General features: G+C 64.3%; 45 protein-coding genes and 6 pseudogenes. 35 read left to right on the top strand and 16 right to left on the bottom strand.

Features of this window, described 5'->3' with window-relative positions:
* From ACYCUK_RS10190 to ACYCUK_RS10145, 10 genes and pseudogenes are all read left to right on the top strand, one after another.
* A pseudogene (locus tag ACYCUK_RS10190) lies at positions 1-434 on the top strand (P-type conjugative transfer protein TrbL); the annotation flags it as partial.
* Between the two features lie 12 nt (positions 435-446).
* Positions 447-1,154, top strand: coding sequence for a conjugal transfer protein TrbF (gene trbF, locus ACYCUK_RS10185; protein ID WP_461594655.1), 708 nt, complete (start codon positions 447-449; stop codon positions 1,152-1,154).
* On the top strand, positions 1,151-2,155 hold the full coding sequence (gene trbG, locus ACYCUK_RS10180) for a P-type conjugative transfer protein TrbG (RefSeq protein ID WP_461594654.1): 1,005 nt from the start codon (positions 1,151-1,153) through the stop codon (positions 2,153-2,155). Before trbF ends, trbG begins: the two co-directional genes overlap by 4 nt.
* Positions 2,142-3,437, top strand: coding sequence for a TraB/TrbI/VirB10 family type IV secretion system protein (locus tag ACYCUK_RS10175; protein ID WP_461594653.1), 1,296 nt, complete (start codon positions 2,142-2,144; stop codon positions 3,435-3,437). Before trbG ends, ACYCUK_RS10175 begins: the two co-directional genes overlap by 14 nt.
* Positions 3,434-3,700, top strand: a complete 267-nt coding sequence (locus tag ACYCUK_RS10170) for a DUF2274 domain-containing protein (RefSeq protein WP_461594652.1) — start codon at positions 3,434-3,436, stop codon at positions 3,698-3,700. The genes ACYCUK_RS10175 and ACYCUK_RS10170 overlap by 4 nt, the downstream gene beginning before the upstream one ends.
* Before the next feature lie 19 nt (positions 3,701-3,719).
* Positions 3,720-3,944 (top strand): annotated as a pseudogene (locus ACYCUK_RS10165) (integrase core domain-containing protein); the annotation flags it as partial.
* Between the two features lie 177 nt (positions 3,945-4,121).
* Complete coding sequence (locus ACYCUK_RS10160; RefSeq protein ID WP_461594651.1) at positions 4,122-5,357, top strand: DUF2130 domain-containing protein; 1,236 nt, start codon at positions 4,122-4,124, stop codon at positions 5,355-5,357.
* 94 nt (positions 5,358-5,451) lie between these two features.
* Positions 5,452-6,702: an SIR2 family protein gene (locus ACYCUK_RS10155; protein WP_461594650.1), complete on the top strand. Its 1,251-nt coding sequence runs from the start codon at positions 5,452-5,454 to the stop codon at positions 6,700-6,702.
* The gene (locus ACYCUK_RS10150; RefSeq protein ID WP_461594649.1) at positions 6,653-8,590 is read left to right on the top strand and encodes an ATP-binding protein; all 1,938 of its coding nucleotides are present in this window, start codon (positions 6,653-6,655) and stop codon (positions 8,588-8,590) included. The genes ACYCUK_RS10155 and ACYCUK_RS10150 overlap by 50 nt, the downstream gene beginning before the upstream one ends.
* A 23-nt stretch (positions 8,591-8,613) precedes the next feature.
* The gene (locus ACYCUK_RS10145; RefSeq protein ID WP_461594648.1) at positions 8,614-8,823 is read left to right on the top strand and encodes a KTSC domain-containing protein; all 210 of its coding nucleotides are present in this window, start codon (positions 8,614-8,616) and stop codon (positions 8,821-8,823) included.
* A 23-nt stretch (positions 8,824-8,846) separates the two neighbouring features.
* On the opposite strand, the gene ACYCUK_RS10140 is transcribed toward ACYCUK_RS10145, so the two are convergent.
* The gene (locus ACYCUK_RS10140) at positions 8,847-9,836 is read right to left on the bottom strand and encodes a hypothetical protein (RefSeq protein ID WP_461594658.1); all 990 of its coding nucleotides are present in this window, start codon (positions 9,834-9,836) and stop codon (positions 8,847-8,849) included.
* On the opposite strand from ACYCUK_RS10140, the pseudogene ACYCUK_RS10135 reads away from it, so the two are divergent.
* Positions 9,784-10,760: pseudogene (locus tag ACYCUK_RS10135) on the top strand (IS1595 family transposase). The gene ACYCUK_RS10140 and the pseudogene ACYCUK_RS10135 overlap by 53 nt on opposite strands.
* Positions 10,761-10,769: 9 nt before the next feature.
* On the opposite strand, the gene ACYCUK_RS10130 reads toward ACYCUK_RS10135, so the two are convergent.
* The 5 genes from ACYCUK_RS10130 to ACYCUK_RS10110 form a co-directional block, all read right to left on the bottom strand.
* On the bottom strand, positions 10,770-11,078 hold the full coding sequence (locus ACYCUK_RS10130) for a hypothetical protein (protein WP_461594647.1): 309 nt from the start codon (positions 11,076-11,078) through the stop codon (positions 10,770-10,772).
* 125 nt (positions 11,079-11,203) lie between these two features.
* Complete coding sequence (locus tag ACYCUK_RS10125) at positions 11,204-12,118, bottom strand: nucleotidyl transferase AbiEii/AbiGii toxin family protein (protein WP_461594646.1); 915 nt, start codon at positions 12,116-12,118, stop codon at positions 11,204-11,206.
* On the bottom strand, positions 12,115-12,852 hold the full coding sequence (locus ACYCUK_RS10120) for a type IV toxin-antitoxin system AbiEi family antitoxin domain-containing protein (protein ID WP_461594645.1): 738 nt from the start codon (positions 12,850-12,852) through the stop codon (positions 12,115-12,117). The genes ACYCUK_RS10125 and ACYCUK_RS10120 overlap by 4 nt, the downstream gene beginning before the upstream one ends.
* A gap of 141 nt (positions 12,853-12,993) precedes the next feature.
* The gene (locus ACYCUK_RS10115) at positions 12,994-14,022 is read right to left on the bottom strand and encodes a nucleotidyl transferase AbiEii/AbiGii toxin family protein (RefSeq protein WP_461594644.1); all 1,029 of its coding nucleotides are present in this window, start codon (positions 14,020-14,022) and stop codon (positions 12,994-12,996) included.
* The gene (locus tag ACYCUK_RS10110) at positions 14,015-14,611 is read right to left on the bottom strand and encodes a DUF6088 family protein (protein ID WP_461594643.1); all 597 of its coding nucleotides are present in this window, start codon (positions 14,609-14,611) and stop codon (positions 14,015-14,017) included. The genes ACYCUK_RS10115 and ACYCUK_RS10110 overlap by 8 nt, the downstream gene beginning before the upstream one ends.
* A gap of 289 nt (positions 14,612-14,900) precedes the next feature.
* Here ACYCUK_RS10110 and ACYCUK_RS10105 point away from each other — a divergent pair.
* The 3 genes and pseudogenes from ACYCUK_RS10105 to ACYCUK_RS10095 form a co-directional block, all read left to right on the top strand.
* Positions 14,901-15,670: pseudogene (locus ACYCUK_RS10105) on the top strand (site-specific integrase); the annotation flags it as partial.
* Positions 15,671-15,811: a hypothetical protein gene (locus tag ACYCUK_RS10100; RefSeq protein WP_461594657.1), complete on the top strand. Its 141-nt coding sequence runs from the start codon at positions 15,671-15,673 to the stop codon at positions 15,809-15,811.
* On the top strand, positions 15,808-16,923 hold the full coding sequence (locus tag ACYCUK_RS10095; RefSeq protein ID WP_461594642.1) for an IS91 family transposase: 1,116 nt from the start codon (positions 15,808-15,810) through the stop codon (positions 16,921-16,923). The genes ACYCUK_RS10100 and ACYCUK_RS10095 overlap by 4 nt, the downstream gene beginning before the upstream one ends.
* A 284-nt stretch (positions 16,924-17,207) precedes the next feature.
* Here the strand turns inward: ACYCUK_RS10095 and ACYCUK_RS10090 are convergent, their stop codons facing one another.
* Positions 17,208-17,882, bottom strand: a complete 675-nt coding sequence (locus tag ACYCUK_RS10090; RefSeq protein WP_461594641.1) for a M23 family metallopeptidase — start codon at positions 17,880-17,882, stop codon at positions 17,208-17,210.
* 86 nt (positions 17,883-17,968) lie between these two features.
* The gene (locus ACYCUK_RS10085; RefSeq protein WP_461594640.1) at positions 17,969-18,337 is read right to left on the bottom strand and encodes an alpha/beta fold hydrolase; all 369 of its coding nucleotides are present in this window, start codon (positions 18,335-18,337) and stop codon (positions 17,969-17,971) included.
* A gap of 177 nt (positions 18,338-18,514) precedes the next feature.
* Between ACYCUK_RS10085 and ACYCUK_RS10080 the strand changes: the two genes are divergently transcribed.
* The 3 genes from ACYCUK_RS10080 (at position 18,515) to ACYCUK_RS10070 (ending at position 20,545) form a co-directional block, all read left to right on the top strand.
* Positions 18,515-18,826, top strand: a complete 312-nt coding sequence (locus ACYCUK_RS10080; RefSeq protein WP_461594639.1) for a hypothetical protein — start codon at positions 18,515-18,517, stop codon at positions 18,824-18,826.
* Between the two features lie 10 nt (positions 18,827-18,836).
* Complete coding sequence (gene tadA / locus ACYCUK_RS10075) at positions 18,837-19,478, top strand: tRNA adenosine(34) deaminase TadA (RefSeq protein ID WP_461594638.1); 642 nt, start codon at positions 18,837-18,839, stop codon at positions 19,476-19,478.
* Positions 19,479-19,597: 119 nt separating this feature from the next.
* Positions 19,598-20,545, top strand: coding sequence for an LD-carboxypeptidase (locus ACYCUK_RS10070; RefSeq protein WP_461594637.1), 948 nt, complete (start codon positions 19,598-19,600; stop codon positions 20,543-20,545).
* A gap of 32 nt (positions 20,546-20,577) precedes the next feature.
* Here ACYCUK_RS10070 and ACYCUK_RS10065 read toward each other — a convergent pair.
* The 5 genes and pseudogenes from ACYCUK_RS10065 to ACYCUK_RS10045 all read right to left on the bottom strand — a co-directional run.
* Positions 20,578-21,484, bottom strand: a pseudogene (locus ACYCUK_RS10065) (NADPH:quinone oxidoreductase family protein); the annotation flags it as partial.
* On the bottom strand, positions 21,481-22,365 hold the full coding sequence (locus ACYCUK_RS10060; protein WP_461594636.1) for an SDR family NAD(P)-dependent oxidoreductase: 885 nt from the start codon (positions 22,363-22,365) through the stop codon (positions 21,481-21,483). The pseudogene ACYCUK_RS10065 and the gene ACYCUK_RS10060, both read right to left, overlap by 4 nt.
* A 38-nt stretch (positions 22,366-22,403) precedes the next feature.
* The gene (locus tag ACYCUK_RS10055) at positions 22,404-23,522 is read right to left on the bottom strand and encodes a zinc-binding dehydrogenase (RefSeq protein WP_461594635.1); all 1,119 of its coding nucleotides are present in this window, start codon (positions 23,520-23,522) and stop codon (positions 22,404-22,406) included.
* Positions 23,523-23,541: 19 nt separating this feature from the next.
* On the bottom strand, positions 23,542-24,666 hold the full coding sequence (locus tag ACYCUK_RS10050; protein WP_461594634.1) for an acyl-CoA dehydrogenase family protein: 1,125 nt from the start codon (positions 24,664-24,666) through the stop codon (positions 23,542-23,544).
* A 10-nt stretch (positions 24,667-24,676) separates the two neighbouring features.
* Positions 24,677-25,855, bottom strand: coding sequence for an acyl-CoA dehydrogenase family protein (locus tag ACYCUK_RS10045; RefSeq protein ID WP_461594633.1), 1,179 nt, complete (start codon positions 25,853-25,855; stop codon positions 24,677-24,679).
* A gap of 216 nt (positions 25,856-26,071) precedes the next feature.
* Here ACYCUK_RS10045 and ACYCUK_RS10040 point away from each other — a divergent pair, with 216 nt between their 5' ends.
* Entirely contained in the window at positions 26,072-26,863 is a 792-nt protein-coding gene (locus tag ACYCUK_RS10040) for an IclR family transcriptional regulator (RefSeq protein WP_461594656.1), read from the top strand.
* On the opposite strand, the gene ACYCUK_RS10035 is transcribed toward ACYCUK_RS10040, so the two are convergent.
* Positions 26,853-27,230 carry an alpha/beta fold hydrolase gene (locus tag ACYCUK_RS10035; protein WP_461594632.1) on the bottom strand — a complete coding sequence of 126 codons (378 nt, stop codon included), beginning with the start codon at positions 27,228-27,230 and terminating at the stop codon, positions 26,853-26,855. The two genes, ACYCUK_RS10040 and ACYCUK_RS10035, sit on opposite strands and share 11 nt — an antisense overlap.
* Positions 27,231-27,243: 13 nt before the next feature.
* Positions 27,244-27,972 carry a 2-phosphosulfolactate phosphatase gene (locus tag ACYCUK_RS10030; protein WP_461594631.1) on the bottom strand — a complete coding sequence of 243 codons (729 nt, stop codon included), beginning with the start codon at positions 27,970-27,972 and terminating at the stop codon, positions 27,244-27,246.
* A gap of 147 nt (positions 27,973-28,119) precedes the next feature.
* Here ACYCUK_RS10030 and ACYCUK_RS10025 point away from each other — a divergent pair, with 147 nt between their 5' ends.
* From ACYCUK_RS10025 to ACYCUK_RS09960, 14 genes and pseudogenes are all read left to right on the top strand, one after another.
* Positions 28,120-30,213 (top strand): 3-hydroxyacyl-CoA dehydrogenase NAD-binding domain-containing protein, encoded by a 2,094-nt coding sequence (locus ACYCUK_RS10025; protein WP_461594630.1) that lies wholly within the window; start codon positions 28,120-28,122, stop codon positions 30,211-30,213.
* 126 nt (positions 30,214-30,339) lie between these two features.
* Positions 30,340-31,521 carry an acetyl-CoA C-acyltransferase gene (locus ACYCUK_RS10020; RefSeq protein WP_461594629.1) on the top strand — a complete coding sequence of 394 codons (1,182 nt, stop codon included), beginning with the start codon at positions 30,340-30,342 and terminating at the stop codon, positions 31,519-31,521.
* A 27-nt stretch (positions 31,522-31,548) separates the two neighbouring features.
* Positions 31,549-32,589: pseudogene (locus ACYCUK_RS10015) on the top strand (acyl-CoA dehydrogenase family protein); the annotation flags it as partial.
* Positions 32,590-32,888: 299 nt separating this feature from the next.
* Positions 32,889-33,890 (top strand): NADP-dependent oxidoreductase, encoded by a 1,002-nt coding sequence (locus ACYCUK_RS10010; RefSeq protein ID WP_461594628.1) that lies wholly within the window; start codon positions 32,889-32,891, stop codon positions 33,888-33,890.
* A 14-nt stretch (positions 33,891-33,904) separates the two neighbouring features.
* On the top strand, positions 33,905-34,963 hold the full coding sequence (locus ACYCUK_RS10005; protein ID WP_461594627.1) for a phosphotransferase: 1,059 nt from the start codon (positions 33,905-33,907) through the stop codon (positions 34,961-34,963).
* A gap of 51 nt (positions 34,964-35,014) precedes the next feature.
* Positions 35,015-36,241, top strand: coding sequence for an acyl-CoA dehydrogenase family protein (locus ACYCUK_RS10000; RefSeq protein WP_461594626.1), 1,227 nt, complete (start codon positions 35,015-35,017; stop codon positions 36,239-36,241).
* Positions 36,242-36,302: 61 nt separating this feature from the next.
* Entirely contained in the window at positions 36,303-36,974 is a 672-nt protein-coding gene (locus tag ACYCUK_RS09995; protein ID WP_461594625.1) for an AMP-binding protein, read from the top strand.
* A gap of 847 nt (positions 36,975-37,821) precedes the next feature.
* Entirely contained in the window at positions 37,822-38,685 is an 864-nt protein-coding gene (locus ACYCUK_RS09990; protein ID WP_461594624.1) for a branched-chain amino acid ABC transporter permease, read from the top strand.
* A gap of 1 nt (position 38,686) precedes the next feature.
* Positions 38,687-39,721: a branched-chain amino acid ABC transporter permease gene (locus tag ACYCUK_RS09985; RefSeq protein WP_461594623.1), complete on the top strand. Its 1,035-nt coding sequence runs from the start codon at positions 38,687-38,689 to the stop codon at positions 39,719-39,721.
* On the top strand, positions 39,714-40,478 hold the full coding sequence (locus tag ACYCUK_RS09980) for an ABC transporter ATP-binding protein (RefSeq protein WP_461594622.1): 765 nt from the start codon (positions 39,714-39,716) through the stop codon (positions 40,476-40,478). The genes ACYCUK_RS09985 and ACYCUK_RS09980 overlap by 8 nt, the downstream gene beginning before the upstream one ends.
* Positions 40,465-41,172, top strand: a complete 708-nt coding sequence (locus ACYCUK_RS09975) for an ABC transporter ATP-binding protein (RefSeq protein WP_461594621.1) — start codon at positions 40,465-40,467, stop codon at positions 41,170-41,172. The genes ACYCUK_RS09980 and ACYCUK_RS09975 overlap by 14 nt, the downstream gene beginning before the upstream one ends.
* A 54-nt stretch (positions 41,173-41,226) precedes the next feature.
* Positions 41,227-42,396, top strand: a complete 1,170-nt coding sequence (locus tag ACYCUK_RS09970) for an ABC transporter substrate-binding protein (protein ID WP_461594620.1) — start codon at positions 41,227-41,229, stop codon at positions 42,394-42,396.
* Positions 42,397-42,509: 113 nt separating this feature from the next.
* On the top strand, positions 42,510-43,292 hold the full coding sequence (locus ACYCUK_RS09965; protein ID WP_461594619.1) for a crotonase/enoyl-CoA hydratase family protein: 783 nt from the start codon (positions 42,510-42,512) through the stop codon (positions 43,290-43,292).
* 40 nt (positions 43,293-43,332) lie between these two features.
* On the top strand, positions 43,333-44,892 hold the full coding sequence (locus ACYCUK_RS09960; RefSeq protein WP_461594618.1) for a class I adenylate-forming enzyme family protein: 1,560 nt from the start codon (positions 43,333-43,335) through the stop codon (positions 44,890-44,892).
* 4 nt (positions 44,893-44,896) lie between these two features.
* Here ACYCUK_RS09960 and ACYCUK_RS09955 read toward each other — a convergent pair whose 3' ends face one another.
* Complete coding sequence (locus ACYCUK_RS09955; RefSeq protein ID WP_461594617.1) at positions 44,897-45,673, bottom strand: DeoR/GlpR family DNA-binding transcription regulator; 777 nt, start codon at positions 45,671-45,673, stop codon at positions 44,897-44,899.
* Positions 45,674-45,862: 189 nt separating this feature from the next.
* Here ACYCUK_RS09955 and glpD point away from each other — a divergent pair, with 189 nt between their 5' ends.
* The 3 genes from glpD to ACYCUK_RS09940 form a co-directional block, all read left to right on the top strand.
* The gene (glpD, locus tag ACYCUK_RS09950; protein ID WP_461594616.1) at positions 45,863-47,488 is read left to right on the top strand and encodes a glycerol-3-phosphate dehydrogenase; all 1,626 of its coding nucleotides are present in this window, start codon (positions 45,863-45,865) and stop codon (positions 47,486-47,488) included.
* Entirely contained in the window at positions 47,479-48,543 is a 1,065-nt protein-coding gene (locus tag ACYCUK_RS09945) for an ABC transporter ATP-binding protein (RefSeq protein ID WP_461594615.1), read from the top strand. Before glpD ends, ACYCUK_RS09945 begins: the two co-directional genes overlap by 10 nt.
* A gap of 1 nt (position 48,544) precedes the next feature.
* Positions 48,545-49,138, top strand: a 594-nt coding sequence (locus ACYCUK_RS09940) for an ATP-binding cassette domain-containing protein (protein WP_461594614.1), incomplete at its 3' end; no start/stop codon positions are given.

Below are 49,138 nucleotides of genomic sequence, written 5' to 3'. Positions count from 1 at the left end.
CCGGCACGGCACGTTCGGCCAGCAGCATCGCGCACGGTGCCACCTCGGCGTATCGCGCTGGTGCGGCCGCCTCCGGTGCCGGCGGCGTGCGGTCGGTCGGGGCCGGTGTCGCCAACGTCGCGCGCCGTGGCGTGCAGGCCGCGGGTCAACGTGTGGCCGCTGGCGCTCGCGCGGTCAAGGATCGTACGGCCTCGGCGGTCGGTGCCGCGCCCACGGCGACCACAGCGACCACAGGCCGTGGCGGGGCAGAGGCCCCATCACCCCCATCCGGCGCGTCATCCGACGCCTCCGTGCAAGCGCCCGACTGGGCGCAACGCCTGCAGCGCAGGCAGCGCCTCGCCCAGGGTGCCTCGACCGCCGCCCACGTGCTGCGCTCGGCCGATTACGGCGGGGGCGGCGCCGGTCCCAGCCTGCGCGATTCCTCCAACGAGTAAGGGAGACGAGCGATGCGCTTCAAACGACCCTGGGTGCGCTACAGCGACACGCCGCCGCCCGCCACCCCATACCAAGCCGCCGCGCAGGTGTGGGACGAGCGCCTGGGCAGCGCGCGCGTGCAGGCCGGGAACTGGCGGCTGATGGCGTTCGGATGCCTGCTGCTGGCCGTCTTGATGGCGGCGGGCCTGGTATGGCGAGCCGGGCAATCCCTGGTCACGCCCTATGTGGTGGAGGTCGATCACCTCGGCCAGGTGCGTGCCGTCGGTGCAGCGGCCACGCCGTACAAGCCGAGCGATGCGCAGATCGCCTACCACCTGGCGCGCTTCATCACCGACGTGCGCTCGCTGTCGATCGATCCGGTCGTGGTGCGGCAGAACTGGCTCGAAGCCTATGGCTACACCACCGACCGGGGCGCCGCGACCCTGAACGACGATGCGCGTGCCCACGATCCGTTCGCCCACGTCGGCCAGGATTCCGTGTCGGTCGAGGTGACCAGCGTCGTGCGCGTGAGCGCCGCCTCGTTCCAGGTGCGCTGGATCGAACACCACTACGCGAACGGCACGCCCACCGGCACCGAGCACTGGACGGCGGTGCTTTCGCTCGTCGTGCAGCCGCCGCACACCGCCGCGCAACTGCGCCGCAACCCGCTGGGCATCTACATCAACGGCCTGTCCTGGAGCCGGGACTTCGACGCCTCCGAAGGAGCGAAGACACCATGAAGCCATCCATCCCATTCCTCGCGCTGCTGTCGCTGGCGGCGCTCGCCGGCTGCGCCACGTCCGGCAAACCGCCACCGGCCATCTCGCTGGATCAACCGGTCGAGGCGGAACCGCTGCCGGCGCTGCCCGAACCGGTCGAGGTGGTCGTGGTCCCGAAGCCCCTGCCGCTGCCCGGCCAGTTGAAGCCGCTGCCCGATGCGTCCGATACGAAACCGGCGCCGAAGCCGGCCAGCGTGCGGACGCGGGTCGAGCAGGCCAACGCCGAGGCACGCATGGCGCCGACGCGCGAAGGCTACGTCAATGCGATCCAGGTCTGGCCGTATTCGGACGGGGCCTTATACGAGGTCTATACCCGTCCGGGACGCGTGACAGTAATCGCGCTGCAGCAAGGGGAGCAACTGGTGACGGTCGCCGCCGGCGACACGGTGCGCTGGATCGTCGGCGATACCACGAGCGGCAGCGGCGCGGACCGCCGCGTCAACGTGATGGTGAAGCCCACGCGGGTGGGCCTGAAGACCAACCTCGTCGTCACCACCAACCGCCGCACCTATCTGCTCGAACTCACGTCCACCGACAAGACCTGGATGGCGTCGGTGTCGTGGGATTACCCAAGGGACCAGTTGCTGGCGCTGCAGGCCCAGGCGCAGGCGGCCGACGCGGCGGCGCCGGTCGCCACCGGCCTGGCGCTGGACACGCTGCGGTTCCGCTATGCGATCACCGGCGACCATCCGCCGTGGCAGCCGGTGCGGGCGTTCGATGACGGCAGGCACGTCTACATCCAGTTCCCGGCGGGCATCGCGCAAGGCGAATTGCCGCCGCTCTTCGTGGTCGGGCCGAACGGCCAAGGCGAGCTGGTGAACTACCGCTTCCATGCGCCCTACGACATCGTCGACCGGTTGTTCGGGGCGGCCGAGCTGCGGCTGGGCGGCAAGAAGGCGGCGGTGGTGCGCATCGAGCGCACCGATGGCGTTGCGGCAGGAGCCGGTCATGGGCGCGACTGAGCGCGAACCCCTGGCGGCGCCCAAGGTCGATCCCGACAGCGTGGCATTGCGTGCGTCGCCGCGTCCCGTGATGCGCTTGAACCGCCGCACGCTGGCGATGACGGCGGGTGTGCTGGCACTCGCCATTGCCGGCGCGTCGATGTGGGCGCTGCAGTCGCAGACCCGCCGGCATGGCGCCGACCAGCGCGAGCTGTACAACGTCGATCGCGTGGCCAAGACCGACGATCTGGACCGGCTGCCGGCCGATTACGCGAAGCTCGTGCCCAAGCCGACGCCTGCAGCCGCACCGGCGGCCAGCGTGCCGGCACTGGGACCGCCGATGCCGGGCGACTGGGGCGCGGCCGGGCGCCATGCGGCATCCGATCCCGGCCCATCCACGGGGACGATCGATCGTCAGCGCGATGCCGACGCCGCAGCGCGGTCGTCGGTGTTCTTCCGTACCGGCAGGGACGGCGCATTCGGCGACACCACGACGGGCACGGTCGCCCAGGCATCGCCGCCGCCGGCCGTGCAAGACGCTCGGGCAGGCCCGTTCGATCCGGCGGGTGCCGAGCCGTCGTCGACGGCGGCGTCGCCCAACGATCCGACCGCGATCCAGAATCGCCAGGACCAGAAGGAAGCCTTCCTCGCGAAGGCGGGCGATACCGCCACACGCAACCGTGGCGGCCTGCGGGCGCCGGCGTCGCCCTACATGGTGATGGCCGGCACCATCATCCCGGCGGCGCTGGTGACCGGCATCAATTCCGATCTGCCGGGTCAGGTGATCGCCGAGGTCACGCAGCCGGTCTACGACACGGCGACCGGCCGGTATCTGCTGATCCCGCAGGGCTCGCGCCTGATCGGGCGCTACGACAGCCAGGTGGCGTTCGGGCAGCGCCGCGTGCTGCTGGTCTGGACGCGGCTGATCCTGCCGGACACGTCCTCGATCGCGCTCGACAAGCTGCCCGGCATCGATCCGGCCGGCTATGCCGGATTGGACGATGGCGTTGACTGGCACTGGAGCCGCATCCTGGCCGGCGCCGCGCTGTCCACGCTGCTGGGCGTCAGCTCGGAACTGGCCGTCTCGAACCAGGGCGGCGCCAACGGCAACGTCGTGATCGCCCTGCGCGACAGCGCGCAGAACACAACCAACCAGGTCGGGCAGGAAATCACGCGGCGCAACCTGAGCATCCAGCCGACGCTGACCGTTCGGCCGGGTTTTGCGATGGAGGTCATGGTGAACAAGGATCTGGTGCTGCGGCCGTACCGGCCGCTGTTCTTCCAGCGAGGAACATCACCGTGAGCGCGTCTGCCCACAAGCTGCGGCTCGGGCCGCTGCCCAGGACCGAGAGCGTGAAGCTCACCTTCGCCTGCACCGCGGCGCTCAAGGCTGAGCTGGAGCGCTACGCGGCGATGCACGCGCAGGCCTATGGCGAAGCGGTCGACGCCGTCGCGCTGATCCCGCACATGCTGGAGGCGTTCATGGCGCGGGATCGGGGATTTAGGCGGAGGCAGGGCGGCGATAGATCGCTTCGCGAGGCCCCTGAGAATGCAGTTCCAAAGTGAACAAGGTGCCACCCAGTGGCTGCGCCGGATCGAGCCGGGCAAGCCCAACCAGAACGCCTACATCGAATCGTTCAACGGCCGACTGCGCGGCGAGTGCCTGAACGAACACTGATTTACCAGTCTGGCCCACGCCCGTGCCGTCATCGAGGCGTGGCGGAGGAAATACACCGAGGAGCGATCGACGAGAAGTCTCGGCGGGCTGACGCCCGCCACCCAAGCGGCTACGATGACACCCGGACTCTAAAGCCAACCGCTACTCAAGGCTGGGGGCGTTGACGTCAAGCCAACTCTCCGTCGTCAAAAGTGAGGCGCACTTCCAAGAGCAGGGCTCGGATATCGAGAGCCCAAGCGGCGTTTGCAGGGGAAGATACCAATGACAGACCCAACAATCATTTGCCCGAATTGCAAGACGGAAATTCGGTTGACTGAATCGCTCGCGGCTCCGCTGATTGCCGCGACGCGTCAACAGTACGAGCAGCAACTTCTGCAAAAGGATGAAGAGGTTTCCAAACGCGAACAGAGCATTCGCGAGAAGGAAAAACAGATCGCAGAGGCAAAGCGCACTCTTGACGATCAGGTCGCCGATCAAGTTGCGGCGCAGTTGAAGACTGAACGCGCACGCGTCATGACCGAAGAAGCCAAAAAGGCGAAGCTCGCCAGCGCGGCAGAGCTTGACGCTAAGGCGCGTGAGCTGGTGGAACTGCAGGAGGTACTGAAGGCGCGTGACGAAAAATTGGCCGAAGCGCAGAAGGCGCAGGCCGATCTGATCAAAAAGCAGCGGGAGCTGGACGATGCCAAGCGCGAGTTGGAACTCACGGTCGAAAAGCGGGTACAGGACGGCCTAAGTGAAGTTCGCGCCGCGGCGAAGCGCGAAGCCGAAGATGGTTTGAAGCTCAATGTGATGGAGAAAGACCAGACCATCGCGTCGATGCAGCAGAAGATCGAAGAGCTCAAGCAGAAGGCCGAGCAGGGTTCCCAGCAGTTGCAAGGCGAAGTGCAGGAGATGGATCTTGAAAATCTGCTGCGCGTGAAGTTTCCATTGGACTCCATCGAGCCCGTCGCGAAAGGCGAGTTTGGCGGCGATGTACTGCAGAGGGTGATCAGCCAGACTGGCCAGCAAAGCGGGGCCATCCTCTGGGAGTCGAAGCGCACCAAAAACTGGAGCGACGGCTGGCTGACCAAGCTGCGTGATGATCAACGAACCGCCAAGGCTGAAATATCGATTCTCGTGAGCCAGGTTCTTCCGAAGGGCGTCGAAACCTTTGACGTGATTGATGGTGTCTGGGTGACCAGTCCACGGGCGGCGCTGGCAGTGGCCACCGTAATGCGCCATTCGCTGCTGCAGGTGAGTATGGCCCGGCAGGTCAGCGAAGGACAGCAGACCAAGACAGAGATGGTGTACCAATACCTGACCGGCCCACGGTTTCGGCATCGCGTGGAAGCGATCGTGGAGGCCTTCTCGTCCATGAAGGAAGACTTGGACAAGGAACGCAAAGTCATCATGAAGCAATGGGCCAAACGCGACGAGCAAATCGAGCGTGTCATGGGCGCCACTGTCGGCATGTATGGTGACCTGCAGGGCATAGCGGGGAAGACACTGCAGGAGATTGAAGGCTTGAGCTTGGTAGCGTTGCCGGGGCCGAGCGAAGAAAATTAAGGAAGCTTAAACCGTGACCACAAACCCAAGCGCAAGCACTGCTCCAGTTGCCTCACCCGCCGCTGCCGCTGTACCAACGTCATCGGTAATCCCGTTGCCCGCGCTCCACGACGCGGCGCAGCAAGCAAGAAATCTGCGGCAGGTGCTTCAAGATGACAAGCAGCGTATTGGCTGTTTCCTTGGCGCAGGCTGCCCTCTTGGAATCTACGATGCTGCCGGTAACAGCAGCATTGTGCTGATCCCGGCCGTGGTGGAACTGACGAAGCGTGTCGCCGCCGGGCTATTGGCAAGCGACAATGCTCCGGGGTCCACATCGAAATTCAAGGCAAATTGGGATGGGTTGTGTGTCGAATGCAAACCTGCGGATGACAAAGATCCAACCGTTGAAGACGTGCTGACAGAGCTGCGCACTCTGGCGAACCGCCGCGGAAGTGCGGAAATCTTGGGGATGACGAAGAAGGACTTGAGCGACCTCGATGACAAAGTCTGTGCGCTGATCGCAACTGAGATGCGTAAGCTGCTACCCGAGTACCGCAGTTCATACAACCGTTTCGCATCGTGGATTGGTGGCATTCACCGTGAGTTTCCTGCGGAAATATTTACGCCCAACTACGACCTGCTTTTTGAACAAGCGCTTGAACGGCACCCGCTACCGCACTTCGATGGTTTTGTTGGTTCGCGCGAGCCATGGTTCGACTTGGCGTCGATCGAGCACGACGCCATTCCGGCTAGGTGGACGAGGCTGTGGAAGCTCCACGGCTCTATAAATTGGGAGAAGAGCGAAGAGACCGTGAACGGGACAAAGATCACGCGCGTTGTTCGCGTCACGCGTGAGGCTGCGGAGGGCAAGGTGATGATCTTTCCATCGCACCTCAAGTACGACCAAAGCCGCCGCATGCCATACCTCGCAATGCTCGACCGGCTCAGAGCTTTTTTCCACGGGGAGGATGCTCCCAGGCTGGTTGTGTGCGGTTATTCCTTTCTCGACGATCATCTCAATGAGGTTTTGCTTGACGGATTGCGGGGCAATCGCAAAGCTCAATGCTTCGCGCTGATGTATTCGGGTCTTGAACAACATCCGAGGGTTGTGGACTACGCGATAAGACAGAGCAATCTCACGGTTCTTGCTCGGGACGGGGCTGTCGTAGGAACTCGCGCGGGGCGGTATCGGTCCGGAACCATTGGCGGCGACGAGCATACGCCGTGGCTGATTGAGGAAGCTGTAGCCGGGTGCGATCCCAAAGAGCTGCAACCGCGCTGCCGTCTCGGAGATTTTCACTACTTCGGCCTTTTCCTTGAACAACTTTACGGCGGAAGCAATCATGATGCACAGCCCACCGTCTAATCCCGACCCTGCACGGCTTGGTACCGTCGAGGATGTCAACGGATCGAGCGTTAGTGTGAAGCTCGCGGAGAGCACACCGGGCGGACTTCTATTCGTTAACGGCGAGGCATATCGTGTCGGACAAGTCGGAGGATTTGTCCGCATCCCATCTGGATATGTAGACCTCTACGGTGTCATCTCACAGGTCGGCGCCGGTGCCGCCCCTGGGCCGCCGGAGCTTGCTCCTCAGTTCGGCAATAGATGGCTCAGGGTCGAACTCGTCGGCCAAGGACGGCGAGGGACGAAGTTCGAACGCGGCATTTCGCAGTACCCCTCCATCGGCGATTCAGTCCATGTCGTGACCGAATCGGACTTGAGAACCGTATACGCCCCTGGTGACGAGGATGGGTATGTAGCTGTCGGGCGTGTTGCCAGCGCCGAGTCGATCCGCGCATATCTAGATCTGAATCGTTTGGTCAGCCGCCACTCGGCGGTAGTCGGAAGCACCGGGGCTGGCAAATCCAATGCAGTTGCCAACCTGCTTGGTGCCGTATCTGACCGAACGCGCTTCAAGTCGGCGCGCGTCGTATTGTTTGATCTCCACGGCGAGTACGCGAAGGCGTTTGGCGGTCTCGCCAAAGTGTTTAGGGTCGGGGCAGATGCCAAGGCCGGAGAGCGGGAACTTCATGTCCCATTTTGGGCGCTTACGGCAGAGGAGCTCATTTCGCTGGCCATGGGCCCTGCGTCCGGGACGCCCCTGACGTTGCTGCAGGAGAGGCTGTTGTCCAGCAAAAGGGCTTCCAAGGCGGGCGGTGTCCCCCATGGCTTATCTGATCTCGCCGTCACGGTCGATACACCATTGCCGTTCTCGGTGTATCAGCTCTGGCATGATTTGTACTCACTGCATTGCTCGACCCACAGCGTCAGCAAGAATCAAAACCAGACTGAGGCGACGCGAACATATATCCAGGAAGGCTTGCCTGCGGCAAATGCGGTTGGCGATTCCGACAAGCTTGATCGTCCTCGGTTTCGCCCGCTCAAGGACGTAAAGGACGATCCTGACAAGGTGTATGCAGGACTCTATGGCGACTTGCCTCGCGCGCATCTCGATGTTTTGGAGAGCAAGCTCCGTGATCCCCGCATGCAATTTCTCTTTCGCCCCGGTGAGTGGGCGGTTGCGAAAGATGGCACCACAAAATCCGATCTTGATGCACTGCTCGCTGCGTGGATAGGAGCGGACGCCCCCATTTCCGTTTTCGATTTGTCGGGAATTCCCACTGCCGTCGTCGACGACCTCGTTGGAGCTGTTCTGCGAATTCTGTATGACGCGGTTTTTTGGGGGAGATTGAAGCAAGAAGGTGGTCGAGAGAGACCGCTACTTGTCGTTCTGGAAGAAGCACACGTGTATCTTGGCGCTCAGTCAAAGAGCCGTGCGGCGACTGCGGCACGGCGCATCGCGAAAGAGGGCCGGAAATATGGTGTCGGGCTGATGCTAGTCAGTCAGCGCCCCTCGGAAGTCGACACGACCATCCTTTCGCAGTGCGGCACGGTCGTCGCCCTGCGCCTAACCAATGACTTGGATCGCGCCCAAGTGACCTCGTGTGCATCGGACAACCTCAAAGGTTTGTTCTCAATGCTCCCGATTCTTCGCACCGGCGAAGCGCTGATCGTGGGTGAGGCGGTTAACATGCCGATACGTGCAATCATTGACCGTCCCCCAGAAGGCCAGCGGCCTGATAGCGACGATCCCGTGGTCGTTGTACCAAGGGGAGTTGACGGGAAGCGCTTAAGGAGCGGCGGTTGGACTGAGCCGGTACAGGATGAAGACTACAAGCCCCTGGTCGAGGCTTGGCGTAAGCAAGATCCAAATGCTGGTCATACAACACCACCAGCGGGGCCAGAAGTCTAATTTACAACCGACGGAGACGCACCATGGAACGCACGCCAGTTACCTCAACTGACATCCGCGCAATCGGCTATGACGCGGATAGTCAGACCCTTGAAATTGAGTTCAACAGTGGATCTGTGTACGACTACGCAGGCGTATCTCAGGGTGAATATGACGGGTTCATGGGTGCCAACTCTAAGGGAAAGTATTTCCATGCCAACATCAAAAATCGGTACTCGTTTGTGAAGCTTTGATCCTGCGACGGATTGAAGCCGATTCAGCGGCGCAGCATGTCCAGAATATCGGGAATGCCTGCTGCCACCTCGCAGGAGTAGCGTTTGTCGAGGGCAATGTTCTTCGCGGTAAGCATCGCCTTCAGCGGACGCTCGGTCAGGAACATGTCGCAGTAGGCCAGCGCCGCCGCCGCATGGTGAAAGTCATAAAAGTCGTTGGCTTCCAGTTGCCGCCCCTTGTTCCACCGCACGGCAGCATGTAAGCAGGTGTTGATATGCAAAGTCCGCAAGGCATCCTTGACCTCTTCCTTCTTGAACGCTGAGTTCAAGAAGGCCTTCCATTCGCGCACGTAAGCCGCCCATTCGTCGCCTTCGCGGGGCAGCGGTTTTCTGATCGCCAGTTCAGCAATTTCGCGGACGATGTCGGCGGCCTCGTCCGCAAAGAGGTCGATGACACCGCGGATCTCGATGGAGTACGTCTGCTGATAGCTGCGCAGTTCGTCCGCATGCTGCGCATTGCCGGTGTTGAGCTGAGCCGCGAGAGACTGGAAGCGGCTCCCGTCCGGAGGCATGTTGTCGCCGATCGTGGCGACCATCTCAGCCAGTGGAATAATAGTCCACATGTGATCGAAAAACGCCTTCTGTAGCGCCAGTTCGATCGCAATATCGAAGCCTGTCTGCGCCGGATGCGCCCAGCCCAGGACATAACTCAGCTTCGACCACACCAGGTGCTGAGGCCGCGGCAGATTCCGCTGCCCGCCGCTGGCGTAGATGAAGTTCTGCAACTCCATGATGACGCGTGCATCGAACGGAATCAGGGCAACTCCAAGACTCAGCTCATCGATAAGCTGCGCGGTCGCCTGCCGTGTGTTCACATCCCTCTGCTTGACCTGATTCGCCCCGAACCTCAGCCTGTCGTCGCGTGATTTGCGACGGCGCTGGAAGACGATGACGCCCTCTCCACCGCCGAGGGCACACGCCATGTCGATCAATCTCGTGCAGTTCCAGCAGGGCCTGTCGATGATGGAGTTCATGCAGCTGTACGGCACCGAAGCCAAGGCCTACCGCGCCTTGTACCGGGCACGCTGGCCGCACGGCTTCCGCTGCCCGGCTTCCGCTGCCCGGCTTGCGATGACCGCCGGCGCTCGCGCTTTCGCCGCGGCCGGCAGGTGTACTACCAGTGCCGCGCATGTCGGCATCAGACGACCCTGCTCAGCGGGACGATCTTCGAGGCGACCAAGCTGCCGTTGCGCACCTGGCTGCTGGCCATCCACCTGCTGACCTCGACCAAGACCAACATGGCGGCGCTCGAGCTGATGCGGCATCTGGGCGTCAATTACAAAGCGGCTTGGCGCATCAAGCACAAGGTCATGCAGGCGATGGCCGTGCGCGAAGCACCGCGCCAGCTCTCGGGATTTGTGCAGATCGATGACGCCTACCTGGGCGGGGAGCGCAACGGCGGCAAGCCGGGGCGCGGCTCGGAGAACAAGCAGGCGTTCCTGATCGCGGTGGAGACCGACGCGACGCTTGAGCACCCGTTGCATGCGGTGATCGAGCCGGTGCGCAGCTTCGGCGACGACAGCACCAAGGACTGGTGCGCGCGCCATCTGGCGCCCGACGCCGAGGTCTTCAGCGATGGCTTGTTCTGCTTCCGTCGCTTCGCCGATGCCGGGCACGCGCATACAGTGCTGGAGACCGAGGGAGGGCGTGCCGCCTGTGAGGTGAAGGGCGCACGCTGGGTCAACGTGCTGCTGGGCAACGTCAAGCGTGCGATCAGCGGCAGCTACCACGCGATCCGGCAGGGCAAGTACGCGCGGCGCTATTTGGCCGAGGCGGCCTATCGTTTCAACCGTCGGTTTCGCCTGCGCGAGATGCTGCCGCGACTGGCGCGCGCGATGATGCTGTGCAAGCCTCATCCCGAGCCGACCTTGCGCTTGGCGAGCAACTTTCATGGCTGAGGAATAGCCCTAATCAGGCTGCTTGAACAGTTCAGCGAACGTGCTCTCGCTGATGGGGCAGAAGGCCTTGCCGACGGCGACGTTGGCGCGCAGCAGCGCCAGCAGTTCTAGTTTGTCTTCAGTCGCACGCACTCCGGTCGCGGCATCGCGCAGGATGATCCAAAACTTGGTGTCCAGATAGATGGCCTGCCGCGGTTCGAGTGCCTGGGCAAGGACAATCTGGCATCGGCGCACATGCTCGTCCAACGACACATCGGGAGAAGATCGATGGCGATCGATCGAGGAGCGCATGGAGGTCTCGCTTGCGGCTGGGCTCACGTATGCTCCCTCGTGCTTGGATACTTGGCCTTCAGCATGCCTCCTTCCAGCCATTCGCATAGGCTTTCAACCTGTGCAATTGCGGCTTCCTGGAGGAAGCACAGAACGTCCATGCGTAGGCTCTCCTAGGCCAGGCGCTTCGCAAGCGCGTCGACCTGCTCGGCGTGCTTCTTGGCGTTGATCTTCTGCAGTTGCCCGAGGTTGTGCAGCTTCCAGCGGATGCCGGGCAACTGATCGATGTGGGCGAATCCCAGCAGCGGCCATTCGGGCTGGTTGGCAACCAACGACAGCAAGAAGCGGCGTTCATTGGCGTCCAGCCCGGCTTGGAGTTCATGCACCATGCGTTCGCGCGTGGCCAGCAGTTCGGGCAATTCCACAGGGTCCGTGGTCATGCCTTTGAAGTTGCGTTCGTACTCTTGGTCAATGTTGCGCAGGATCGGGAAGAGGACTTCATGCACGGGCCGGTTGTGGCTGACCAGGTAGACGACGAACGCGCGCCGGATGCCCGGAGTGATTCCCTCATGCGCAAACAGTTGCATCACGTCGAATAGGTCGCGCGGATGCTGCCGATCCATAGCCGCGACCAGTTTGCCGCCGTACAAGTCCTCCAGTGAGACGACCGGAATCTCCAGGTCGGCCAGTAGCACGTCGCGCGCTCTGGGGGTCAGCGCAGCCGTGCGGACCGGATGGACGGTGCCACGCATCACGAAATTAACTTCGATCTTGACCTCGATGCCGCCGTGGCGTACCAGCAGCTTGGTCTCGCCGGCGTCTGCCGCGGCGAGCGAATGGGTCTGGAATCCCCGTTTGTTCAAGCGGTCGGCGGACTGACGGATGGCCTCGTTGATGCGTGCCAAGGCTTGATTGCGCGGCAGGCTGTGATCGGGAAAAACTAGGTCGAGATCGACCGACAGCCGCGGCATGTCGCGAATGAACAGATTGATCGCTGTGCCGCCTTTGAGTGCGAACGTGCCATCCACAAAGACGATTGGCGCTACCTGCGTCAGCAGGCGCGCAGTGTCGAGATAGACCTGATTCATGGCTTGAGCACCAGCAATCCATCTGAGGATCGGGACACCCAGGGACGGCCGCTGCCTGTGGGCAGCGTGGCCGGGTCAAGCTTGCTCATCCAAGGCAACGAGAGCTCTTTGCCCAACTGCAGACACAGCCGCACGGTCTTGACACTAGTGAAACGTTGCAGCAACTCGCACAGCACATCAGCACGCAGGCTGTAAGTTCCCTCCGTGAGTTCGCGTGCTTCTTGCAGCGACTGGCGAACGCCGACTTCACTCAGCACTTCCAGCAGAGCGCGCTCCGGAGCAGCGACCTGGGGGGCGCCGTTGCGCTTCTCGAATGGACCCGTGTGAAGTAGGGCGCCGCGCGGTTCTTCGAACAGGCGTTTGCGGTGATACTCGGCCGGAAACAGTTCGGTGAACCAGCCGGGCAGGCGCGCCGCCGCCCAGCCATACAGATGCAGGACGGGTTGCTGCGACAGATAATGGCGCACGCTGTACCAGTCGAGCGCCGACTTGCCACCGACATGCAGCCCCTCGATCTGGCGCTCCAGTAGAACGAGGCTCGGATGTAGCGCCAGCGTTTCGTTGGGCCGGTAGTACACCCCTCGCGCCAGCCGGGACAGCCAGCCGGCGCGCACGTAGTAGACGGCGAGGTCAGCGGAGATGCCGAGGGCGGCCAAGTCTTCTGACGTCAGTGGGGTTCCTGGCGCCAGCTTGGTGTAGAGGGAATTTAGCTTGCTTCGATTAGTCGTAGCCATACTACGATTGATACCATCTTTTCATGAGATTGCCAAGTTCTATTTGGTTCTCAGAGTCGTAGTATGGCTACGATAATTTAAAATATTCAAAATAGCCGGGTGCTGGGCCCACGCTGCCTTCCGAGCTTTTTTGGGGCGCTATTACGGCGACACGGCTGCCTCGTTCGCCCTGGCTTCGACTTCGGCGCAAGCCTGCATCAGTTGATCGAAGGGGAGTGCGTCGCCCACCATCACCTCGTCGGCCAGCATCGCTTCATAGTCGGCGGCGAGGGCTTCTCGCGCCTCACCCTCAGGGACGATTCTCAAATGCCCCTGGGTCGCCGACGCATAGTCGATGACCGCGCCACCGACATCCTTCTCAATGAAGAAGAAGGATTTGTGCTGCGCCACGGCAGCGGCGACAGCGCGATCCGTGATAACGCCGGCGAAATGCTGGCTGCGCGCGATGGCGGCCAAGTCATGCCAGTGCCGCGCATACCGTTCACCGCGGATGCGGCCTTGGGCACAGTACACGTGCGCTGCTGTGGCCTTTTCCCAGAAGGTTCGCGCCACACTCATGACCAGGGGCGAAGCCGTGGGAAATGACACGTCGGGCAGATGCCCGTCCATGTCGCAAACCACGGGCAGCACCTGATGTGGCTCGCCGGTGGCGCGCCCGCCGAACTCCAGCGCGACAACGGGCGGCACGTAGCCCGTGCCTTGCGCGAGCGCCGGGTAATGGAGAAGCAGCTTGTCGTTATCCTTGCCGCCGATTTCGACCTTGGCGTCTAGTCGATCGTGCGCCAGCGAGGCCTCGATGACTGGTTGCACGCTCGCTGCGATCCACTCGGGCAGGCGATGGCGTACAGCCTTGGTCCATCTGTCGGCCTGACTGCGGCTGGCCGGCAGATCGCCGTCGCCGCTGATCAAGTCTGCGATCAGCTTGCGGATGTCGTAGGTCAGATCGACATCCTCGGAGAAGCGGTCGATGATCTTGTAGACCTTGGATAAGGATGTGCCGCCCTTGAAGGTCAAGTCGGCGGCCAGCGGCGACTCGAATAGGGCACGCAGTGTCCACACCACCCACACATCCTTTTCGAGCAGGTGAGTGGGGCGTCCAGTTTCCGCACGGACTTGTTCCAGCGCTTCGCGCTGGTCGTCTTGACTGAGTGCAAAGAAGTATTCAGCCACGCGCTGCTTCCCTGCCGATCGCCTGGGCCATCCAGGACGGCAGAGCCGCACGGGCGGAGGTGAGGGCGCTCCATTCAGTGCGGGGAAGGGTGCGGCGCAGCGTGGCCAGCGACTCGCCGGCATGCGTAGGTCCCATCCAGGCCAAGGCACGTACTGCGGCACCGGCGGGTCCTATGCCCAAGGCCAGCATCCAGCGGGGCACATGCTTCACCAACACTTCCGAGCGCCCCAGCTTCAGCTTCCGGGTTCGGCCGGAGGTCAGGTAGACCTCGCGGATGGGAACCTGTTGCGTCAATCCCAGGGCGTTGGCGGCGTTGGCGCCATGTGGCGCGACGGTCTCACCGCTTTGCTCCGCCATTGCCTTCACGACCTTCTCTGGCGCGGGTGCGCGCGTGCCGAACCGGCTGGAGACCGGAGCGACATAGGTGCCTCGCGTCACACGCAGCAGCTTGCCGGCCTTGACTAGCCGGGAGAACGCCTGATCGACCGCGACCCGGCTTCCCAGGTGGAGGAATACCTTGGGCGACAGCACGCCTCCCTCGGGCAGGGATCGGGCGTGCAGCAGGATCGATTCGGGCAGCGTGTTCACGGGACACCTCTACAGGTAAGAATTGTACATCAGTTTCTGACATCAGGGAAACGGCAAGTATCCCGCCGCGCCGTTCAGGCGGGGCGAAGCCACCACAGTGAGAAGGCCCGGCAATCTATCGCAAAGTTAAGGGGCGCCGCGCTTTTGCGGCGTCCCGCTTGAACGCAGGGTTGGACGAAGCCGCTACGCGGAGTAGTCCACCCCAGCGCTGACACGACTTATTCTGCACTGGTCACCCCCTTCAATTCCGATGGGGTGATTCTGCAACATTTCGTGAGGACACAGCAGCATGAAGACCACCAGCAACACGGCTGATTTCGATCAGCGCTACCAAACCCACCTCAAGCACCTCAAGCTCAAAGGCCTGCAGCCCAAGACCATCGATGCGTATGCCCGCGCCATCCGGCGCATGGGCGAGTACTTCGACCACAAAATAGACAACCTGTCGCCAGCGCAACTCACCGACTACTTCAGCGACTTGATTGGCTCGCATTCCTGGAGCGCGGTCAAACTTGATCTGTATGGTTTCAAGTTCTACACCCTGCATGTTCTGGGCAAGCCCTGGGCCATGCCCAACTTCATCAAGCCGCCCAAGGTCCAGCGCTTGCCTGACATCGTCACCGTGGAAGAAGCACAAGCGCTGTTTTGTGCCACCCGCACGCTGAGCTACCGCGTGTTCTATTTCACCGTCTATAGCATGGGCTTGCGCCTGAGTGAGGGTCTGGCCTTGAAGGTGGGCGACATTGATGCGACGCGCCGACGCGTTCACGTTCGCGACTCCAAAGGCAACCGGGATCGGCTGGTTCCTCTGCCTGCAACCACCCTGTCCGTACTGCGCCGCTTTTGGCAAACGCACCGCAACCCCGTGCTGCTGTTTCCCAACCGCCAGGGCGGCCTGCAAGGTGCCCATCTGGCGCGCACACCGCTGGACCGCGGTGGTGTGCAAAAAACCCTGCACCAGGTGGCCATCGATTGCGGGCTAAAAAAAAGATCACACCCCACAGCCTTCGCCACAGCTATGCAACTCACCTGATCGAAGCCGGAGTTGACCTGCTTGAAGTGCAGAAGATTCTGGGCCACCACAGCATTTTGACCACCGCGCGCTATACCCACCTCACCAGCCACACCAACGATCAGGCCAGTGTTCGCATCGAGGCTTTGATGGCACGCTTCAGCCTCGACTGGCGAGGTGTCCAATGATCTCCCTTGCATCCATCATCGAGCGCTTCGAGGCCGACTATCTGGCGCAGTACCCCCAGTGTGCCCTGCGCAATCAGCGCCAGGCCCTGGTTGCCATGAAGCGCTGCCGCTCAACCCTGGCGCCGCGCATGCTGGCGCAGTGCGGCGACTGCGGCGAGCAGCGCACGGTGCCGCATTCTTGTGGCCATCGAAACTGTCCGCACTGCCAGCACCATGAGAGCCAACGCTGGATCGAGCGGCAAACGCAGCGACTGGTGCCGGGCAGTTACTTCCTCATCACCTTCACCTTGCCCGCCGAACTGCGGCCCCTGGCATGGCAGCATCAACGCATCTTCTACGGCGCGTTGATGGACTGCGCCTGGGCCACGCTGCACATGTTCAGCCAGAACCACAAGCAGTTGCAAGGCAGCCCCGGCGCGGTGGCGGTGCTGCACACGCATTCGCGCCAACTGGCGTTTCATCCGCATGTGCACCTGGCCATGCCCGCGGCGGTGCTGGATGCCGACAAGGGCTTGTGGCGCACCCTGCGCCGCAGCACCAAGGGCGATGGCTATCTGTTCAACCACAAGGCGCTGGCCACGGTGTTTCGCGCCAAGTTCATCGCAGCACTGCTTGAGGCCGGTTTGCCGCTACCGAGCGCTCTGCCACAGAAGTGGGTGGTGGATTGCAAGGCCGTGGGCAACGGTGAAAAAGCCTTGGTCTATCTGGGTCGCTACCTGTACCGGGGCGTGATTCAAGAGCGTGAGATCCTGCGGTGCGAGAACGGCTGCGTCACCTACCGCTGGCGCGACAGCAAGACAGGCAAGCTGGTGCAGCGCACCGTCAGCGGGGCCACCTTCTTGTGGCTGGTGCTGCAGCACGTGCTGCCCAAAGGCTTTCGGCGCTCGCGCAACTACGGTTTTTTGCATCCCAACAGCAAACGCCTGATCGCGCTGCTGCGCCTGCTGGTGTTCAAACAGTCCAACGCCCCAAGCGCGCCGCCCACTCAAACACCGCGCCCGCAATTGCTGTGCCGCTGCTGCGGCGCTGCGATGGTCATCGTGCGGCGGCGAATTTTGCCGTCCTTCACCGAGCCGCCGTGTGCACCACGGGAGCAAGACCTGAGCAGATAAGTCGCGCCACATTTGGCTAGCGCATCAGCGCCCGACGGGTGCTGTGGGTAGGCTCGCTCCAATGCGGTGAAACGCCAGCAGAGTGAATCAAAAAATGTGCCTCAGGGCACCGGGTGGTTGCTATTGACTGCCTGCATCATCGGACCGTTCGGTCTTTGATCAGCGCAAAGTCCGGCGCATCCGGAAAAACCAAAAAAGCTATTTGCAGTGCCGTCGAACCGGGCTCGTCCAACAACCGGTTTAGATCGCGGCTGCGCTTCGCTTGCGCGATCTAACCTTGTTCGTTATGCATTAAACCTCACAAACGTACCCACTTTTGGTACAGACGAAGTGTGCTTAACCCATCGCCCCTCTGCACTCAACAATTCGTAGCTACTAAATAAAAATTGAAGCACTTTTGATTCAAATGGGTTTTCCATTTGATCAAACAAATTGATATGAAGGTGGGGTGCGGTTGAGTTACCAGAGTTACCCACCATGCCTATCACTTCCCCCTGCCGCACATGCTGGCCTTCTTTGACTAAAATCGACTGATTCCTGAGGTGGGCGAGAAAGACGATATAGCCTTCCTTCGCTTGTATCATCACATGATTCCCGGCATTTGGCCTGATATCCAACCTGCCGTTTTCTTCTTTGGGCCGAAATTTGTAAGTCGCGTTGTACCATATCTGAATTGCTTTCCAGATATTGGTGTACTCGTGATCTTGCCATCCGTTTCCAACACGAATAACTTCTCCATCAATCGGTGCGTAAACTGGTTTGTTCCAGGAATAGAACTTATTTGACGATATTTGATTTACATAGAAACGCCACTTGGCCGCGTTATGAGACGACTTTCTTTTGTTATCCATCTGTACAAAGTCAAATGCATACGGATGGTGACCGGGAGGCCTTAAAAACTTCCATTCTCCTTCAAGTGGAGGATGAATTGAGATATCTCCCGTAGATGTCATAATCATTTACCGAAATGCATAACATTTGCGTTCAGCAGCGGCCCGTTTGCGGGACGTCCGCTGGAATGAAGGGGTGGGCGTCATCGCTACCGTCAGCGGTTCGACGTGTGCTGCAGTATCGCGGGGACGACCACGCCCCAGATTTCCCGAGGCGGCATCTCGTGGCCCATCCCCTCCAGCGGGAGTAACTGGGCGCCGGGGCTTTCCTTGGAAAGCGCCACTGCATGGCCATAGGGGAAGAGCGGATCGGGGGTGCCGTGCATTACAAGAGTCGGAGCGACGATCGCATCAAGGTGTGGCCGCAAAGGGGCGCCTCCGCCCCCGAGGATCCAGTGGTCCATCATGCTCGACTCGATGTTGAGGGTGCGATCGAAGACGCGGGCTGCGATTTCGCGCAGGCTTGCTTCGTCGAAGTGTAGAGCTCGATTACGGAACTGCACGAGAGTATCGCGAAGCTGCATCGACTCACAGTGCTGGGCCGCCCAAAAGTCTCGAAGTGAGGACAAGACCTGCGATCTTGGGTATCCTTGATGTTGATTGATGATGGTGTCGCCAGAGTCGCTTCCCCGCAAATCGCTCCATCTCCCGCGCCAGCAAAAGGTCCGCGGTTCTGACGGTAAAAGCGACGGTAAAGCCCCATGTCGATCGAAGCCAAATCCTTTAACCATGCGGGTTTGGAGATCTTGTTGATGATGGAGTGGGAACAAGCCATGCGCGCAGGATTCGGTTTGATCGGTTTGTTGCTGGCGCTGCTCATCGTCGCCTGGCTGGCCAAGACCGAGTTGGCACCACGGCCAGTCCCGCCGCAAGCAGGCAGCGCAACGGCATCCGCCCCGCAGGATCCGAGCATCAACACCCCGGTGCAAGGCGCGGCGGCGCTGGACCAGTTCAAGCAAAAGCTGAACCAGGCCTTGCAGACCAAGCCGGTGAACGCGCCTTCGTCGCCTTGAGCGCGCTGACATGACCACGGCGATGACCGAAGCCGGCGCGGCCGACATCGCGTTCATGCGCCTGGCGCTCGATCAGGCGCAGAACGCCTGGCTGCTGGGCGAGGTGCCGGTGGGCGCGGTGATCGTGCACGAGGGCAGGGTGATCGCCACGGGCTACAACCGGCCCATCGGCGACAGCGACCCCACGGCCCACGCGGAAATCATCGCCCTGCGCCAGGCCGCCAGCCTGCTCGGCAATTACCGCCTGCCGGGCTGCACCCTCTACGTCACGCTGGAGCCCTGCGCGATGTGCGCGATGGCGCTGATGCACGCGCGACTGGACCGTGTCGTGTTCGGCGCGCGCGACCCGAAAACGGGCGCCGCCGGCAGCGTGCTGAACTTGTTCGATGAACCGCGCCTGAACCACCATTGCGTTTTGCACGCCGATGTCGAGGCCGAGTCCTGCGCGCGCCTGCTGCAAGATTTTTTCCGTGAGCGCAGGAGCCAGTTGCGGCAAGCGCGCGAAGCCGTTGCCGTCGAGCTGGCCACGCCGGCCGGAGCCGGCGGCGGCGTGGTCAACGAGGATGCCGAGAACCGCGTGCACGCCACGGGGATCGACGTGCAGCACCTCGACGAAACCGGTGATCCAGCCGCGAGCCCTCCGCAGACTTAGCCTATTGCTATTTGCATGGCCTCTTTGCGGCGCCCGTCACCGCGGTCTTGGCGTAGCGCCGTTCCAGAGCCGTCAGGCCTGTTTCATCAACCACCTCACGTCCCTAGGCGATCTCCGACATGACTGCAACACCCGCCCCCAATCAAACCCCTGCACGCGGCCTGCTGCGCCTGATCTCCCCTTCTGGCGCGGTGCCCGAGCCGCAGCGCATCGAGCGCGCGGAGCAGCATTTGCAGGCACTCGGCTTTCGCGTGCAGCGTGACGCGCAGGCTTTGAGCCGCGTGCAGCGCTTTGCCGGCACCGATGCGCAACGCCTGCAGGCCATCCACCGTGCCGCGCGCAGCAAGGCGCAAGTGGTGCTGGCCACACGCGGCGGCTATGGCCTCGGCCGCATCCTGCACAAGCTGGACTACCCTTTGCTGGCCGAGGCCATGACCCAGCGCCGGCAATGCTGGGTGGGCCATAGCGATTTCACCGCGCTGCAACTGGCGGTGCTGGCGCAGACTGGCGCAGTCACCTACAGCGGACCGATGGCGGCTTACGACTTCGGCAGCGAGAAACTCGATGACATCACCGTGGACAGCTTTCTCGATGCGCTCGACGGCAGCCAGGAAGCCGTCGGTTTCACCTGCGACGACGCTCCGCGCGGGCTGGACGCCGCAGGCGTGTTGTGGGGCGGGAACTTGAGCCTGGTGGCCAGCCTGGTGGGTACGCCTTACCTACCCAAACAGCGCGGCGTGCTGTTTCTGGAAGACATTGCCGAGCAGCCCTACAGCGTGGAGCGCATGTTCACCCAGCTCTTGCATGCCGGTGTGTTGCAGCGGCAAAAAGCCGTGGTGCTGGGCGCGTTCACCGAGTACAAGCTCACCGCGCACGATGCCGGCTTCGACCTTGCCGCCGCCGTCGCCTGGCTGCGCGCCCAGCTTAAAACCGATGGGGTCCCGGTTATCACCGGCCTGCCGTTTGGCCATGTGCGCACCAAACTGACCTTGCCGCATGGCGCCAAGTGCCGGCTGGTGCGCGATGGGGGCGAAGCCTATCTCGTGTTTGCGCACGGACATGGTTGAGGCGTGGAGGGTTCTGGCGCCCATTTCAGATCCAGCGTGACCTGTTCGGTGATCTCCGGGCGCACGCTTGCGGCAGCGAACCACTGCAGCAATTGCCGCACATTGCTGGCATGTTGCTTCGGGTCGCGCTGCACCGCCTCGCCCCAGTACACGCCGAGAATCTGGCGCTCTTTCAGCAGCGCGAGGTTGAGAGCAATGCGGGGAATGTCACCCGCCGCGAAACCCACCACCAGGTAGCGGCCGCGCCAGGCGGTGGCGCGCAGCGCGGCTTCGGCGTAGGCGCCCGCCCACCGGGTCGAGCACCACGTCGGCGCCTTTGCCGTCGGTCAGCGCCAGCAGGCGTTGGCGCAGGTCTTCGCTGGCGTAGTCCAGCAACACATCGGCACCATGCTCCTGCGCAAGCTGCAGCTTGGCCTTGCTGGATGCCGCGGCGATCACCCGCGCGCCCATGGCCTTGGCGATGTCCACCGCAGCCAGGCCCACACCGCCACCAGCCCCGAGCACAGCCAGGGTCTCGCCGGGCTGCAACTGCGCCACGTCTTTCAGCGCGTGGATGGATGTGCCATAGGTCAGCATGAACGCCGCGCCTTGTTCGAAGCTCATGCCCGCAGGCAGCGGCATCACGCGGCGCGCATCCACCGCCGCGCAGCGCTCGGCCAGGCCGCCGTGGCCGGCGAAGGCGATGACGGCGTCGCCCGGCTTGTAGGCCGTCACGCCAGCGCCCGCTTGCAGGATGGTCCCGGCAAACTCGGCGCCGGGCGAAAAGGGCAGGGCCGGCTTGGTCTGGTAGAGGCCCTGGACGATGAGCGCATCGGGAAAGTTCAGCGCGCAGGCGCGCACCGCGATGACCACCTCGCCGGCTGCTGCCGTGGGATCAGGCGCGTCTTCCAGGCGCAGGGTGACGACCGGGCCATAGGCCGTGCACAGCAGGGCTTTCATCGGGACACCTCGGCTGCGGCGGGTGGAGTGGGTGAAGCTGGCGGCGTGGGCGGCGTGGGATTGCGGCCCTGCACCATGTCCTGGCAGCGCAGTTCCACCGCCTGCAGAATTTTGCGGTGCGGCGCGATGTAGAACTGCCCTTGCTCCACGGCAGAGAACGTGATGCGGGCGATGTCGTCGGGCGTGAGCTTGCCGGACTGCACCGCCTGGGCCATGCGCACCGCGTAGGCGGCCGATTGTGGCGACAGTTCGGGCTCGGCGCCGAAACGCGGCTGCCGGTGGCGCGCGCTCTGGTTGATGCCGGTGGGCACCCAGGCCGGGCACAGCACCGAAACGCCGACCTGCGATTTCTGCTCGGCAAGCTCCGCATACAAGGTTTCCGACAGTGTGACCACGCCATGCTTGCTCACGTTGTAGGCCGCCATGCCGGGGCTGGACACCAGGCCCGCGGCGGAGGCGGTGTTCACCACATGGCTGGGCTCGCCTTGCTGCTGCATGCGCGGCACGAAATGGCGAATGCCGTGGACCACGCTCATCAGGTTGACGCCCAGCACCCAGTCCCAGTCGGCGGTGCTGTGCTCGGTGGTGAGTCGGCTGCAGCCCACGCCGGCGTTGTTGAACAGCAGATGCACGGCGCCGAAACGGGCGAAGCTGGCATCGGCCAGGGCGGCCACATCGGCTTCGCGGCTGACGTCGGCGGCGCGCAACAGCAAGCGCTCCGGCGGCAGGCCGAGGCTGGCGGCGGCGTGTTGCAAGCGGTCGGCGTCGAGATCGGTCAACACCAGCTTCATGCCGCACCCGGCCGCCTGCCGCGCCAGGGCCAGGCCGATGCCACCGGCGGCACCGGTGATGACCGCAGTCTTGTCTTGAAAGTTCTGCACGGTGAATCCGTTAGAGAGTGTCAGGAAGGGCGTGCCGTTCAGGCTGGATCGAACACAATGACGCCGCGGGCATTGCGTCCGGCCTGCAGGTCGGCGAAGGCTTGCGCGGCTTGGTCCAGCCGATAGCGCTGGGTGATGAGTTCATCGAGCTTCAGGCGTCCGGCGCGGTACAGCGCAATGAGCCGGGGAAAGTCTTGTCGCGGCCGTGCCGAGCCGTAATAGCTGCCGGTGAGGGTTTTTTCCTCGAAGGTGAGGCTGGCGGTGCGCACGCTGGTGGTATCCGACTGGGCGGCCACGCCCACCACCACGGCCGTGCCGCCTTTGCGCAGGCTGCCATAGGCCTGCGCGGCGAGCGTGCCGAGACCGACGCATTCAAACGCATAGTCCACGCCGCCATCGCTCAGCCGTTTGATGGCCTTGACCACGTTGGGTTCGACGCTGGCATCCACGGTGTGGGTGGCGCCGAACAGGCGCGCGAATTCGAGCTTGTGGGCCATGGTGTCCACCGCGATGATGCTGGCGGCCCCGGCGATGGCGCAGCCCTGGATGGCGCTCAGGCCGACGCCGCCGCAGCCGAACACGGCCACGCTCGATCCGGCCTGCACGCGGGCGGTGTTGAACGCCGCGCCCACGCCGGTCATCACGCCGCAGGCAATCAGGCAGGCCGGCTCCAGCGGCATGGCGGCATCGATCTTCACCACGCTGTCGACGTGCAGCGTGGCGTATTCGGCCATCACGCCGCACCCGGAAAACACCGACAGCGGCTGGCCGGCAGCGTCGAACGTGCGCACCGTGCCGTCCGGCAGGGTGGTGAGCGCCCGGGCGGCCTGGTCGCACAGTTGCGGCCTGCCGGTCTGGCAATAGCGGCAATGCCCGCACATGCTGACGAAGGAGCTCACCACGGCATCGCCAACGGCGAGTTCAGTCGCGCCTTCGCCGACCTCGACCACGATTCCGGCGCCTTCATGCCCCAGCACCAGGGGCGGCGCCATGGGAATGGTGCCGTTGGTGGCCGAGAGATCGCTGTGGCACACGCCGCAGGCGGCGAGGCGGATGCTGACTTCGTTGCGGCGCGGTGGCTCGACGCGAATGGTCTCGACTTCAAAAGCGCGTTCCGGGCCACGGCAAACCACGGCGCGGGCTTGGCGTGCAGGCATGGGTGTTCTCCTGAAAGGGTCAGGCGGCGAGCAGGCCGCGGGCGACATGCTGCAACTGGGTGTCGCTGTCGCCCAGCCAGAGTTCGATGGTGGTCAGGCGCTTGAACCAGTGACTCACCTGCATCTCGTCGGTCATGCCCATGCCGCCATGCAATTGCACCGCCTGCTGCGAGACGAAGCGACAGGCCTGGCCGACGCGCGACTTGGCGGCGGCGAGCATGCGGGCGCGGTGCATGGCATCGTCGTGGGCGCAAACCTCGGCGGCGAGCAAAGCCATGGAGCGCGCCTGCTCCACCTCCATCCACATGTCCACGGCGCGGTGCTGCAGCACTTGAAAGCGGCCGATGGGCTGGCCGAATTGCTGGCGGGTGTTGAGATAGGCCACGGTGGCATCCAGAGTGGCCTGCAAAAGACCGACGCCCTCGGCGCACAGCGCCGCCAGCCACAAGGCGCGCAAGTCTTCGCCCATCGCCATGCCCCGGCCGGCCGGGTCGATGCGGGCGTCGGCTGCAAGCTGCACGCCATCCAGCTTCACGTCGGCGGCGCGCTGGGCGTCGAGCAGGGCATAGGGGCGCAGGCTGACGCCGCGGCTGCTTGTGGGCACGGCGAACCAGGCGACGGCCGCGTCGTCGGCGCGTGCCGACACCAGCAAGACCTCGGCGAATTGCGCTTGCAGCACCAGGGTCTTGGCACCGTCGAGCCGCCAGCCTTCGGCATGCCGCGTGGCCGTGGTGCGGGGCCGTTCGGCGTCGAAGCCGTCGCCCGGCTCGAACACCGCCGGGGTGGCGATAGCCTGGCCTGCGGCCATGCGCGGCAGCCAGGTTTGCGCGGCTGCGCTGCCCTCGCTGGCGGCGAGCAGTCGCGTGGCCAGCAGACTGCTTGTCAGCACCGGCTCCAGCGGCAGCGCGGGGGCCAGGGTCTGCAAGGCATGCAGGCCGTCCTGCAGGCTTGCGTTCAGGCCGCCGTGGGCTTCGGGCACGAGCAGGGCGGTGATGCCGAGTTCGGCCAGGGTGGCCCAGGCTTGCGGGCTGAAGCCTTTGCCGGCGGCCAGGGCGCGGCGTTGCTCGAAGCCGTAGTCGCGCTGGATGAAGCGGCGCAGCGCGTCGGCCAGTTGGCCTTGTTCATCGGTGGGTTGCCACTGCATGCGGTTTCCTTCACAAACCTAAAGCACGGGTCAGGATGTTTTTCTGGATTTCGTTGCTGCCGCCGAAGATGGAGAGCTTGCGCCAGTTGGCGTATTGCGCGGCGAGCAGTTCGTCACACTGGTTTTCAGTCGTCGGCGCATCCGCGCCTTCGGCGGCAAGTCCGAAGGGCAGAGCGCGCTGGCCCGCGGCGTGCATCAGCAGTTCGGACAGGCGCTGCTGCAGCTCGCTGCCCAGCACCTTGAGCATGGAGCTTTCCGGCCCTGGCGGCCCATCGCGTTGCAGCATGCGCAGTTGCGTCGCTTCCAGCGCCAGCAGGTCGATCTCGACCTGGGCGACGCGCACCGCAAACAGCGCATCCCCGCGCAGGCGTCGGCCGTTGGCGTCGGCCCGGGCGACGATGTCCTTCAGGCGTGCCAGCTCCCGCTTGGCGATGCCCACGCCGGCAATATTGCTGCGCTCGTGACCGAGCAGGTATTTGGCGATGGTCCAGCCCTGGTTCTCTTCGCCGACGCGGTTGGCCACGGGCACGCGCACGGCGTCGAACCAGACTTCGTTGACCTCGTGTTCTCCGTCCAGGGTGATGATGGGGCGCACCGTGACGCCGGGCGAGCGCATGTCGACGAGCAGGAAGGAAATGCCTTGCTGCTGTTTGGCCGTGGCGTCGGTGCGCACCAGGCAAAAAATCCAGTCGGCATATTGGCCCAGCGTGGTCCAGGTTTTCTGGCCGGTGACGATGTAGTCGTCGCCGTCGCGCAGCGCACGGGTCTTGAGCGAGGCCAGGTCCGAGCCGGAACCCGGCTCGGAATAGCCCTGGCACCACCACACCGCACCGCTGGCAATGTCGGGCAGCAGGGTCTGGCGCTGGGCTTCGCTGCCGAAACGCAGCAGCACCGGGGCCAGCATCTTCAGGCCGAAGGGCAGTTGCCGCGGCGCGCCGGCGAGGGCGCATTCCTCGTCGAACAGGGCCTGCTGGACAGCGCTCCAGCCGGTGCCGCCGCATTGTTCCGGCCAATTCGGCGCGGCCCAGCCATGGGCATGCAGGATGCGTTGCCAGCGCCCGAAATCGTCCTTCTCCAGACGCGAGCCGCACAACACCTTGCGGCGAATATCGCCTGGCAGCGCCGTGTCTAAAAAGGCGCGCACTTCGGTGCGGAAAGCGGCGTGCTCAGGAGTCAGGTCGATATCCATGTGCGATCCATGTGCGCCATGCATGCTGGGTGGGGGAAAACTGACAAAAATCGATTGACCGTAAAACCGCATTGCGGAATTTCGTTCCGTGAAATATGGTGGCGATTGTTCGGCGTGCCGGGTGGGCTGTCAAGCCTCGCCAGGCGCCACCTTCGCAGCAAGCATCGAGACTTCGCCCCGACCATGAAAACGTCCATTCCCAAGCCGTCACAGCCCATGCCGACTGGCAAGCTCAGCCCGGGCGCGAAGGACGACCGCCAATTCGTCACTGCGCTGGCACGTGGCCTGGAGGTGTTGTCCAGCTTTCGCTCGCGCGACAAGGCCTTGGGCAATCTGGAGATTGCCCAGCGCTGCAAGCTGCCCAAGTCCACCGTCTCGCGCCTGACCTACACCCTCACGCGCCTGGGCTACCTCGCGCAAGACGAGGACAGCGGCAAGTACCGCCTGGGCACGGCCACTTTGTCGCTGGGCAGCACGGTGCTGGCGCGCATGGATGTGCGCCAGGTGGCGAGGCCCTTGATGCAGGAACTGGCCGATGCGTCCAAGGCCATGGTGTCGCTGGGCACACGCGACCGCCTGTCGCTGATCTATGTGGAGAACTGCCGCAGCGCCTCGGCGCTGACCCTGAGTTTGGACGTGGGCTCGCGCATCCCCATTGCCACCACGGCGATGGGCCGCGCCTACCTCGCCGTGGTGGGCGAGCGCGAACGCGCCGCGGTTTACGACGACTTGGCCGCACTCGACGGCCTGGCCTGGCCGGCGCTCAAGCGCGGCATCGACAAGGCGCTGGACGACTACCGCAGTCTGGGCGTGGCTTGCTCCTTCGGCGACTGGCAGCCTGACGTGAACGCCATCGCCGTGGGCTTCGACCCCGGCGGTGGCATGCCGCTGATGGCCATCAACTGCGGCGGCCCGGCGTTCCAGTTGTCCCCCGCCTTCCTGCTCGACGAGGTCAGGCCGAAACTGATGGCGATGGTGCAGCAACTGGAACGGCTGATCATGCGCTGAACAGCGTTCGCTGCCAACCGTCGCGGATGTTTCGAGCCAGGCTCCAGGCCACCGCGCCACCCCAGTCGTGCGCGACCAGCACGCATTGCGCATAGCCGAAGTGCTGCACCAGGCCGAGCAAGTCGTCCATCAACGGTTGCACCCGGTAGGCGGCGACACCCTGTGGCTTGTCCGAGAGGTTGTAGCCGCGCAGGTCTGGCGCCAGAGCGAAATGATCGCGGCCGAAGGCCACGAGTTGCGCCTGCCACGCCGCCCAGCATTCGGGGAAGCCATGGACGAGCAGCATCAAGGGCTTGCCCTGCTCCCCCGCGCTTGCGGCGTGCAGGCGGATGCCGCTGGGCAGGGTCATGTCATGGTGTTGCAGCATGTTGGGTTCCCGTTCAAGGCGAAGGCACGCGCACCAGCCGGCCGTCCACCAGGCGCGCAACCACGTCATCCGCATGCGGCTGGGCCGCGTACTCCACTTCGGCGTCGAGGTGGCGCGACGTCATCAGCCGTCCGACGCGCGAATCGCGCAGGCTGCGCAGCGCGTCGCTGCCTTGGTGCAGGGCTGCGGCGGCCAGCGCCGCGTCCGAAAAACTGCGCGCGCCCGGCGCCTGCTGCAGGCAGGACACGAGCAGGCCGGCGCCGTAGAAATCTTCCAGATTGAACTGCCCGCTTGAGCCGGCGCAGACCACCAGCACAGTGCTGTGCGCATGCTCGCGCAGCACATGCTCGATGGTGGCCCGGGCGTTGCGCAGGCTTGCGGCGTAGACCCGGGCGGCAGCTTGAGCCTTGTGCAGCGCGACCGTGCCATTCGTGGTGCTGTAGATCAGTGTGCGTTCGCGCAAGTCGTGGCGCAGGAGCGCAAGCGGCGTGGGGTGGGCAAAGCCGGGCAGGGTTTCGGCGTCGAGTTCGCCGCTGAGGATGGTGCTTGACGGTTCCAGCCCTGCGGCGATGCTGCGCGCATGCGCGGCGTCCAGCGCCGGAATGACGGCCCTGGCGCCGGCCTGCAGCGCGGCCAGCGCCGAGGTGGTGGCGAACAGGACGTCGAGCACGATGGCCACGCGGCCATCCAGGCGCTGGGTGTCGAGTTCCTCCTTGGTCAGGAGGACGTGAATTTTTTGCATGATTCTGACCTGACGCAGCGGCGTCGGTTGGCGCCTTTACAAGTGAACGTCGGCAGGCTAGCATCGATCGTATTCAAAACAAAGTTCTGCATTGCGGAATCAAGCGCCCGCAATCGCACCGGGCTCGTTCATATTCCAGGAGACAGCATGGGCAGCGTCATTGCATCGCGCTTCGGGGACGTCGCCGTCCTCACTCTCGACAACCCCCCGGTCAACGGCTTTGGCAGGCAGCAGCGACGCCTGCTGGTGGAGGCCATCGACGCTGCAGCCGCCGACCCTGCGGTGCGCGGCATCGTCGTCACCGGGGCCGGGGCGATGTTTTCCGGCGGCGCCGACATTCGTGAATTCGGCAAGCCCGAGGCGATGGCTTCGCCGCATTTGCTCGATATCATTGCCGTGGCCGAAGCCTGCGCCAAACCGGTGGTCGCGGCCATCAACGGCACCTGCATGGGCGGCGGGCTGGAATTCGCGCTCGGCTGCCATGGCCGCGTGGCCCTGGCGTCTGCCTTGGTTGCGCTGCCGGAGGTCAAGCTCGGGCTGCTGCCGGGTGCTGGCGGCACCCAGCGCCTCCCCCGCGCCGTGGGGCTGGAAAACGCCATGAACATGATTGTTTCCGGCGAACCGGTGCCGGCCAAGATGCTGGCGAAAACCGCGCTGTTCGATGCCGTGGTCGAGCAGGACGTGGTGGCGGCGGCCGCCGAAGTCGCGCGCAAGCTGGCGGCCTCGCCGCAGCCCACGCCCAAGGTGCGCGAGCGCGCGGTTGACCACGCCGACGCCGAAGCCTTCATCCAGTTCACCCGCACCATGGTGCAGGCGCAATTCCCGCGCGAGCCGGCACGCCTGCAATGCGTGGAGGCGGTGGCCGGCGCGCTCAAGCCCTTCAGCGAAGGTTTGCTGCAGGAGCGCGGCCTGTTCGCCATGCTGATGGCCACGCCCGAATCGCAGGCGCTGCGCCATGCCTTTTTCGCCGAACGTGCAGCCTCCAAGATTCCCGACGTGCCCGCCGACACGCCAACGCGCACCATTGCCAAGGTTGGCGTGATTGGCGCTGGCACCATGGGTGGCGGCATCAGCATGAATTTTTTGAATGTCGGCATTCCCGTCACCCTGCTTGAAACCAGGCAGGAGGCGCTGGACCGTGGCGTGGCCACCATTCACAAGAACTACGACAACTCGGCCAAGAAGGGCAAGCTCAAGCCCGAACAGGTGGACAAACGCATGGGCCTGCTGCATCCCACGCTGGACTTCGCGCAACTGGCCGATTGCGACCTCGTCATCGAAGCCGTGTTCGAGGCCATGGAGGTCAAGCGCGATGTGTTCCAGCGCCTGGATGCCGTGGCCCGGCCGGGGGCCATTCTTGCTTCCAACACCTCGACCCTGAATCTGGACGCCATCGCCGGTTTCACCAAGCGCCCGCAAGACGTCATCGGCATGCATTTTTTCAGCCCCGCCAACGTCATGAAGCTGCTGGAAGTGGTGCGCGGCAAGGCCACCGCCAAGGACGTGCTCGCCACGGTGATGAAGGTGGCCAAGACCATCCGCAAGACGGCGGTGGTGTCCGGCGTGTGCGACGGCTTCATCGGCAACCGCATGATCGAGCATTACGGCCGCATGGCCAACTTCCTCGTGGAGGAGGGCGCGAGCCCGCAGCAGGTGGACCGTGCGCTCGAAACCTGGGGCATGGCGATGGGGCCTTACCGCATGGGCGATCTGGCAGGCAACGACATCGGCTGGGCGATTCGCAAACGGCGCTATGTCGAGAAGCCGACGGTGAGGTATTCCGCTCTGGCTGACCGCCTGTGCGAGCGTGGCCGTTTTGGCCAGAAGACGGGGGCGGGCTGGTATCGCTACGAGCCGGGCAAACGCGATGCGCTGCCAGACCCCGAAGTGGACGCGCTGATTCTCGGCTACCGCAAGGAGATTGGCGTCACGCCGCGCCAGTTCAGCGACGCCGAGATCGTCGAGCGTTGCATCTACGCCTTGGTGAACGAAGGCGCGCGGCTGCTCTCCGAAGGCATCGCGCAACGTGCCTCGGACATCGACTTGGTGTATCTGGCCGGCTACGGTTTCCCGGCCTGGCGCGGCGGGCCGATGGGCTACGCCGACAGCGTCGGCCTCGCCATGGTGGTGCGGCGCATGCGCCAGTTCGCGGCGCAGCCCGGGGGCGATGCCGAGTTCTGGCAACCCGCGCCGCTGCTGGCCGAACTGGCGGCGCAGGGCAAGACCTTCAACGACGCTTGACCACTCAAACTCCGCCTCCGAACCCTGATCGTCCGTGCCCGGATTACCGGCCATCGGCTCGCGCGCAGGCACGCATCGGCGCACCACCACATCACACGCATCACACCCTACCCATTGGAGTTTCCCATGCTAGAGGCCGTCATCGTCTCCACCGCGCGCACGGCGCTTGCCAAATCCTGGCGCGGCGCGCTCAACCTCACCCACGGCGCCACGCTCGGCGGCCATGTGGTGCAAGCCGCGGTGCAGCGCGCGGGCATCGACCCTGCCGAGGTGGAAGACTGCATCTTCGGCTGCGCCTACCCCGAGGGCGCCGCCGGCGGCAATATCGCGCGGCAGATTGCGCTGCGCGCCGGACTGCCGGTGACGGCAGCGGGTGCCACGGTCAACCGCTTCTGCGCATCGGGCCTGCAGGCCATCGCCATCGCCGCGCAGCGCGTCATCGTCGACCAGGTTCCGGTGATGATCGCCGGTGGCGTCGAGTCCATTTCCTGTGTGCAGAACGACCGCGCCAACAAGCACATGCTGCGCGAAGCGTGGCTGTTGCAGCACAAGCCCGAGATTTACTGGACCATGCTGCAAACCGCCGAAACCGTGGCCAAGCGCTACGGCATCTCGCGCCAACTGCAGGATGAATACGGCGCGCGCAGCCAGCAGCGTGCAGCAGCCGGACAGGCGGCAGGCAGGTTCACGGATGAGATCGTGCCCATCACCGTGCGCACCGGCGTGGCCGACAAGGCGACCGGCCAGATCCTCACGCGCGAGGTCACGCTCAGTGCCGACGAAGGCATTCGCGCCGACACCACTTATGAGGGCGTGGCCAAAATCCGCCCGGCCCTGCCCGGCGGGGTCATCGCCGCCGGCAATGCCAGCCAGTTTTCCGACGGTGCCTCGGCCTGCGTGGTGATGAACGCCAAGCTCGCCGAGCAGCGCGGGCTCAAGCCCCTGGGTGCCTTCCGCGGTTTTGCCGTGGCCGGCTGCGAGCCGGATGAAATGGGCATCTGCCCCGTGTTCGCCATTCCGCGCCTGCTGCAGCGCACGGGGCTGAAGATCGACGACATCGGCCTGTGGGAGCTGAACGAGGCATTCGCCGTGCAGGTCATTTACTGCCGTGACAAGCTCGGCATTCCCGACGATCGCCTGAACGTCAACGGCGGCGCCATTGCCGTCGGCCATCCCTATGGCGTGACCGGCGCGCGCCTGGTGGGCCATGCCTTGATCGAGGGCAAGCGCCGCGGCGTGAAGTATGTGGTGGTCACCATGTGCATCGGCGGCGGCCAGGGCGCGGCGGGCTTGTTCGAAGTGCTGTGATTGCCGCTTGCAAAGAGCCGTTGAGCCATGCGCCAAACCATCGAGTTCCTGTTGCGTGACTGGCTCGACGTTGAAGCCCTGAACGCAAGGCCTCGTTACGCCGAGCACAGCTTGGCCACCTTCACCCCGGTGCTCGACACCTGCGAACGCATTGCCCGCGACAAGTACGCGCCGTTCAATCGCCTGGTCGATCTCGAGGAGCCGCGCCAGGATGGCGACCGGGTCATCCTGCCGCAAGCCGCGCACGATGCCTGGCGGGCCTACGCCGAGTCCGGCATGCTGGCCGCGGCGCAGGACGAAGCCCTCGGCGGCATGCAGTTGCCCTACACCGTGGAGGCCGCAGCCAACGCATTTTTCGCCAGGGCCTCGGTCAGCATCGGCGCGGGCATGCTCACGGTGGGCAACGCCAACCTGCTGATGGCGCATGGCACCCCGGCGCAGCAGCGCGTGTTCGCGCAAACCGAGTTCAGCGGACGCTGGGCGGGGACGATGTGTTTGTCCGAACCGCAGGCCGGCACCAGCCTGTCGGACATCGCCACCCGCGCCTTGCCGGATGGCGACGATTTCGAGGCGGACGCACTCGGCCCCCGCTACCGCCTGTTCGGCAACAAGATGTGGATTTCGGCCGGCGAGCACGAACTCACCGAGAACATCGTGCATCTGGTGCTGGCCAAGATTCCGGGGGCGGACGGCAAGCTCATCCCCGGCCCGCGCGGCATTTCGCTGTTCATCGCGCCCAAGATGATGGTGGATGCCGATGGCCGACTCACAAGGAAGCGCAGGGTCGCCCCAAGTTTCCTTGACCCCCTCGTGGGGCGGGTCGGCGAGCCGGCCTTGGGGGCAGTTGAATACCTTCGCAACGACATCACCCTGGCCGGGCTCAACCACAAATGCGGTTGGCGCGGCACGCCCAACACCCTGCTCAGTTTCGGCGACGGCCGCCATCCGGTGCGCGGTATGGCAGGAGCCATCGGCTGGCGCGTCGGTGCGCCCGGCGATGGCCTGCGCTGCATGTTCCACATGATGAACGAGGCGCGCATCGGCGTCGGCCTGGCCGCTGCCATGCTTGCACGGTCGCCCGGTGCTCGACGGCGGCATGGTGGACAACGTGCCGGTTCACGCGCTGCCCCCCCGGAGCCGGCGACGGCATCACCCTGGTGCTGCTCACACGGCGCTATCCGCGACCCCTGCCGCAAACGGCACATCGCTTCTCTACATCCAGCCCTCGCACCGCGTGCCGGTGAGTGGCTGGGATTACACCAACCCACACGGCATTCGCGCCGCCTACGAACTTGGGCGGAACGATGCGCGGCAACTCCTCGTTCGCATGGGCGAACGCGGCCTGGCAACTTTCCTGGAGAACACACATGGCTGACCATAATTTGCAACTCGTCCTTGCCGAACGGCCCAGCGGCTGGGTGGAAGAGCATCACTTCCGGCTCGAACGTGGCCCCGTGCCCGAGCCGGGCGAGGGCGAAGTGCTGGTGCGCAACCACTGGCTGTCGCTCGACCCCTATATGCGCGGGCGCATGTCCGACGCCAAGTCCTACGCCGAACCGGTGGCACTGGGCGCGGTGATGGTGGGCGGCACGGCGGGCGAGGTCGTGGTCTCGCGCGATCCGCACTTCAAACCCGGCGACAAGGTGGTGGGCATGCTGGGCTGGCAGTTGTACGGCGTCGCTCCCGCGCGCGCTCTGCAAAAGGTGGATGTGACCCATGTGCCGCTGGCGGCCCACCTCGGCCCGGTGGGCATGCCCGGCGTCACGGCCTGGTATGGGCTGAACGCCATCTGCGAGCCCAAGACGGGCGAGACGGTGGTGGTGACCGCAGCCTCCGGCGCGGTGGGCAGTGTGGTCGGCCAACTCGCCAAGGCCAAGGGCTGCCGCGCCGTGGGCGTGGCGGGCGGCGCGGAGAAATGCCGCTATGTGGCGGAGGTACTGGGCCTCGACGCCTGCGTCGACTACAAGGCCGGCAACCTCAAGGCCGATTTGAAAGCGGCGCTGCCAAACGGGGCGGACTGCCTGTTCGAGAACGTCGGCGGCGAGATTTTCGACACCCTGCTGACGCGCACCAACGCCTTCGGCCGCATTGCGCTGTGCGGCATGATCGCCGACTACAACACCACCGATCCCTACTGCATGAAGAACGTTCGCACGGTGTTGATCAACCGCCTGAAACTGGAGGGCTTCATCGTCTCCGAGCATATGGACCAGTGGCCCGCGGCGCTGCGCGAACTCGGCGGCCTGGTGGCCAGCGGCAAACTGCAATGGCGCGAGTCGGTGGCACAGGGGCTGGAACAGGCGCCCGCGGCCTTCATCGGCATGCTCAAGGGCCAGAACTTCGGCAAGCAGTTGGTCAAGCTGAACTGAGCCAGGGACAAGCGATGCAAGCCGATACCCGCGAAGTGGCCCCCGCATTGGCGTTCGACGTGGCGGCCCTCGCCAACTATTTGCGTGGGCGCATGCCGGATGTGCAGGGGCCCTTGCAAGTGGCACAGTTCAAGGGCGGCCAGTCCAACCCCACGTATTTGCTGACTGCGGCCGGCGGGCGGCGTTTCGTCCTGCGGCGCAAGCCGCCGGGCAAGCTGCTGCCTTCGGCCCATGCGGTGGACCGCGAGTTTCGCGTCATGCAGGCTTTGGGCCAGAGTCAGGTTCCAGTGCCGCACATGCAGCTGTTGTGCATGGACGAGAGCGTGATCGGCACGCCGTTCTACCTCATGGACTTTGTCGAGGGCCGCATTCTCTGGGATCCGCTCCTGCCCGGCATGCAGCCCACCGAGCGCGCGGCGATTTTCGATGAGATGAACCGCGTGATCGCCGCCCTGCACCGGGTCGATGAGGCCGCGCTGGGGCTGGGCGACTACGGCAAGCCGGGGCAGTACATCGCCCGCCAGGTGGCACGGTGGACGCAGCAATACCGCGCCAGCGAAACCGAGCGCATCGAGGCGATGGACAAGCTCATCGACTGGCTTCCGGCGCACATCCCCCCGGGCGACGAAACCGCCATCGTGCATGGCGACTATCGCCTGGACAACGTCGTCTTCCACCCCACCGAGCCGCGCATCCTGGCGGTGCTCGACTGGGAACTGTCCACCCTCGGCCATCCGCTGGCGGACTTTGCCTATCACTGCATGGCCTGGCGCCTGGAGCCGGGGCAGTTTCGCGGTCTGGTCGGCGGCGATCTGGCCGCACTGGGCATACCCAGCGAGGCCGAATACGTCGCGCGTTACTGCGAGCGCACCCAGCGCGCGCCAGTCTCGCCGAGCGACTGGGAGTTCTACGCCGCCTTCAACATGTTCCGCCTTGCCGGCATTCTGCAAGGCGTGCTGGCGCGGGCGCTGCAAGGCAACGCGTCCAGCGCGCAGGCGCTCGAAGCCGGCCGCCGCGCCCGGCCTTTGGCCGAGGCTGCCTGGGCGCAAGTCGAGCGCGTGTTCGGTCATTGAGAGGCCATCGATCGGCCATTGAGCACGCAACCCAACCACCAAGGAATCCACATGGAATTCAGTCACAGCGACAAGGTCAGCGCCCTGCAAGAGCGCGTCGGCGCCTTCATGGGGGCGCATGTCTACCCGAACGAGACACGGTTTTTTGCCGAGGTCGAGGCCAACCGCAAGGCCGGCAATGCCTGGCAGCCCACCCGGGTGATCGAGGAACTCAAGGCCGAGGCGCGCAAGGCGGGCTTGTGGAATTTGTTCCTGCCCGAGTCCGCGCGTGGCGCGGGCTTGAGCAATCTGGAGTACGCGCCACTGTGCGAGATCATGGGCCGCTCGCCGATCGCTCCCGAAGCCTTCAACTGCTCGGCGCCCGACACCGGCAATATGGAAGTGCTGGAACGCTACGGCACAGCGGAGCAGAAAGCGCAGTGGCTGGAGCCGCTGTTGCGCGGCGAGATTCGCTCGGGCTTCGCCATGACCGAGCCAGGAGTGGCCTCGAGCGACGCCACCAACATCCAGGCCAGCATCCGCCGCGATGGTGATCATTACGTCATCAACGGCCGCAAGTGGTGGACCTCGGGCGCCAACGATCCGCGTTGCAAGGTGCTGATCTTCATGGGCAAGACCGACGCCGACAACCCGGATCGCCATCGCCAGCAGTCCATGATTCTGGTGCCGATGGACACCCCCGGCGTGCAGGTGCTGCGCCATCTGCCGGTGTTCGGCTATGACGACGCGCCGCATGGCCACGCCGAAATCCAGTTCACCGAGGTGCGCGTGCCGGTTGGCAACATGCTGCTGGGCGCGGGCAGGGGATTCGAGATTGCGCAAGGGCGCCTCGGGCCCGGCCGCATCCACCACTGCATGCGGCTCATCGGTCTGGCCGAACGGGCTTTGGAAACCATGTGCAAACGGGCGCTTGCGCGCACCGCGTTCGGCCGGCCGGTTGCCGACCAGGGCGTGACGCGCGAGCGCATCGCCAATGCCCGTCTGCTGATCGACCAGGCGCGCCTGCTGGTGTTCAAGGCCGCCGACATGATGGACCGCGCCGGCAACAAGGGGGCACGCAAGGAAATCGCCATGATCAAGGTCGTCGCCCCGAACATGGCCTGCCAGGTGATCGACTGGGCGATGCAAGTGCACGGCGGCGGCGGCGTCAGCGACGACTTCGGCCTGGCCTACGCCTACGCCAACGCCCGCACCCTGCGCTTTGCCGACGGCCCCGACGAGGTGCACCGCGACCAGATCGCGCGGCTGGAACTGGAGCGCTATCGCCCGCGGCATTGAAGGGTGGGCTTGGTCGCATCGGACCTCGCCAGGCCGACAAGTCCAAGAAAGGAGGCAAGCCATGAACACGCGCCATCTGAAATTCTGGCCCAAGGGGGTGCCGCATCACCTCACCATCCCGAACACCAACCTGTTTTTCAATGCCGAGGTCTCGGCGGCGCGCTACCCGGACAAGCCCTATCCGATCTTCTACGACAAGGCTTTGAGCTTCGGCGAGTTCAAGCGCCAAGCCGAGGCCATTGCCGGCTTCCTGCAGCAACGCTGCGGCGTGAAGACGGGTGACCGGGTGCTGCTGGACATGCAAAACAGCCCGCAATTCGTGCTCGCCGACTACGGCATCTTGCGAGCCGGTGCGGTCGCGGTGCCGATCAACCCGATGAACCTGACCCGGGAACTCGCCCACTATGTCGAAGACAGTGGCGCGACCGTGGCCTTCGTCGGCCAGGAACTGTTTGCGCAGATGCGGCCGCTGCTGGGGGAAGGCCTGAGCCACATCATCGTGACAGCCTACAGCGGCTACATCTCCAGCGAAGCGCGAATCACCGCACCCCCGTTCGCCGCGGCGTCACGCGAGAACCTCACCGAGCCTGGGGTGACTCTCTGGGTCGACATCCAGCAGCGACCGGCTTACCGGCGCGCCCTGGAGCGGCGGGTCCTACTCCTTTGCAGCTTGATCAAGGGGGCAGGCCGCCCGACCTGCGACCGGGTTCGCGGCAAACTCTGTCGGTCCTGAACCATGAACAAGACCGTCTGCCAATCGGCCACCAGCGCCGGTTTGACCTCACCTTCGATCTCGACCGTGACAGCGAGCCGCATTTGAAATCGGTTGGCGGCTTGCTGCTCCAGCGCGACGCGTGAAAAAACGCCCCGAATGCGAGAGCCGGTGCGCACCGGCGCCACAAAGCGCACCCGATCGATCCCCAGCGGTTTTGCCACAGCCTGCTCCATTCGCTTCATCCCCTCATCGATAAATGCCACTGTGGTCAATCCAATGTAATGTGCTCAATGTGATTGACGGGCATCCGGCAAGTTGCCGATGAATGCGCGCTTGGCATGCTCGAAATCTTGTCCAGGATGCTGCACTGACTGGAATGCAAATTCCACTTGTTGACGCTGTCTTGCACTGCCAGCAACCCAAACGCTCCGGTCGCCATGAATGATGGCGCAGCCACATTGTGAGAGCGCACCCTGGTGTGGGTTTGCGCCAAGCACAGCCAGCCTTGATCAGCACCTCCTGGCGATTCCACCTGCGCTCTTCACGTGCCTGAACCAGCCAGGTTTGGCACGATTTCGGACTCAACTTTTGCCGCAATTCGAACATGGTGCCCGCCGTGTCATGTCGATGAATTTGCATTCGTCGTTGCAAACAATAAGCAGCGATTTTTGGGCTATGTACCGAGCATACCCTAGAGGACAATAGCCTTCAAGTTGCATTTGTCCTGATTGCAGGACAAGTTAGTCATTTCAAGTTTTGCCCTGCAGAACATAATTCCACCTATTGACAGGGCCAGCGGCGATGGCTTCAATGCGTAACAATCGAAAAACATTACGTTTCGACATGTCTGAATGCGCCGAGACCCATGGATCAGATCGTTCAACTGTTGTTCAACGGGCTCACGCTCGGAGCCATCTACGGCCTCGTTGCACTCGGTCTCACGCTGGTCTACGGAGTTCTGCACATTCCCAATTTCGCCCACGGCGCCTTGTATATGGTGGGTGGCTATGTGGCTTACACCCTGATCGACAAACTGGGGCTGGGGTATTGGTGGGCCATGCTCGGGGCGGGAGCGGCGGTGGCGCTGCTGGCGATGTTGATGCAAGCCCTGGTCTTCGCCCCTTTGCGCAAGGCGCCCGAGCTTTACGACATGATTGGCGCCATTGGCGTGATGCTGTTTCTCGAAGCTGTGGCTCAGTTCATCTGGGGCGCTGAGTTCCACCGCCTGCCGACGCCTTATGGCCAGGTGCTGGAAATCGCCGGGATGCCGTTTCCCCTGCAGCGCCTGCTCATCGTCGTGGCGGCTTTCGTGCTCGTCGTGGTGCTGCATCTCTTCCTCACGCGCACCGTCACCGGCTCCACCATCCTGGCGCTGGCGCAAGACCCGCAGGGCGCGGCACTCGTGGGCATCGATGCCCGCCGCGTGACCTATCTGGTGTTCGCCATCTCGGGAGCGCTCGCAGCGGTGGCCGCCGCTCTGTATGCGCCGATCAACCTGCTGTACCCGACCATGGGCAATCTGGTCATCGTCAAGGCCTTCGTCATCATCATCCTGGGTGGCATGGGCAGCTTTCCCGGCGCCATCCTGGGTGGCCTGATCATCGGCCTGGCCGAGAGTTTCGGCGGTTTCTACGTTTCCACCGACTACAAGGACATCATCGCCTTCGTGTTGCTGGTGGTGATTCTCTCGGCACGACCGCAAGGATTGCTGACGCAGGGGGCACGCTGATATGCGCAAGCTCAAGCGCACCTGGCCGTGGCTTGTGCCGCTGGGTCTGGCCCTAGCCTTGCCGTGGCTCGCCGGCGGCAATGACTACATCTTGTCCGTGCTCTCCCTGGCCTACATCTACGCCATCGCCGCGCTGGGCTTGAACCTCATCACCGGTTACACCGGCCAACTCAACCTGGCCCACGCCGGATTCATGGCCATGGGTGCCTACACCGTGGGCATCCTCACGGTGGACCATGCCGTGCCGTTCTGGTGGGCCTTTGTGTTGTCGGGCCTGATTCCTGCCGTATTGGGAGTGCCGATCGGCTGGTTGTCGTTGCGTCTGCGCGGGCATTACTTCGCCATCTTCACCTTGTGCGTGGGCAGCATCATCAACCTGGTGATCGAGAAGTGGGACGGCCTGACCCACGGCGTGGTGGGCATCATCGGCATTCCCGTCCCACCGGGCCTGGGCGCGCTGCAATTCACCACGCCGCGCGGCCAGTACAACCTCACGCTGGCTTGTCTGGTGCTGATGACCTGGCTGATGCAGCGCATCGTGCGCTCGCTGGTCGGGCGTAGTTTCGTCGCCGTGCGCAACAGCGAGCCATTGGCCGAAGCCCTGGGTATTCCATTGATGCGCACCAAGCTGCTGGCCTTTGTGCTGTCGGTGGTCTACGCCGGATTTGCCGGCGGCCTTTACGCCGGAACCGTCCGTTTCCTCGGCCCCGATCTGGCCAATATCGCCCACACCTTCGACATGGTCACGGCCATGCTGATCGGTGGCATCGGCACCGTGGCCGGGCCCATCGTCGGTTCGCTGGTGCTGCCCTGGGTGACCCAATACCTGCAATTCATGCAGGACTATCGCATGCTGGTCTTCGGCCCCTTGCTGGTGCTGCTGCTCATTTTCCTGCCCGCGGGCATCGTCGGCAGCTTGCGCAACTGGCAGGCGCGGCGGGCCGCGAAGACACAGGATCCGGCCGTAGCGCAGCCAGATGCGCCTGCGGTGCCAGGGCAGGGCGCTGCTGCAGCGCCAGGGTGCGGCCATGCTTGAGATCGACGACATCGGCGTGCGCTTCGGCGGGCTGGCTGCCGTCGACGGCGTCAGCACCTGCATCCGCCAGGGCAGCATCACGGCCATCATCGGCCCGAACGGTGCCGGTAAAACCACCTTTTTCAATCTCATCAGCGGTGTGTACAAACCGACGCGGGGCCGCATCCGTTTCGGCGGGCAAAGCGTGACCGGGTTGCGCCCCGACCGCATGGCCAGGCTGGGCGTGGCACGCACGTTCCAAAGCACCCAGCTGTTCGACCATGCCAGCGTTCTCGACAACCTGATCGTCGGTCATCGCCTGCGCACCCGCGCCGGTTTGTGGGACGTGCTGCTCGGCACACCCAGATTGCAGCGTGAGGAAGCGCTATGCCGCGCCAAGGCCGAGGCTGCGCTGGAATTCGTCGGGCTGCGGGCCGTTGCGCACCGCCTCGCGGGTGACATCACGCAGGAGCAGCGCAAGCGCGTGGCCATTGCCCTGGCCTTGGCCACCGAACCCCGGCTCATGCTGCTGGACGAACCGGCGGGCGGCATCAACCCGGAAGAAACGGTGCAACTCGCCGAACTCATCCGCAAACTCGCCGCCAGCGGCATGACCGTGTGCCTGGTGGAGCACAAGATGGACATGGTCATGCGCCTGGCCGATTGTGTGCTCGTGCTGAACCACGGCAAGAAAATCGCCGAAGGCACGCCGGAGGCCATTCGCGCCAACCCCCATGTCATTCACGCCTATCTGGGAGTGCCCGATGCTGCGGCTTGAGGGTCTGACCGTGGGCTACGACGCCTTCCTTGCCCTGCAGGGCGTCGACCTGCAGGTGCGGGATGGAGAACTGGTGGTGCTGCTCGGCGCCAACGGGGCCGGCAAGAGCAGTTTGTTCCACGCCTTGAGCGGCTTGCTGCGCATACGCGCCGGGCGGGCCTGGTGGGGCGGTCTCGAACTGACCCGCATGCGTGCGCCACAAATCGTGGCCCATGGCGTGGTGCATTGTCCGGAAGGACGCAAGCTGTTCGGCCAACTCCCGGTGCTGAAAAACCTGCAGCTCGGGGCCTATGTGCACCGGCTGCGCGCAACCGCCATGCAGCAGCGCCTGGAGCAGGTGTTCACGCTGTTTCCGGTGCTGGCCGAAAAGCGCGCGCAACCAGCCGGCTCGCTGAGCGGTGGTCAGCAGCAGATGGTCGCGATCGGGCGCGCCCTGATGGGCCAGCCCAGGTTGTTGCTGCTCGACGAACCGTCCCTCGGGCTTGCGCCGCTGGTGGTGAAACAGATGTTCGAGGTCATCCAGGCCATCAACCAAGCGGGCACCACGGTGCTGCTGGCGGAGCAGAACGCGCACGCCGCGCTGCGCATCGCGCACCGCGGTTATGTGATCGAGCAGGGCAGGGTCGTGATGGAGGGCGGCGCCGACGCGCTGCTGCATGACGAAGGCATACGCAGGGCGTATATCGGCACCTAGACGTCAATCAGACCGCGGGCCGAATGGTGCATCACCAATCCACAGGAGACAAGCATGGGCACGTTCACAACCTTGAATCGATTTGTACTGACTGCAGCGGCGGTCGTGGCATTCGGCGCGATGGCGCAGGCACAGGAGGTGGTCAATATCGGCTACACGGGGCCACTCAGCGGCGGTGCGGCGCAGTACGGCAAGAACGTGCTGTCGGGCATCGAGATGGGGGTCAATGAGGTCAACGCCGCAGGTGGCGTGACCGTCAAGGGGAAGAAATACACCTTCAAAGTGGTGGCCCTGGACGACCAGTACAACCCGGCCCAGGCGGCCAGCAACGGCCGCCGATTGGTGGAACAGGACAAGACCCCGGTGATTTTTTGCCCGCATTCGGGCGGCATTTTCGCGCTGCAGACCTTCAACACCCAGGCCAATTTCTTGCTGATGGCCTACTCCAGCGTGCCGCGTATCACTGAGACCGGCAACAAACTGACCATCCGCATTCCTCCGTCCTTTGCCAGCTATGTGCCGGCCTATGTGCGCAACGAGATGAGGCTGTTCGGGAAAAACGTCGGGCTGGCGCCATCCGACACGGACTACGCCAAAGCCTGGGTGAAAGTCTTTCGCGAGGGTTGGGAAAAGGATGGGGGCAAAGTGGTGGCAGACAACCCGATGTCCTACAACAAATCCGCCGATTTTTACGCCGGGGTCAGCAGGGTGCTGGCGACCAAGCCCGATGTCCTGTTCGTCGGTGGCCCATCGGAGCCGACGGCGCTGGTGATCAAACAAGCGCGCGATCTGGGCTTCAAAGGCGGGTTCGCGGTGATGGATCAAGCCAAGTTCGATGAAATGGCCAAGGTCCTGGGTGGCTATGCTCCGATGAACGGCTCGATCGGTGTGCTGCCCCTGGTTTCTGACACTCGCCCGGCCATGCAGGCCTTTGTCGCGTCCTACGCCAGGAGTCACGGCGGCAAGGAGCCGACCTCCGAAATGGCGTTGAACTACACCATGGTGCATGCGCTGGCTGCAGCGCTCAAGATGGCCGGCAGCGTGAGCGACCCGGCTGAGATCCGCGCGCAGTTGCCTGCTGCGCTCAAGTCTTTGCCCGCGACTCAGAATCCGCAGGACTTCACCGGCATCGACTCCAACGGCGGCACCGAATCCGATGCGCCTTTGGCCCTGATCGAAAACAGCAAGCTGCGTCAGGTCAAGACCAGCGATTTGATGCAATGACGGAAAAACAAGAAGCACGTCGCAAGCCGTTGCATCGTTCATCCACGTGACGACAGCGCCGGCAGGCCTCAGTTCAATCTGCAATTTCAGTTTTTCTTTCCCAGGCAGCGACCATGGACATGCAATACGTCAATGTGGACGTCGATGAGGCAATTTGCACCATCACACTGAACCGAGCCGACAAGCGCAACGCCGTCAACGGCGCCGTCGCCGCACAACTGCGGGCGGCGTTTGAGCGCTTTGAGTCTGATGACGCCTTGCGGGTGGCGGTCTTGACCGGTGCGGGCGGCAATTTTTGCGCCGGCGCCGATCTGGCGGCCTTGGGTGACCCTGCCCTGCGCAATGAACTCGACCCCGAAGGGCAGGGGAGCGGCCCGATGGGTCCAACTCGGATGCATTTGTCCAAGCCACTGGTTGCAGCAATCAATGGCTATGCGGTTGCAGGGGGCCTGGAACTGGCCCTGCTGGCCGACCTACGCGTGGCTGACGAAGACGCGGTTTTTGGAGTTTTTTGCCGGCGCTGGGGGGTTCCGCTGATCGACGGCGGCACGGTACGGCTGCCCCGCATCGTGGGTATGGGGCGCGCGCTCGACCTGATCTTGACAGGGCGCCCGGTCCACGCTCCCGAGGCCCTGGCCATGGGGCTGGTCAACCGCACCACCCCGTCAGGCGGCGCGCTGGCGGCCGCGCAGATGTTGGCGCGGCAGATCGCGAAGTTTCCGCAATTGTGCATGCTGACCGATCGCCGCTCTGTCTATGCGCAATGGGATTTGCCCCTGGCCGAAGCTCTGCGGCAAGAAGGCGCGCGGGGTGTTCCGATTGTTTTCGCCGAGGGCGAGGCCGGCGCCTGCCGCTTTTCCCAAGGTGCCGGTCGCCACGGTCATTTCAATGCTTAATGTGTGAACAACGCCACTCGCATTCCCAATGGAGGCAGACATGGATGCCCAAGCCGCGACCACTCCTGCACGCAGCCCAACCTATCTAGAACTGATTCGCAGGGGGGCGATGCAGCACGGCCCGCGTACGGCCATCATTTTCGGCGACCAGACGCTGACTTTCACCGAGGTCGATCACCTCAGCAGCCAGCTTGCACACGCTCTGCATGAACTCGGCGCGGCGCCGCACACGCGGGTGGCTTTGCTGCTCAACAACGGTCTGTACAGCGTGCCGCTGGATTTCGCCTGCGTGAAGGCCGGCGTCAACAGGGTGCCGCTTAACTCACGGTTGTCGTTGGCCGAGCATGTGCACATGCTGACGGAAACGGCCTGCAGCCGCTTGGTGTTTGGCCCCGATCTGGCCGAGCGCGCCCATAACCTGAAAGAAGCACTCCCCGCACTGGTCTGCATTGGCTTGGGTGTTGCGGCAGGCGGAATGCAGGATCTGCTGGCGCAGGCGAAATACATGCCGACGTCCGCTCCCTCCATCAAGGTGGCGCCAGACGACATCGTATTGACAATCTTTACCTCTGGCACCACAGGAACGCTGAAAGCCGCTCAGCACACACAAGCCTCGTATGCGGCGATTTGCCGCAATGTTCTTCTGAATGTGCTGCCCGTCACCCCGAACGACGCCATGCTTCACGCGGCATCCCTGATCCATGCCAGCGGCGTTTTTGTGCTGCCGTTCTGGCTGCGCGGCGGTCGGACGGTGATATTGCCCGGCTTTGAGCCCAGGCTGTTTCTGCGCACGATGGCGTCCCAGAGCATTTCCGCGATCAACTTGGTGCCGACAATGATGCAGATGCTGCTGGAGCACCCGGACATCCAATCCACCGATGTGACGGCGCTCCAGTATGTGATTTACGGTGCATCACCTATGCCACGGGCAGTGATCAAACGCGCCATAGCACTCTGGGGGCAGCACCGATTCTTCCAATACTATGGTCAGACTGAAGTGCCGCTGTGCATGGCGGTGCTTCGTCCTGAACACCATCGGGATGAACTGTTGGACGCCTGCGGACAGCCGGCGCTGGATGTGGAGTTGCGCATCATCGATGAAGCGGGCCATGACGTGCCGCAAGGCACCCCTGGAGAAATTGCCGTGCGCGCTCCATCGGCTGCTGCCGGCTACTACAACGCTCCCGAACTGACGGCCGAAACTTTTATTGCGGACGGTTGGGTTCGCACCCGGGACGTTGGCGTGCTTGATGAACGGGGGTTCCTGTACCTGAAGGACCGGACATCCGACATGATCATCAGCGGGGGCTACAACGTGTATCCGAGCGAAGTGGAAAACGCACTGATGTCGCACCCGGCTGTGCGCGAATGCGCTGTGATTGGCCTACCGCATGAAAAGTGGGTGGAAGCCGTGACTGCAGTGGTTGTCTTGCGCGCCGATCAGCAAGTCACCGAGGCCGACCTGATTGCGCATGTGGCCATGCAACTGGCGTCTTACAAGAAACCGCAGAGCGTGCTGTTCGTGCAAGATATCCCGAAAACCACGGTTGGAAAGCTCAACCGCAAGCAATTGCGTGCGCAAGTTGCCGGCGCCGAATGATTCGTCATGGAGCGTCCTCCGTGCAGGTGACGCAGTTCACGCCGGCCTGCGCCAGCAGCGCAGGAAACGGCGCCGGCGGTGGCGCGTCGGTGAACAGCATGTCGACCTGTTCGAAGCGTGCCAATTCGACCATCGACGGGCGGTTGAACTTGCTGTGGTCGGCCGCCACCCAGACCTCGCGCGAGTGCTGCAGGATCGCGTGCGCGACCTTGACCTCGCGGTAGTCGAAGTCGCGCAGCGTGCCGTCGGCCTCGATGCCGGAGATGCCGACCAGGCCGATGTCGACCTTGAACTGCGCGATGAAATCGACCGTGACCTCGCCGACGATGCCGCGGTCGCGCGAGCGCACGATGCCGCCGGCCACGATCACCTCGCAATCGGGGTTGCCCGACAGGATCGCCGCGACGTTCAGGTTGTTGGTGATCACCCGCAGGCCCCGGTGATGCAGCAGTTCGCGCGCGATCGCCTCGGTGGTGGTGCCAATGTTGATGATCAGCGAGCAGCCCGCCGGCACGGCCGCCGCCACGGTGCGCGCGATGCGCTGCTTGGCCTGTGCGTTGAGGCGCTGGCGCTGCAGGTACTCGATGTTCTCGGTGGTCGAACTCGGCACCCGCACGCCGCCGTGGAATCGGGCGAGCAGCCCGGCGTCCGACAGCAGCTTGACGTCGCGGCGCACGGTCTGCAGCGTCACCGCGAACTGCTCGGCGAGGGCCTCGACCGACATCGATCCGCGCGCGCGCACAGCGTCGAGCAGTTGGGCCTGGCGCGGGTTCGGGGTCATGGGGAGGCGGGTTGCGGGTCGGTTGCGGGCGGGCACTGGCCAGCATAGACGACGCTGGCGTGTACGCCATCGCGGTTTGCTCGCTTGCGCTTTTCGCTTCGCTTTGCTAAAAATGGAACACAGAAGAACATAAACGAACCGAATCGAACTGCCAGAATGTTCGATTCGCGATGCTTTCGAGGAGGCCCCGTGAACCAGCCCGGCACTCCGGGCGAGCCGAAGCGCTCGCCCGATGCAGACGAACGAGCGCAGCCGCAGGCCTGCGACGTGCTCGTGGTCGGCGGCGGCATCAATGGTGCGGGCATCGCCCGCGATCTGGCCGGCCGTGGCCACCGCGTCATGCTGTGCGAGAAGGACGACCTGGCGCAACACACCTCGTCGAGCAGCACGAAGCTGATCCACGGCGGGCTGCGCTACCTCGAACACTGCGAGTTCTCGCTCGTGCGCAAGGCACTCGCCGAGCGCGAGGTGCTGCTCAAGAGTGCCCCGCACATCATGTGGCCGCTGCGCTTCGTGATGCCGCACGACCCCGGCATGCGGCCGGTCTGGATGATCCGCGCCGGGCTGTTCCTGTACGACCACCTCGCCCGGCGCGAGGTCTTGCCGGGGTCGACGACGGTCGACCTGCGCCAGCACCCCGCCGGCCGCGCGCTCAAGCCGGTGTTCACCAAAGGCTTCGTCTATTCCGACGGCTGGGTCGACGACGCACGGCTGGTGGTGCTGAACGCGATCGACGCCGCCGAGCGCGGCGCCACCGTGCTGACGCGCTGGCGCTGCACCGACGCGCAACGCGGGGCCTCGTGGCGCGTGCAGCTGGAAAGCATGACCGGCGAACGGCGCGAGCTGAGCGCGCGCGTGCTCGTCAACGCCGCCGGGCCCTGGGCGGCGCAGTTCCTCAGCGAGCACGCGCACGTGCCGCGTGCCAAGGCGTTGCGGCTCGTCAAGGGCAGCCACATCGTCGTGCCGAAGATGTTCGACCACGACCATGCCTACATCTTCCAGAACCCCGACCAGCGCATCATCTTCGCGATCCCGTACGAGCGCGACTTCACGCTGATCGGCACCACCGACGTGGAGCACCACGGCGCAGTCGGCGAGGCCCGCATCGATGCCACGGAGACCGCCTACCTGTGCGAGCAGGTCAGCCGCTACTTCGCGTGCCCGGTGCTGCCGCGCGACGTGGTGTGGAGCTACGCCGGCGTGCGCCCGCTGCTCGACGACGCGGCGGGCGACCCGTCGGCCGTCACGCGCGATTACTCGCTGGAGCTGGATACCGCGCAGGCACCGATGCTCACCGTTTGGGGCGGCAAGATCACCACCTTCCGCAAGCTCGCCGAAGAAGCGGCCGACCTGCTCGCGGCCCCGCTGCGTGCGACCGCCAAGCGCGGCGCGTGGACGCACGGCGCGCACCTGCCCGGCGGCGACCTGAGCGCCTGGATCGGCAAGGCGCAGCGGCCCGACACCGACTTCATGCGCTTCGTGCAGGCCGTGGCGCAGCGCTACCCGCAGCTGCCCGCCGACCTGTGCCATCGCCTCGCGCGGGCCTACGGTGCGCGCGTCGAAGTGCTGCTCGCCGCGGCCGATCCGGGCGCCGAGATCGGCCCCGGCCTGTTCGAAGCCGAGTTGAACTACCTGCACGACCACGAATGGGCGCGCAGCGCCGACGACGTGCTGTGGCGGCGCAGCAAGCTCGGCCTGCACTACAGCGCCGCGCAGCGCGCGACGGTCGCCGATTGGTGCGCAGGGCACTGGCCCGGCCTCGCGGCGCAGCGCTCGAAATCGGCATCACGCCCGACGGAGACGGCATGGAGCTGATGCTCGAACGCATCGAACAACGCGTCGGCGCGAGCACGCACCTGTACCCGCTCGACCTGACGCTGGTGCCGCTCGCCGTCACCGTGCTGCTCGGCGCCACGCAGGCCGGCAAGACGACGCTGATGCGCGTGATGGCCGGTCTCGATGCGCCATCGAGGGGCCGGGTGCTCGCCGATGGTGTCGACGTGACCGGCATGCCGGTGCGCGCGCGCAACGTGGCGATGGTCTACCAGCAGTTCATCAACTACCCGTCGATGACGGTGGCCGATAACATCGCCTCGCCGCTGAAGCTGCGCCGCGAACAGAACATCGGCGCGCGGGTCGCTGAGCTGGCCGCGAAGCTGCACATCGAACCGTTCCTGCAGCGCTTGCCGGCCGAGCTCTCCGGTGGCCAGCAGCAGCGCGTCGCGCTGGCGCGTGCGCTGGCGAAAAACGCACCGCTGATGCTGCTCGACGAGCCGCTCGTGAACCTCGACTACAAGCTGCGCGAACAGCTGCGCGACGAACTCGCGCAGCTGTTCGCGAGCGGCCGGTCCACCGTCGTCTACGCCACCACCGAACCGACCGAAGCGCTGCTGCTCGGCGGCTACACCGCGGTGATGGACGCCGGCGAGTTGCTGCAATACGGGCCGACCGCCGAGGTCTTCCACCGCCCACTGTCGATTCGCGTCGCCAGCGCGTTCAGCGACCCGCCGATGAACCTGATTCAGGGCAGTGCGAACCCCACGGGTGTGATGCTGGCCGATGGCGCGAACCTCGCGCTGGCGCTTCCGGCCTCGCGCTCCGGCGCGCTGACCGTCGGCGTGCGTGCCGGTGCGCTGCGCGTGCATGAACGTGCCGGTGACCTGGCGCTGGCGGGCCAGGTCGAACTGGCCGAGATTTCCGGCTCCGACACCTACCTGCACGTGCAAACGCAGGTCGGCGAACTGATCGCGCAACTCACGGGTGTGCACGTGTTCGCGCTCGGCGCGGCCGTCACGCTGTACTTGAACCCCACGCAAGCCTACGTGTTCGACGCCGAAGGCGACCTGCTCGTCGCGCCGCAGAGAACCTGACATGGCCCGCATCGATCTCGACCTGGCTCACGCCTACAAACCGAATCCGCAGCGCGACGAGGACTATGCGCTGCTGCCACTGAAGATGCGCTTCGACGATAGCGGTGCATACGCGCTGCTCGGCCCCTCGGGCTGCGGCAAGACGACCTTGCTGAACATCGTCTCGGGCCTGGTCAAACCTTCGCAGGGCAGCGTGACGTTCGACGGCATCGAGGTCACGGCGCGCACGCCGCAGCAACGCAACATCGCGCAGGTGTTCCAGTTCCCGGTGATCTACGACACGATGACGGTGGCCCAGAACCTCGCGTTCCCGCTGCTGAATCGGCGCAAGAACCAGCGGGGCCTGACGGCCGACAAGATCAAGCAGCGCGTCGGCAAGATCGCCGAGATGCTCGAGATGAGCGGCCAGCTCGACCTACGTGCCGCCGGCTTGGCGGCCGACGCCAAGCAGAAGATCTCGCTCGGTCGCGGCCTGGTGCGCGAAGACGTGTCGGCGGTGCTGTTCGACGAGCCGTTGACCGTGATCGACCCGCACCTGAAGTGGCAGTTGCGGCGCAAGCTCAAGCAAATCCATCACGAGCTCAAGCTGACCTTG

This window comes from Thiomonas sp. (assembly GCF_054608695.1).
The sequence above is the reverse complement of the archived record's forward strand: the minus strand, read 5'-3'. Positions and strand labels throughout refer to the sequence as shown.

Coding starts and splice junctions, on each gene's coding strand:
- trbF (WP_461594655.1), top strand. CDS start 447: ATGCGCTTCAAACGACCCTGGGTGCGCTACAGCGACACGCCGCCGCCC.
- trbG (WP_461594654.1), top strand. CDS start 1,151: ATGAAGCCATCCATCCCATTCCTCGCGCTGCTGTCGCTGGCGGCGCTC.
- ACYCUK_RS10175 (WP_461594653.1), top strand. CDS start 2,142: ATGGGCGCGACTGAGCGCGAACCCCTGGCGGCGCCCAAGGTCGATCCC.
- ACYCUK_RS10145 (WP_461594648.1), top strand. CDS start 8,614: ATGGAACGCACGCCAGTTACCTCAACTGACATCCGCGCAATCGGCTAT.
- ACYCUK_RS10140 (WP_461594658.1), bottom strand. CDS start 9,836: ATGAACTCCATCATCGACAGGCCCTGCTGGAACTGCACGAGATTGATC.
- ACYCUK_RS10125 (WP_461594646.1), bottom strand. CDS start 12,118: ATGAATCAGGTCTATCTCGACACTGCGCGCCTGCTGACGCAGGTAGCG.
- ACYCUK_RS10120 (WP_461594645.1), bottom strand. CDS start 12,852: ATGGCTACGACTAATCGAAGCAAGCTAAATTCCCTCTACACCAAGCTG.
- ACYCUK_RS10095 (WP_461594642.1), top strand. CDS start 15,808: ATGATCTCCCTTGCATCCATCATCGAGCGCTTCGAGGCCGACTATCTG.
- ACYCUK_RS10090 (WP_461594641.1), bottom strand. CDS start 17,882: ATGATTATGACATCTACGGGAGATATCTCAATTCATCCTCCACTTGAA.
- ACYCUK_RS10085 (WP_461594640.1), bottom strand. CDS start 18,337: ATGCAGCTTCGCGATACTCTCGTGCAGTTCCGTAATCGAGCTCTACAC.
- ACYCUK_RS10080 (WP_461594639.1), top strand. CDS start 18,515: ATGTCGATCGAAGCCAAATCCTTTAACCATGCGGGTTTGGAGATCTTG.
- tadA (WP_461594638.1), top strand. CDS start 18,837: ATGACCACGGCGATGACCGAAGCCGGCGCGGCCGACATCGCGTTCATG.
- ACYCUK_RS10070 (WP_461594637.1), top strand. CDS start 19,598: ATGACTGCAACACCCGCCCCCAATCAAACCCCTGCACGCGGCCTGCTG.
- ACYCUK_RS10055 (WP_461594635.1), bottom strand. CDS start 23,522: ATGCCTGCACGCCAAGCCCGCGCCGTGGTTTGCCGTGGCCCGGAACGC.
- ACYCUK_RS10050 (WP_461594634.1), bottom strand. CDS start 24,666: ATGCAGTGGCAACCCACCGATGAACAAGGCCAACTGGCCGACGCGCTG.
- ACYCUK_RS10045 (WP_461594633.1), bottom strand. CDS start 25,855: ATGGATATCGACCTGACTCCTGAGCACGCCGCTTTCCGCACCGAAGTG.
- ACYCUK_RS10040 (WP_461594656.1), top strand. CDS start 26,072: ATGCCGACTGGCAAGCTCAGCCCGGGCGCGAAGGACGACCGCCAATTC.
- ACYCUK_RS10035 (WP_461594632.1), bottom strand. CDS start 27,230: ATGCTGCAACACCATGACATGACCCTGCCCAGCGGCATCCGCCTGCAC.
- ACYCUK_RS10030 (WP_461594631.1), bottom strand. CDS start 27,972: ATGCAAAAAATTCACGTCCTCCTGACCAAGGAGGAACTCGACACCCAG.
- ACYCUK_RS10025 (WP_461594630.1), top strand. CDS start 28,120: ATGGGCAGCGTCATTGCATCGCGCTTCGGGGACGTCGCCGTCCTCACT.
- ACYCUK_RS10020 (WP_461594629.1), top strand. CDS start 30,340: ATGCTAGAGGCCGTCATCGTCTCCACCGCGCGCACGGCGCTTGCCAAA.
- ACYCUK_RS10010 (WP_461594628.1), top strand. CDS start 32,889: ATGGCTGACCATAATTTGCAACTCGTCCTTGCCGAACGGCCCAGCGGC.
- ACYCUK_RS10005 (WP_461594627.1), top strand. CDS start 33,905: ATGCAAGCCGATACCCGCGAAGTGGCCCCCGCATTGGCGTTCGACGTG.
- ACYCUK_RS10000 (WP_461594626.1), top strand. CDS start 35,015: ATGGAATTCAGTCACAGCGACAAGGTCAGCGCCCTGCAAGAGCGCGTC.
- ACYCUK_RS09995 (WP_461594625.1), top strand. CDS start 36,303: ATGAACACGCGCCATCTGAAATTCTGGCCCAAGGGGGTGCCGCATCAC.
- ACYCUK_RS09990 (WP_461594624.1), top strand. CDS start 37,822: ATGGATCAGATCGTTCAACTGTTGTTCAACGGGCTCACGCTCGGAGCC.
- ACYCUK_RS09985 (WP_461594623.1), top strand. CDS start 38,687: ATGCGCAAGCTCAAGCGCACCTGGCCGTGGCTTGTGCCGCTGGGTCTG.
- ACYCUK_RS09980 (WP_461594622.1), top strand. CDS start 39,714: ATGCTTGAGATCGACGACATCGGCGTGCGCTTCGGCGGGCTGGCTGCC.
- ACYCUK_RS09975 (WP_461594621.1), top strand. CDS start 40,465: ATGCTGCGGCTTGAGGGTCTGACCGTGGGCTACGACGCCTTCCTTGCC.
- ACYCUK_RS09970 (WP_461594620.1), top strand. CDS start 41,227: ATGGGCACGTTCACAACCTTGAATCGATTTGTACTGACTGCAGCGGCG.
- ACYCUK_RS09965 (WP_461594619.1), top strand. CDS start 42,510: ATGGACATGCAATACGTCAATGTGGACGTCGATGAGGCAATTTGCACC.
- ACYCUK_RS09960 (WP_461594618.1), top strand. CDS start 43,333: ATGGATGCCCAAGCCGCGACCACTCCTGCACGCAGCCCAACCTATCTA.
- ACYCUK_RS09955 (WP_461594617.1), bottom strand. CDS start 45,673: ATGACCCCGAACCCGCGCCAGGCCCAACTGCTCGACGCTGTGCGCGCG.
- ACYCUK_RS09945 (WP_461594615.1), top strand. CDS start 47,479: ATGGAGCTGATGCTCGAACGCATCGAACAACGCGTCGGCGCGAGCACG.